Source organism: Planococcus lenghuensis (assembly GCF_001999905.1).
Classification (GTDB): domain Bacteria; phylum Bacillota; class Bacilli; order Bacillales_A; family Planococcaceae; genus Indiicoccus; species Indiicoccus lenghuensis.
In genome coordinates, this window is sequence record NZ_CP019640.1 from 802,663 (window position 1) to 860,333 (window position 57,671).

The 57,671-nt window shown below is 48.9% G+C and carries 49 protein-coding genes, 1 pseudogene and 2 riboswitches (1 of these 52 running past the window's edge); of the genes and pseudogenes, 41 read left to right on the plus strand and 9 right to left on the minus strand.

What is annotated here, in order from left to right; translation table 11 throughout:
- Positions 1-325 precede the first annotated feature (325 nt).
- Positions 326-574 carry a class F sortase gene (locus tag B0X71_RS04110; protein WP_077588259.1) on the plus strand — a complete coding sequence of 83 codons (249 nt, stop codon included), beginning with the start codon at positions 326-328 and terminating at the stop codon, positions 572-574.
- A gap of 130 nt (positions 575-704) precedes the next feature.
- On the opposite strand, the gene B0X71_RS04115 is transcribed toward B0X71_RS04110, so the two are convergent.
- A complete protein-coding gene (locus tag B0X71_RS04115) occupies positions 705-2,312 on the minus strand; it encodes a glycoside hydrolase family 43 protein (RefSeq protein ID WP_077588260.1) in 1,608 nt (535 codons plus the stop codon).
- A gap of 181 nt (positions 2,313-2,493) precedes the next feature.
- A complete protein-coding gene (locus tag B0X71_RS04120; RefSeq protein WP_077588261.1) occupies positions 2,494-3,702 on the minus strand; it encodes an ROK family protein in 1,209 nt (402 codons plus the stop codon).
- A gap of 185 nt (positions 3,703-3,887) precedes the next feature.
- Between B0X71_RS04120 and B0X71_RS04125 the strand changes: the two genes are divergently transcribed.
- The 3 genes from B0X71_RS04125 (at position 3,888) to B0X71_RS04135 (ending at position 7,013) form a co-directional block, all read left to right on the plus strand.
- Positions 3,888-5,195, plus strand: coding sequence for an extracellular solute-binding protein (locus tag B0X71_RS04125; RefSeq protein ID WP_077588262.1), 1,308 nt, complete (start codon positions 3,888-3,890; stop codon positions 5,193-5,195).
- Between the two features lie 102 nt (positions 5,196-5,297).
- On the plus strand, positions 5,298-6,176 hold the full coding sequence (locus tag B0X71_RS04130) for a carbohydrate ABC transporter permease (RefSeq protein ID WP_077588263.1): 879 nt from the start codon (positions 5,298-5,300) through the stop codon (positions 6,174-6,176).
- A gap of 15 nt (positions 6,177-6,191) precedes the next feature.
- Positions 6,192-7,013, plus strand: a complete 822-nt coding sequence (locus B0X71_RS04135; protein ID WP_077588264.1) for a carbohydrate ABC transporter permease — start codon at positions 6,192-6,194, stop codon at positions 7,011-7,013.
- Positions 7,014-7,517: 504 nt separating this feature from the next.
- Here the strand turns inward: B0X71_RS04135 and B0X71_RS04140 are convergent.
- Entirely contained in the window at positions 7,518-8,132 is a 615-nt protein-coding gene (locus B0X71_RS04140) for a YesL family protein (RefSeq protein WP_077588265.1), read from the minus strand.
- Between the two features lie 223 nt (positions 8,133-8,355).
- Here B0X71_RS04140 and xylA point away from each other — a divergent pair, with 223 nt between their 5' ends.
- From xylA to B0X71_RS04180, 8 genes are all read left to right on the plus strand, one after another.
- Positions 8,356-9,678, plus strand: coding sequence for a xylose isomerase (gene xylA / locus B0X71_RS04145; RefSeq protein ID WP_077588266.1), 1,323 nt, complete (start codon positions 8,356-8,358; stop codon positions 9,676-9,678).
- A 32-nt stretch (positions 9,679-9,710) separates the two neighbouring features.
- Positions 9,711-11,210, plus strand: coding sequence for a xylulokinase (xylB, locus tag B0X71_RS04150; protein WP_077588267.1), 1,500 nt, complete (start codon positions 9,711-9,713; stop codon positions 11,208-11,210).
- An 88-nt stretch (positions 11,211-11,298) separates the two neighbouring features.
- Positions 11,299-12,282: an aldo/keto reductase gene (locus tag B0X71_RS04155; protein ID WP_077588268.1), complete on the plus strand. Its 984-nt coding sequence runs from the start codon at positions 11,299-11,301 to the stop codon at positions 12,280-12,282.
- 322 nt (positions 12,283-12,604) lie between these two features.
- Positions 12,605-13,099, plus strand: coding sequence for a ferritin (locus B0X71_RS04160; RefSeq protein WP_077588269.1), 495 nt, complete (start codon positions 12,605-12,607; stop codon positions 13,097-13,099).
- Between the two features lie 632 nt (positions 13,100-13,731).
- Positions 13,732-14,040, plus strand: a complete 309-nt coding sequence (locus tag B0X71_RS04165) for a hypothetical protein (RefSeq protein WP_077588270.1) — start codon at positions 13,732-13,734, stop codon at positions 14,038-14,040.
- A gap of 151 nt (positions 14,041-14,191) precedes the next feature.
- Positions 14,192-15,265 (plus strand): CdaR family transcriptional regulator, encoded by a 1,074-nt coding sequence (locus B0X71_RS04170; RefSeq protein WP_198038684.1) that lies wholly within the window; start codon positions 14,192-14,194, stop codon positions 15,263-15,265.
- Between the two features lie 124 nt (positions 15,266-15,389).
- Positions 15,390-16,529, plus strand: coding sequence for a glycerate kinase (locus B0X71_RS04175; RefSeq protein WP_077588272.1), 1,140 nt, complete (start codon positions 15,390-15,392; stop codon positions 16,527-16,529).
- Between the two features lie 4 nt (positions 16,530-16,533).
- Positions 16,534-17,895, plus strand: coding sequence for a GntP family permease (locus B0X71_RS04180; protein ID WP_077588273.1), 1,362 nt, complete (start codon positions 16,534-16,536; stop codon positions 17,893-17,895).
- 63 nt (positions 17,896-17,958) lie between these two features.
- On the opposite strand, the gene B0X71_RS04185 is transcribed toward B0X71_RS04180, so the two are convergent.
- A complete protein-coding gene (locus tag B0X71_RS04185; protein WP_077588274.1) occupies positions 17,959-18,894 on the minus strand; it encodes an acetamidase/formamidase family protein in 936 nt (311 codons plus the stop codon).
- On the minus strand, positions 18,894-19,727 hold the full coding sequence (locus tag B0X71_RS04190; RefSeq protein WP_232336782.1) for an MBL fold metallo-hydrolase: 834 nt from the start codon (positions 19,725-19,727) through the stop codon (positions 18,894-18,896). Before B0X71_RS04190 ends, B0X71_RS04185 begins: the two co-directional genes overlap by 1 nt.
- A 160-nt stretch (positions 19,728-19,887) precedes the next feature.
- Here B0X71_RS04190 and B0X71_RS04195 point away from each other — a divergent pair, with 160 nt between their 5' ends.
- The 4 genes from B0X71_RS04195 to lipA all read left to right on the plus strand — a co-directional run bounded on the left by B0X71_RS04195 (position 19,888) and on the right by lipA (position 24,842).
- A complete protein-coding gene (locus tag B0X71_RS04195; RefSeq protein ID WP_077588276.1) occupies positions 19,888-20,958 on the plus strand; it encodes a glycosyltransferase family 2 protein in 1,071 nt (356 codons plus the stop codon).
- A gap of 350 nt (positions 20,959-21,308) precedes the next feature.
- Positions 21,309-22,232: an aldo/keto reductase gene (locus tag B0X71_RS04200; protein ID WP_077588277.1), complete on the plus strand. Its 924-nt coding sequence runs from the start codon at positions 21,309-21,311 to the stop codon at positions 22,230-22,232.
- Between the two features lie 618 nt (positions 22,233-22,850).
- A riboswitch (TPP riboswitch) is annotated at positions 22,851-22,957 on the plus strand.
- 107 nt (positions 22,958-23,064) lie between these two features.
- A complete protein-coding gene (locus B0X71_RS04205; RefSeq protein ID WP_077588278.1) occupies positions 23,065-23,901 on the plus strand; it encodes a lipoate--protein ligase family protein in 837 nt (278 codons plus the stop codon).
- Positions 23,898-24,842, plus strand: a complete 945-nt coding sequence (gene lipA / locus B0X71_RS04210; protein ID WP_077588279.1) for a lipoyl synthase — start codon at positions 23,898-23,900, stop codon at positions 24,840-24,842. The genes B0X71_RS04205 and lipA overlap by 4 nt, the downstream gene beginning before the upstream one ends.
- A 302-nt stretch (positions 24,843-25,144) precedes the next feature.
- On the opposite strand, the gene solA is transcribed toward lipA, so the two are convergent.
- Entirely contained in the window at positions 25,145-26,272 is a 1,128-nt protein-coding gene (gene solA, locus B0X71_RS04215; protein WP_077588280.1) for an N-methyl-L-tryptophan oxidase, read from the minus strand.
- A 215-nt stretch (positions 26,273-26,487) separates the two neighbouring features.
- On the opposite strand from solA, the gene B0X71_RS04220 reads away from it, so the two are divergent.
- From B0X71_RS04220 to B0X71_RS21530, 4 genes are all read left to right on the plus strand, one after another.
- Complete coding sequence (locus B0X71_RS04220; protein WP_077588281.1) at positions 26,488-27,039, plus strand: TetR/AcrR family transcriptional regulator; 552 nt, start codon at positions 26,488-26,490, stop codon at positions 27,037-27,039.
- Positions 27,039-27,407, plus strand: coding sequence for a DMT family transporter (locus tag B0X71_RS04225; protein ID WP_077590888.1), 369 nt, complete (start codon positions 27,039-27,041; stop codon positions 27,405-27,407). Before B0X71_RS04220 ends, B0X71_RS04225 begins: the two co-directional genes overlap by 1 nt.
- 127 nt (positions 27,408-27,534) lie before the next feature.
- Positions 27,535-28,071 (plus strand): divergent PAP2 family protein, encoded by a 537-nt coding sequence (locus B0X71_RS04230; protein ID WP_077588282.1) that lies wholly within the window; start codon positions 27,535-27,537, stop codon positions 28,069-28,071.
- 299 nt (positions 28,072-28,370) lie between these two features.
- Positions 28,371-28,493 (plus strand): hypothetical protein, encoded by a 123-nt coding sequence (locus B0X71_RS21530; protein WP_269750099.1) that lies wholly within the window; start codon positions 28,371-28,373, stop codon positions 28,491-28,493.
- A gap of 759 nt (positions 28,494-29,252) precedes the next feature.
- Here B0X71_RS21530 and B0X71_RS04235 read toward each other — a convergent pair.
- Entirely contained in the window at positions 29,253-30,026 is a 774-nt protein-coding gene (locus B0X71_RS04235; protein ID WP_077590889.1) for an alpha/beta fold hydrolase, read from the minus strand.
- A 34-nt stretch (positions 30,027-30,060) separates the two neighbouring features.
- Positions 30,061-30,972 (minus strand): PhzF family phenazine biosynthesis protein, encoded by a 912-nt coding sequence (locus tag B0X71_RS04240; RefSeq protein WP_077588283.1) that lies wholly within the window; start codon positions 30,970-30,972, stop codon positions 30,061-30,063.
- A gap of 98 nt (positions 30,973-31,070) precedes the next feature.
- Between B0X71_RS04240 and B0X71_RS04245 the strand changes: the two genes are divergently transcribed.
- The 15 genes and pseudogenes from B0X71_RS04245 to B0X71_RS04315 all read left to right on the plus strand — a co-directional run bounded on the left by B0X71_RS04245 (position 31,071) and on the right by B0X71_RS04315 (position 49,153).
- Positions 31,071-31,853, plus strand: a complete 783-nt coding sequence (locus B0X71_RS04245; RefSeq protein WP_077588284.1) for a hypothetical protein — start codon at positions 31,071-31,073, stop codon at positions 31,851-31,853.
- A gap of 8 nt (positions 31,854-31,861) precedes the next feature.
- On the plus strand, positions 31,862-32,848 hold the full coding sequence (gene eutB / locus B0X71_RS04250) for a hydroxyectoine utilization dehydratase EutB (RefSeq protein WP_232336783.1): 987 nt from the start codon (positions 31,862-31,864) through the stop codon (positions 32,846-32,848).
- Between the two features lie 152 nt (positions 32,849-33,000).
- Complete coding sequence (locus tag B0X71_RS04255; RefSeq protein WP_077588285.1) at positions 33,001-34,719, plus strand: PucR family transcriptional regulator; 1,719 nt, start codon at positions 33,001-33,003, stop codon at positions 34,717-34,719.
- A gap of 203 nt (positions 34,720-34,922) precedes the next feature.
- Positions 34,923-36,122, plus strand: coding sequence for a M24 family metallopeptidase (locus B0X71_RS04260; RefSeq protein ID WP_077588286.1), 1,200 nt, complete (start codon positions 34,923-34,925; stop codon positions 36,120-36,122).
- Between the two features lie 38 nt (positions 36,123-36,160).
- The gene (locus tag B0X71_RS04265; protein ID WP_077588287.1) at positions 36,161-37,360 is read left to right on the plus strand and encodes a cystathionine gamma-synthase family protein; all 1,200 of its coding nucleotides are present in this window, start codon (positions 36,161-36,163) and stop codon (positions 37,358-37,360) included.
- Positions 37,361-37,400: 40 nt separating this feature from the next.
- Positions 37,401-38,633, plus strand: a complete 1,233-nt coding sequence (locus B0X71_RS04270; protein WP_077588288.1) for a M20 metallopeptidase family protein — start codon at positions 37,401-37,403, stop codon at positions 38,631-38,633.
- Complete coding sequence (locus B0X71_RS04275; protein ID WP_077588289.1) at positions 38,623-39,681, plus strand: homoserine dehydrogenase; 1,059 nt, start codon at positions 38,623-38,625, stop codon at positions 39,679-39,681. Before B0X71_RS04270 ends, B0X71_RS04275 begins: the two co-directional genes overlap by 11 nt.
- Before the next feature lie 18 nt (positions 39,682-39,699).
- On the plus strand, positions 39,700-41,142 hold the full coding sequence (locus tag B0X71_RS04280) for an aldehyde dehydrogenase family protein (protein ID WP_077588290.1): 1,443 nt from the start codon (positions 39,700-39,702) through the stop codon (positions 41,140-41,142).
- A 170-nt stretch (positions 41,143-41,312) separates the two neighbouring features.
- Positions 41,313-41,654: a P-II family nitrogen regulator gene (locus tag B0X71_RS04285; RefSeq protein WP_077588291.1), complete on the plus strand. Its 342-nt coding sequence runs from the start codon at positions 41,313-41,315 to the stop codon at positions 41,652-41,654.
- A gap of 21 nt (positions 41,655-41,675) precedes the next feature.
- On the plus strand, positions 41,676-43,058 hold the full coding sequence (locus B0X71_RS04290; protein WP_077588292.1) for an ammonium transporter: 1,383 nt from the start codon (positions 41,676-41,678) through the stop codon (positions 43,056-43,058).
- Between the two features lie 167 nt (positions 43,059-43,225).
- Entirely contained in the window at positions 43,226-44,911 is a 1,686-nt protein-coding gene (gene ilvD / locus B0X71_RS04295) for a dihydroxy-acid dehydratase (protein WP_077588293.1), read from the plus strand.
- A gap of 34 nt (positions 44,912-44,945) precedes the next feature.
- Positions 44,946-46,322: an FAD-binding oxidoreductase gene (locus B0X71_RS04300; RefSeq protein WP_077588294.1), complete on the plus strand. Its 1,377-nt coding sequence runs from the start codon at positions 44,946-44,948 to the stop codon at positions 46,320-46,322.
- A gap of 13 nt (positions 46,323-46,335) precedes the next feature.
- Complete coding sequence (locus B0X71_RS04305) at positions 46,336-47,340, plus strand: TRAP transporter substrate-binding protein (RefSeq protein WP_077588295.1); 1,005 nt, start codon at positions 46,336-46,338, stop codon at positions 47,338-47,340.
- 66 nt (positions 47,341-47,406) lie between these two features.
- Positions 47,407-47,880 carry a TRAP transporter small permease gene (locus tag B0X71_RS04310; protein WP_077588296.1) on the plus strand — a complete coding sequence of 158 codons (474 nt, stop codon included), beginning with the start codon at positions 47,407-47,409 and terminating at the stop codon, positions 47,878-47,880.
- Positions 47,880-49,153 (plus strand): annotated as a pseudogene (locus tag B0X71_RS04315) (TRAP transporter large permease). Before B0X71_RS04310 ends, B0X71_RS04315 begins: the two are co-directional and overlap by 1 nt.
- A 126-nt stretch (positions 49,154-49,279) precedes the next feature.
- On the opposite strand, the gene B0X71_RS04320 reads toward B0X71_RS04315, so the two are convergent.
- On the minus strand, positions 49,280-50,002 hold the full coding sequence (locus B0X71_RS04320; RefSeq protein WP_077588297.1) for an NAD-dependent deacylase: 723 nt from the start codon (positions 50,000-50,002) through the stop codon (positions 49,280-49,282).
- A 155-nt stretch (positions 50,003-50,157) separates the two neighbouring features.
- Between B0X71_RS04320 and B0X71_RS04325 the strand changes: the two genes are divergently transcribed.
- From B0X71_RS04325 to guaA, 6 genes are all read left to right on the plus strand, one after another.
- Positions 50,158-51,627: a nicotinate phosphoribosyltransferase gene (locus B0X71_RS04325; RefSeq protein WP_077588298.1), complete on the plus strand. Its 1,470-nt coding sequence runs from the start codon at positions 50,158-50,160 to the stop codon at positions 51,625-51,627.
- Positions 51,628-51,645: 18 nt separating this feature from the next.
- Positions 51,646-52,470: an NAD(+) synthase gene (gene nadE, locus B0X71_RS04330; protein WP_077588299.1), complete on the plus strand. Its 825-nt coding sequence runs from the start codon at positions 51,646-51,648 to the stop codon at positions 52,468-52,470.
- A 156-nt stretch (positions 52,471-52,626) separates the two neighbouring features.
- Positions 52,627-53,577 (plus strand): AAA family ATPase, encoded by a 951-nt coding sequence (locus B0X71_RS04335; protein ID WP_077588300.1) that lies wholly within the window; start codon positions 52,627-52,629, stop codon positions 53,575-53,577.
- Positions 53,574-54,776 carry a DUF58 domain-containing protein gene (locus B0X71_RS04340; protein WP_077588301.1) on the plus strand — a complete coding sequence of 401 codons (1,203 nt, stop codon included), beginning with the start codon at positions 53,574-53,576 and terminating at the stop codon, positions 54,774-54,776. Before B0X71_RS04335 ends, B0X71_RS04340 begins: the two co-directional genes overlap by 4 nt.
- On the plus strand, positions 54,773-56,965 hold the full coding sequence (locus tag B0X71_RS04345; RefSeq protein WP_077588302.1) for a DUF4129 domain-containing transglutaminase family protein: 2,193 nt from the start codon (positions 54,773-54,775) through the stop codon (positions 56,963-56,965). Before B0X71_RS04340 ends, B0X71_RS04345 begins: the two co-directional genes overlap by 4 nt.
- A 31-nt stretch (positions 56,966-56,996) precedes the next feature.
- Positions 56,997-57,098: riboswitch (purine riboswitch) on the plus strand.
- Positions 57,099-57,230: 132 nt separating this feature from the next.
- Positions 57,231-57,671, plus strand: the start of a protein-coding gene (gene guaA, locus B0X71_RS04350) for a glutamine-hydrolyzing GMP synthase (protein ID WP_077590891.1). It continues 1,098 nt past the right edge of the window; the window shows 441 of its 1,539 coding nt (coding positions 1-441); it begins with the start codon at positions 57,231-57,233; its stop codon lies beyond the right edge, outside the window.

A 57,671-nucleotide genomic window follows, 5' to 3' on the forward strand; every position in this document is an offset into this window, starting at 1 on the left:
CTTTCATTGGAAAACGAATAGATCGAGTATTAGCTGAATGATTGAGCCCGCTGCACAGGTCCCGGTTCCTTAGGCTCGTTGTGGTTATTCCCGGATAACGGACTAATCCGCAGCGGTAAAATGCACTGAACGACTGAAAAATGCCGGAAGTTTCCAAGCATCATTTTCGTGGAATGCACGTCCGATTATCAAGAAGGAAGTTGCAGATTTCAAACCTTGTACTTAATTTTAATCAGCATTCACGAAGAGGAGGCGTTAACGATGCAGAGGTTTTTTCAGCATAATTGGCTGGTCCGGCAGGAATGGCCCGGCTGTATTCTAGGATTTGGCAGAACTGAAAGCGGGCGATGAAATCATTGTTGAAGGGACGGACAAAAGCTTGATCTTTCAAGTGGAAGCCATGGAATCGACGGAACTTACGGACATTGATGTCACAGAAGTTTTTGGCTATCGTTCTTCACCTGAACTCGTACTCGTCACATGTTCAGGAAGCCATAGCGAGGCACTTGGAACCCGGGAAGAGCGGTTGATTGTCTATGCCGGTTTAAGCGAAGAAAGAGACCGAAAAGATTAAGGCTGTATTTTGAGGTTGGTCAGTGAGCATTCAAGTTTTACTCTCAGTATAAGAAGAAGCATGTCACTACGTGTCTACAAGTCAAAAGCAGCCTCACCGGTGGGTGAGGCTGCTTTTGGAGTGTCGCTGTTTATTTTTCCTGATAGACAAAATAATCAAAGTCAGCCGATTTGTTCTGGCCGGATGTATCCTGGCATTGCATGCCGATGAATGCGCCGGTAAAGAACCCGCCGCCTTGAATATAGTCATCCGACAATTTATGGGATTGGAAGGTAACCGGAATTTCCGTCCAGTTGTCGCCATCGAATGAGTAGGAATACGTATAGGTGTTGGTTTTAACATCCACACGCAGGAAGACGTACTCATTGGCTTCGGGAATCTGGATTTCCTGTCCTTGAAGCGGCTGCGAAAAGTCGAAGTTATCGCATGCCGTGAGTTCAAGAATGCGTCCTTTTTCTTCATTCCATGAAATCTGGAGGGCTGTCCAGTTCTCGGTGTTGTAGTAATTAACAAGCCCTGCTGACTGCTGGAAATTATCCGGCTGGAACGCAACTTTCGTTTCTGCCGTGAAGTTGAAGCTCTGCCAGCGGCGTGCAATGAAAGCTTGGGTAAACTTTGATGTTAATGACTCTTTTCCATACAGACGCAAATGGCCAGGGTTGTCCTGCAAGGAAGCAATCGTCCCCATGACCGGTATCCGCAGTGACTGGAATTGCAGGTTCAATTGAGCTGCGTCGAAATCGTCTTTCACGTCATAGCCTTTATCCCATGTCACTTCTTCAATAGCCGGCCCTTCAATTTCCACTGAAGGTCCGTTCCCGCCGACCACATACGGCCAGCCGTCTTTCCACTCAAGCCGCTGGATGGCAGTTTCGCGGCCGAGCGGGCAGAACCCGCGCGGATCGAGCAGCGGTTTGTTCGGTGTCGGAAGCGGGCGTCCGACCAGGTGTACAAGGAACCATTCATCCGTATGCGTATGGACCATGGATGCATGGCCCGCTTTCTGCAGCGGATTTTGCGGATACGGGAAAGAAGTCAGCAGCGGATTTTCAGGGTGTACGTCGTAAGGCCCCCAAATGTTTTTTGACCGGGCCATGGTAGCCGCATGATCGTATTTCGTGCCGCCTTCGGCTGTCAGCAAATAGTACCAGTCATCAATTTTGTAAATATGCGGCCCTTCGACCAGCATGATGTCTGTCCCTTTGAAAATATTCTTCACTTCGCCGGTCAGCTTCTGCGCTTCTGCATCGTATTCCTGAAGAAAGATGCCGTAGAAGGGATGGTGGCCGACGCGCTGATCCCAGCACATATTCATCAGGTACTTCTTGCCCGATTCATCATGGTACAGGGAAGGGTCGAATCCTGAGCTGTTCAGGTAGACAGGGTCAGACCAGTCGCCGTCAACTGTCTCGCTTGTAACAAGATAATTATGGCAATCTTTCCACTGGCCATCTGTCACTTTCACATCCGTGAAGATAAGCCAGAACTTGCCGTCACTGTAGGAAAGATCCGGTGCCCAGACGCCGCCTGAATTTGGGTTGCCCTTCATATCAAGCTGACTGATCCGGCTAAGCGGACGTGATACGAGCCGCCAGTTCTTTAAATCCTTTGAATGATAAATGCCTACGCCAGGAAACCATTCGAACGTCGAAACCGCGATATAATAATCTTCTCCAACGCGGCAAATGCTCGGATCCGGATTGAACCCGGACAAAATCGGATTTTGTATCGTTGCCACTTCAATCACCCTTTACCTATTAATTAGTTTGCCGCCGCAATTGCAATCCTTCTGCGCCTTGACCAGCTGTATGTAAGTGCTTTCAATCCGGCTGAAAAAAAGAGCAGTCAGGACGACCTGCAGCTAATTTTCATCATACACTACTTAGTTTAATAAGCAAACAAAGTTAAGCGATTCCGCTTCAGACTTTGATCGCCATCTGCTGGTGAATATTAAAGCGAAGAAAGTTTTCGATGGAAAAAGCGGCGACCCCCAAGGCGGCTGAACGGGTAGACCGTTCCGAGAATGCAATTTCAAGGTCGTTCTGCTGAAACCACAGGGCTTGGTTCTCGACTCTTTTTTTAATCGGACCGGACAGCCATTCTTCGGCAGCTGCCATTCGATTGCCGATCACGACCTGTTTCGGGTTAAACGTATTGATGATGTTAATGATGCCGATACCCAAATAATCGCCTGTCTGCTCAAACAGGGCTTCCACCTCAGCGTTTCCTTCTGAAGCAAGGGTCATTAGCGTCTGCAAATCAAACCCGGCGTTTTCCGGCAATGGGATCCCCAGTTGTTGTGCTTTTGTTATCAAGGCCTGCTCCGAGGCATAAAGCTCCCAGCAACCCTCATTACCGCAGCGGCATTTTTCTCCATTGGCCTGAATGGTCATGTGGCCCAGCTCGCCTGAAAATCCATTCGACCCGCGGTAAAGGGAACCGTTCAGGATGAGTCCGACCCCGATTCCAATGCCTGCACTTACGTAGACAATATTTTCGAAATCCTTGCTGGCACCGAACTTCTTTTCTCCATATGCCCCTGCATTCGCTTCATTTTCAACGGTGATGGGCAATTGATATTTTTCTTGCAGCGTTGTTTTCAGATCAATGTTCTTCCAGTCCAGGTTCGGTGCAAGCAACAGCAGTCCGTTTTTATCAACAATTCCCGGCACCCCGATGCCGATCCCGATTATGCCATGCGGGCTGGGGGGTGCTGCAGCCATCAGATAATCGATGGTGGCGAACAGTTTTTCTTCAATGTCTTCATAAGGAAGCTTACTGAATACCATTGATTTCTCTTCGTATATATTGCCGCTAAGATCGGTGAGGACACCCAGCAGGTAATTAACACCGATATCGATTCCGATCGAATAGCCTGCTTTCTCATTAAAGAGAAGCATAACGGGCCGTCTGCCGCCGCTCGATTCACCCGGGCCTGATTCACAGATCAAATGATCATCGAGGAGATCGCTGACGAGGGAAGAGACAGTTCCTTTGTTCAGGCCTGTCTGTGAAGCGACGGAAGCGCGGGAAATGGGCGCATTGTCTTTAATCCTACTCAGCACCAGAGACTTATTGCCTTCTTTTACAACGTGATGATTCCACGTTCGCTTTGCTGCGATTTTCATTTTGTTCAGCTCTTTCTCTCTTTTTGTTTTATTCTAGCAGAAAATATTGAAAACAGGGCGGTCGGGAAAATAGAAAATAAAACTTTGTTCAGACACTAGACTAACGACTTGGCGTTTGCTATAATGAAAACGCATACAACAGTCGGAATATTGTTGTAACACAAAAAAAGGGTGGGGGAAAAATCATGACTAACAAGAAGAAAGCGATTGCACTTCTGGCATCTGCTGCTGCAGCATCTTTGGCATTGTCTGCTTGTTCTGGGGAAGAAGAGGAAGGCGCAGCTGTTGCTGAAGAAGGGGAAGATGTCGTCATTGAATTCATGCATCTTTGGCCTGAAGGCAGCTCAAAAGCGCATTACGACGTTGTAAATGATATTATTGCTGAGTATGAGGAAGCAAACGAAGGTGTGACTGTTGACCTTGAAGTGCTGAGTAACGAGCAATACAAAGATAAGCTCCGTGTACTTTCCACTTCCGGTGATCTGCCGGACGTCGGAATGACTTGGGCAGCGGGCTTCCTGACGCCTTATGTGGATGGGAATCTGTTTGCGTCACTTGATGATGTGGCAACAGAGCTTGAAGATGAATTTGTACCGGGTACTGTTGACGCATACCGGGTGGATGAGACTGCTTATGGACTTCCGCTTGAGTTGAATATTGCAACAATCTTCTATAATACAGCGATCTTTGAAGAATATGGAGTTGAACCGCCTGAAACTTATGAGGAATTGCTGGCTGCAGTTGAAGCTTTCAATGAAGCAGGCGTTCCGCCAATTGCACTCGGAAACAAAGATGCGTGGACAGGTTCTCTCTGGTATATGTATCTGGCTGACCGGATTGCAGGACCTGAAGCACTGACACAGGCGATCAGCGGTGAAGGCGACTTCACAGATCCGGCATTTGTTGAAGCGGCAGCGAAGATTCAGGAGCTTGTAGAAGCCGACGCGTTCGTCAACGGTTTTAACGGCCTTGCGGATGAAGAAGCGAAAAGCATGTTCATGAGCGGTCAGTCACCAATGTACCTGATCGGTTCATGGGATCTCCCGAACTACACAACAAATGAAGATGTGCCACAGGAATTCCGCGATTCGATCGAATACATGACCTTCCCGCTCGTTGAAGGAGAAGGCGATGCAAACAGCTTCGTTGGCGGCCCTGGAGTTGGGCTGTTCGTCGCTGAAGAATCAGATGTAAAAGAAGAAGCAAAAGATTTCGTCGCATACTTCATCCAGGAATGGGGCGAGCAGGCAGTTGAGCGCGCTGGTGTAATCCCGGCAACAAAAGTGGATGCAGCGTCTCTTGATCTGCCGCAGATGTACATCGATATCCTTGGTGAATTGAGCGAAGCAAGCAATATCACATTGTTCGCTGATGTTCAGATGAGCCCTGAAGATGCACAGGTTCACCTTGATTCAATTCAAGCACTCTTCGGTGGAGAAATTACACCTGAAGAATTTGCGGAAGCACACGCAGAAGCAATTGCACAAGAATAACAACCTGTTGCTTTTTGAAGATACCGATTAGCAAAGAAGGGGGCATATCCTGGAATTCCGGATGGGTCCCCTTTCACTTTTTCAGATATGGGGTTGACTGCTTTGAATAAGGTCATGTCGAATAAATTATTCATAACACTTTATATTGCACCGGCACTGCTGCTGGTCATTGTTCTGGTCTTCATTCCTTTACTCCTCTCAGGCTACTACGGCCTCATGGAATGGGATGGCATCGGAGATAGAACGTTTATCGGACTGGAGAATTACATTGCTGGTATTCAGGATGCTGACTTCTGGTCGAGTGCCTATCATTCGTTCCTGCTGGCTGTCTTCTCGACATTGAGCCTTGCCATCTATCTGGCTGTATCATTCATCCTGGCTTCAAAAATCAAGGGTGCGGATCTGCTCCGTAAGATCTATCTCGTTCCGATGCTCTTGTCTTCCGTAGCAATCGCCCAGCTCTGGGTGAAGATCTATAATCCGACTAACGGAATTCTGAATACGCTGCTCATGAACCTGGGCATCGAACGTCCGCCGGCCTGGCTGGCAAATCCGGATATCGTCCTGTTTGCGATTTTCATCCCGATTCTTTGGCAGTACGCCGGTTTTTACATCCTGATTTATTATGCAGCGCTGAAGAACATTCCGGAATCGCTCATTGAAGCGGCGCGCATTGACGGAGCTTCGCCTATCCAAATCGCTCTGCGGATCAAATTGCCGCTCATCAAGGAAGTTGTCAGTGTAACGATCGTGCTTGCGATTGTCGGCTCACTCAAATACTTCGACTTGATCTGGGTTATGACAGGCGGCGGACCGAACGGCGCCAGTGAGGTTATGGCATCGTATATGTACAAATTGGCATTCGTCAGCTATAACTTCGGCTACGGCAGTGCCATCGGTTTCCTGCTTCTGATCATTACATTGATTGCGACATACATTGTCCGCAAACTGACAGCAACCAGAGACCGAATCGAATATTAATAGGGGGAAGCTTTCATGAATCGCATTGGTTATTTTTTGCTGTATGTCTGTCTCGCCGCAGTCGCGCTGTTTCAGATTTTACCGCTCATCTGGCTGTTCCTGTTCTCGTTAAAAGATAACCGGGAAATTTTTGCGGGATCCCCGTTTGCTTTGCCGGAGCAGTTCCGGTGGGAGAACTATGCAAAGGTCTGGGATGGCGGTATCGGCGTTTATTTCTTCAATAGTGTCTGGGTTACGGGCGCGGCGATTGTGCTGACCGTCCTATTCGCCAGCATGGCGACATTCGCTATCACCCGGATGAGATGGAAACTGAGCGGTTTCGTCCTTGGCCTGTTCATGGTCGGATTGATGATTCCGATCCACTCCGCACTCATTCCGCTGTACAGCATGTTTGTCAGCGTGAACCTGATCGATAACCCGCTGTCGCTTGTTATCACTTATACAGCTTATAACTTGCCGATCACGATGATGGTGCTGCTCGGCTTCTATTACACGCTGCCGCGTGAAGTGGAAGAAGCGGCAGTCATTGATGGCTGTTCGATCAACCGGATGTTCTTTCAGATCATCCTGCCGATGACTGCGCCGGTCATGGCGACCGTAGTCGTGATCAATATGATCTACAACTGGAACGAGTACGTGTTCGTGAATACGTTCATCAGTTCAGAAGAATACAAAACACTTACGGTCGGTATCCAGAACTTCATCGGTCAGTACATGACGGATTGGGGTGCCATCGGGGCGACGCTGATCATCTCTGTGCTGCCTGTCATCATCGCATTCATCTTCTTCAGCAATAAAGTCGTTGAAGGAATTTCCTCAAGTGCGGTGAAAGGCTGATCCGACCAAAAAAGCTTCACCTGGTAAGGCTCAATGCCTTCCGGGTGAAGCTTTTATATTTAGGCTCGAACTATATGAGTTGGATTAAAGATATAGAATATTTGTGAACCGCTTCGGTCGCTCAGGGCATGGCTTTCACAATGAGCTGAAAAGAGCGTTCGTCTCATTGTTACGCCCGGCCCATGGACGCGCCGGTGCTTAGCAAGCTATAAGTGAATCAGCAAAATTTGCTTTTCCACTGGTCTCATTCGCGGACTGCCTTTCCTGCGGGCCCGAAAGTACGACTGGCTGACAGAATGCCAATCTATTAATGAAAAACGATTTACTCAGCCTATATAAATTAAGATTGGCTCGTCATTAAGAAATGTACTTGATTTCTTTTTGACAACAAGAGGAGTACCATCATAATTTAAAAAGGTGAAGAGTGGCGGTAGCTGAACTTGAAACGATTTCTTTTCGTCAAGTACAGACTTTGGTGAAAAGTCTTATATTCAAACGCATTTCTTACGACGCAGCCCGTTCATTCGCTTTATTGAAGGTGTTCAGGCAAAGCCACATGGTGATGAATGCATAGGAGCTTGCCCCGAATATGAATGCGGTAGCCGGAAACGCACGCATGATGATGAATAACGGTACGAGGCAAAAGATGATCATGATGCTGGTAAGCGGATTGACGAGCATGAGCAAAAACGCATTTTTGACCACTTGGCTATTCGGGATATCGTAATGGACAAAAACCGGGAAAAGGTAAAAGAGAAACAGCACCACGAGCAGCATGAAGGCGAACAGTGGAATGTGCGTCCATGCCAGATCACCGCCGGCTGCCTGGATATACAGAACATCGAGTCCGATCAGAACAAGCATCAGCCAGACGAATAAGCCGAGCAGATTGCTTTTGATGAATTCCTGTCGGTAATAACGCCAGAATGTAGCAAACACGGGCATGCCGGCGTTGCCTTTCAGCCATTGCCGGATGACTGCGAAGAGAGCCGCTGTAGCAGGGAAGACGCCCAGCACAACAGCGCCCAGCAGGGAAAATGCAATCCATAACACATTCAAAAAAGCGAATTTGGCTATCCAGTCTACGACATTATAGAGAAAACTGCTGGTTGAATTCATGGAAACCCGCCTTATTATTAATTCTGACTTCAATGAAGTCATTTAACAGCATACACCATTTTCTGCAACTTAGGGCAACAAAGAAAAGATGTTGGAAAACTTTGTTTAGTTGATGGACAAACTAGTGTGGGATTGCTATAATCAAAATGAAAGCCTTTACATATTGCGGTAGAGGCTGGTACATATCCAAATCGGTTCATTAAACCATCCAGGAGGCAAAAAAATGACTTATTTCACGAACGTGGACAAGATTAAATTCGAAGGTGCTTCTTCAAAAAATCCATTTGCATTCAAATTCTATAATCCCGAAGAGAAAGTCGGAGGCAAGACAATGGAGGAAATCCTCCGTTATGCCGTCTCTTACTGGCATACATTTACAATGGATGGATCAGATCCGTTCGGTGCCGGCAGCATGCAGCGTCCATGGGACCAGTATTCCGGTCTTGACCTGGCGAAAGCCCGCGTCGAAGCTTCATTTGAATTCTATAATAAGATCGGTGTTCCGTTTTTCTGTTTCCATGATATCGATATTGCGCCTGAAGGCGATAATCTGAGAGAAACCAATAAAAACCTTGATACAATTGTCAGCCTGATCCAGGATCACATGAAAGACAGCAAAGCCAAATTGCTGTGGAACACAGCGAATAACTTTACCCATCCGCGTTTTGTGCACGGCGCTGCGACTTCAAGCAACGCAGACGTCTATGCATATGCCGCTGCAAAAGTGAAAAAGGGCCTTGAAATCGGCAAAGAACTTGGCGCACAGAATTATGTGTTCTGGGGCGGCCGCGAAGGGTACGATTCCTTGCTGAACACGAATATGAAACTGGAACTCGATAACCTTGCGCGTTTTTATCAGATGGCAATCGATTACGCACAGGAAATCGGTTTTGATGCCCAGTTCCTGATCGAACCGAAACCGAAAGAGCCGACAACGCATCAATATGACTACGACGTGGCAACAGCACACGCGTTCCTGCAGAACTACGGACTGGAAAAGCATTTCAAATTCAATATCGAAGCGAACCATGCAACGCTTGCAGGCCATACGTTCGAGCACGAACTGCATTATGCGCGCATCAATAACATGCTCGGTTCGGTGGATGCCAACCAAGGCGATCCGCTTCTCGGTTGGGACACAGATGAATTCCCGACTGATCTATGGTCAACGACACTTGCGATGTATGAAATCCTGCAGAACGGCGGATTGGGAAGAGGCGGCCTGAACTTTGACGCGAAAGTCCGGAGAGCATCATTCAAACCGGAAGATTTGTTCCACGCCCATATTGCCGGGATGGATGCATTCGCAGTCGGCCTCCGCGTTGCCCAGAGCCTGATTGATGATAACGTACTGGAAAACATTCTTGATAAGCGCTATGAAACATATACGACAGGCATCGGTCTTGAAATCGCGCAAGGCAAAACGGACTTCCATAAACTTGAGGAATACGCACTTGGCCTTGGTAATATCCAACAGGAATCCGGCCATCTTGAACTGATCAAAGCAACGATCAACCAGTATTTGCTGCAGGCGTTCGCAAAGTAAGCGTTTGTGCTGAAGCCGAAGGAGCGGTCACGATGAAGTATGTAATTGGAGTGGATCTGGGAACGAGCGCAGTTAAACTGCTGCTCGTGGACCGGGAAGGAAAGACAGTAGGCAGCGTGTCGAAATCATACCCGCTGATTCATGAGAAAACCGGCTACAGTGAGCAGGATCCGGCGCAGTGGGTGGAACAAACCACGGCCGGTCTGCTTGACCTTCTGAAAGAATTCGATGGCAAAACGGAAGATATCGAAGGCATCAGTTTTTCCGGACAGATGCACGGGCTCGTGCTGCTGGATGACCATAATGAAGTGTTGCGGCCTGCAATTTTATGGAATGATACCCGCACGACAGCTCAATGCCGCCGCATTGTGGATACAATCGGTCAGGAACGGCTGCTCGCAATTACCAAGAATCCGGCGCTTGAAGGATTTACCTTGCCGAAAATCCTGTGGGTACAGGAGCATGAGCCGGAAATTTTTAAGCAAGCGAAAACATTCGTGCTGCCAAAAGATTATTTGCGCTATAAGCTGACCGGCAATCTTCATATGGATTACTCCGATGCGGCCGGCACGCTGCTGTTGGATATTGCATCAAAGCGATGGAGCAACGATATATGTGAGGCGTTCGACATCAATCCGGATCTTTGCCCACCGCTTGTGGCATCCTATGAAGAGACAGGTACAGTCACGCCGGAATTCGCATTGGCTTCCGGTCTGCCGGAATCGGTACGCGTATTCGCCGGAGGGGCAGATAACGCATGCGGTGCAGTCGGAGCCGGAATTCTGGAAGAAGGTAAGACGCTGTGCAGCATCGGCACGTCCGGTGTTGTGCTATCCTATGAAGGAAGCGCCAATAAAGATTTTGAAGGCAAAGTTCATTATTTTAATCATGCGGCACCGGATGCCTATTACACGATGGGTGTAACACTCGCCGCTGGATACAGCCTTACATGGTTTAAAAATGTGTTTGCTGCTGATGAATCCTTTGATGAACTTCTGGTAGACATTCATTCGGTTCCTGCAGGTTCCGGCGGATTGCTGTTCACGCCATATGTTGTCGGGGAACGGACGCCGCATGCGGATGCGGCCATCCGGGCCAGTTTCATCGGTATGGACAGTTCGCATGAACGGAAGCATTTTGCCCGGGCGGTGCTGGAAGGCATTACATTTTCGCTCAATGAATCCATCGCCATTTTCCGCGAGCAGGGCAAACGCATTGATACCATCGTGTCGATTGGCGGCGGAGCGCAAAATGAAGAATGGCTTCAGATGCAGGCGGATATCTTCAATGCGGATATCGTCCGCATGAACAGTGAACAAGGACCGGGAATGGGTGCAGCCATGCTTGCGGCGTATGGCTGCGGCTGGTTCGATTCGTTGACTGAATGTGCGGAAGCGTTTTTGAAAGAAGATAAACGGTTCCGGCCGGACGAAAAGAATGCCGCTGTCTACAGCGAGCTGTTTGAGGTCTATCAGGACGTCTATGGACAGACAAGAACACTGAATGACAGACTGGCTGGGTTCCGCAAGTAACCATATTAGCAAGAGCCCTGACTGACCGGTTAGGGCTCTTCAGCATTCGGACCGGGTTTTTGGAATAATAGATGAAGGAGCGGATAGGATGAATTATCGTCAAATCGGCAATACAGATCTGAAAGTAAGTGAATTGAGTTTCGGCACGTGGGCAATCGGCGGTTCATGGGGCACGACGGATGATCGGGAATCCCTTAAAGCGCTCGATGTGGCCATGGACAATGGAGTGAATTTCTTTGATACGGCAGACGTGTACGGGGAAGGGCATAGCGAAGAGTTGCTTGCAAAAGCGACGAAAGGCAAGCATGATGAAATCCACATCGCGACGAAATTCGCCCGGGCCGGCGATATCAATGACCCGGCCGCCTATTCACTTGAAAACGTAACGAAGTATTGTGAAGCCAGTCTCCGAAGACTGGAGCGCGAATCGATTGATCTGTTCCAGATCCATTGCCCACCCCTTGAAATTTTGAAGCGCGGTGAAGTATTTGAAGCGCTGGACCGATTGAAAGAACAAGGAAAGATCCGCTATTACGGCGTAAGTGTGGAAACGGTTGAAGAAGGATTGTTTTCTATGGAACAGCCGAATGTCAGTGCCCTTCAAGTTATTTTCAATATCTTCCGCCAGAAACCGGCATTTGACCTGTTTCCGCAGGCCCAGGAAAAAGGCGTTGGCATTTTGGCCCGTGTGCCGCTTGCAAGCGGATTATTGACCGGGAAATTCCAGAAAGATGCAGCATTCGAAGCGGATGATCACCGGAATTTCAACCGGGATGGTGCCGCATTCAATGTCGGTGAAACGTTCGCTGGCCTGGAATTTAACAGAGGCGTCGAATTGAGCCGGGAACTTGCCTGGATTGCAGAAGGCAGAGGCAATATGACCCGTGCAGCGCTGCGATGGGTATTGGAACACGACGCTGTTTCAAGTGTCATCCCGGGCTTTAAAACCGTTGCGCAGGTGAAGGATAATTTAGCTGCACTGGAAGCACCGGCTTTTTCAAGAGAAGAAATGCAACGGCTGGAGCAGTTTTATCAGGAAAAAGTCCATGCGGAAATCAGAGGCGCTTATTGAGGTGAAATAAACCCTCAGTGCACGAAGCCTGCAAAGGGCATAGCAGAATATGAACCGCTGGGGATTTGAATAATGCCTCAGCGGTTTTTTGTTTTTGAAACTAGCCTGATAAATAAGCACTGGAGCCAATATATTAATTGGAAACACAGTTGACTTTCGTTTTTGCTGAAGCAAACAGGGTAGAGGAATAAAGAGGACTTAATAGCTGTAAATTGTACGATAATTACTTACATTATAATAATTATAATTTACACTTCTTTATTTATATGTTATTCTAGTTACATTATAATTATTATAAATAATAAAAGGGAGGAATTTATCAATGCTACCAGAAAATTTAACTCAAGCTTTAAACAATCAGTTCAATAATGAATTGCAGGCAGCCCATGCGTATAAAGCCATGGCAGCGTATTTTTCGGAAAGAGGGTATCACGGATTTGCCAATTTCTTTTTGGTTCAATCTCAGGAAGAGCATGAACACGCTATGAAATTCTATGACTTCCTTGTGACGATGTCAGAAAAACCTGAAATGCATGCATTGAATGAACCGAAGAACACGTTCGTCAGCGCGATGGAAGTTATGGAAAGTGCACTCGGGCAGGAGCGGAATGTAACCAAGCGTATCTATGAATTGGTGTCACTGGCTGATGAAACACATGAACATGCAACGCTTTCATTCCTTGACTGGTTTATTGAAGAACAGATGGAAGAGGAAAAAACGTTCCGGGATATTATTGCCCGCCTGAAAGGCATTACGGAAGGCGGCGAATACTTCCTGAAAATGGACGATGAATTCGCCACCAGAAAACTCGATTAATAATTGTTCGGCCGCCGGTTAATCCCGGCGGTTTTTTGTTGCGGAAAATGAGGCTCTTCACTAAAAATGTGCTTGATTTCTTTTTGACAACAAGCGGAATAGCATCGTAAGTTAAAAAGGTGAAGATTGAACTTAAAAGAAAGAGCGATAAGCGGCGACTCCAGCGGGATCAGCGGGCCGCCCTGGCAGCTGGCAACGCGACGTCCTGTCGCGCCAGCTGCATGACCCATTTCCTGTGGACCCGAAAGCGTCCGCTTAAAGTGATTTCTTCTTGTCAAGTACAGACTTTGATGAAGAGCGGAAAATGAAATTGTATGCAATTCTGATGTGAAGAGCCATTTAATATGCAGAAAAAAAGACTGACCCTCTTTCTTCAGCCAGTCTCATACTTCTTTAACAGCACCGATGAATTCTGCAGTCACGGAAGGTGTTATGTTGATTTTTAGATGTGCCTGTCCCTTCCTTGACTGCGGCTCCGGTTGCTATTCATTCATTACCCTCACTGAACCATAAAAAACAATTTAATTTAAATTGTCCGATTATTTCTGATGCCTCATTCTGTTTTCCGGAAAAAGCGGTATAATAAATGCAATCCAAAGTTTTACAATTGAAATGGGAAAGGCGGGAGCGGAATGGAATCCATTTTCGGAGCGGTGTTCGAGTTCATATTCGGAGGCATCCTGGAGTTGCCGTGGTGGGGGTGGCGCTCAGAAAAGAAATTGGACAGAAATATTGCTTCGCTGATGGAAGAGCCCTGGTTTGCCGCTTTGGAAAAGGATTACCGCTATGGGTTCATCATCCGGAATAACGAGGAATTGAGAAGGTACTTAGTGAAAAAGGAGAATGTTATCCGTCTTGCGAAGCACCCGGAGGAACAAGAAATGTTTACGATGCTCGTGAAGCAGGAGCATTTGAAATTCACCAGTCTCAAACCTCTCTGAAGCGGGAGAGATAAGATGGACCAAGGAAAGATAAAGCGTAAAATCCAAGTGGTCAGCATTGCGTCATACGATAGAAAAACAGCCATCCGGCACAGCTGCACCGGATGGCTTGATTTTTGCGAAGATGAAATATAGAAAGGCGGAAAACAACATGAGGATTAATCAGGAATTAGGCCGGGAAATCGTCAAACGGCTGGCTGAATATATTGATGTGGATATTAATATTATGGATCTTGATGGGCGGATTGTTGCCAGTACCGATTCTGCACGCGTGAATGAGCGGCACAGCGGTGCCATACAGGTGATTGAAACTGGTGAACCGCTTATTTTGAATCAAGAGACCCATCATCAGTACATAGGGACAAAACCAGGCGTGAATTTGCCGATTATCCACCAAGGAAATATAACGGGTGTCGTAGGCGTCAGTGGCAGTCCCGATGCAATCTTGCGGATTACCGGTCTCATCCGGGTTTCTGTCGAAATCGTGTTGGAACAGATTTATATTAAACAGCAGTCATTCTACAGGGAAAGGCAATGGGCGAACTGGTTCCACCAACTGATGGAACCGGCAGGGTACGATGAAACCAAACTAAGAGAAGAAGCACAGTACTGGCTGAAAAACAGCATTGATACAAAATGGAGAGTGCTAGTGCTAACGAATGTCAATGCTCAAAATATATTCGAGGAAATCCAGCTTGAACTTGCTGATACAAGACTTCAGCTATTATTTGCCCTTCCTTTTGCGGATGAAGAAATTATCATTGTTACGTCTTCACCGCTTGGGCAAGTCAAAAACTGGGCAGAGCAGCTGAATTTACAGGAAGGCCGGTTAGGAGTCGGAGAAGAAGGCGTTGGATTGGCGGGTATCCGGAAATCCTATAAGCAAGCAAAGCAGGCATTGGAATTTAACAAGGAACAGGAAAGAATTACGTACAGCAGTGACTGGTATCTTAAACGGCTGGCAGTCGCCTTACCGGACGAAGAATTCAACAATATCTGTGCTGTGTATGAAGAGCGGCTGAACAGTCTGGACCCGCTTTACATTCAAACGCTTACTTGCTATTTTGCGATGGACTTTTCCGTCAAAGAGACAGCAGACGCCCTTCATATTCATAGGAATACACTGCAGTATCGTCTGGAGCAGGTAAAGGAAAAAGTCGGGTTGCGGCCCCGCATATTTTACGATGCGTATATACTTCAGCTGATCCTTAACCGAATGCTCTAGAAATTGTGCAAATGCACAAAAACATGCGATTGAATTGTCAAACATTTCATCAATTCAGCCAATTGAAAGCGCTGCCAAATTTGGGTTTAATGAAGTCAATGACAATTGCAGGAGGAGGCGGCGCATGAAAATCGTAATTGCCCCGGATTCATTTAAAGGCAGTCTGTCGGCTGCAGAGGCTGCTGGTGCAATGGCTAAAGCAATCCGGCAAATAGACGGAGAGATCAGCGTGGTTTCAAAGCCGATGGCGGATGGCGGGGAAGGCACGATGGAGGCTCTCTTGACGGCAACAACAGGCAAACGCGTTCCGGTCACATGCACAGGACCGATTGGCGAAAAAATCAACACTTACTATGCGAGGATCGGAACCGATACAGCCATCATTGAAAATGCCAGTATTGCCGGACTTATTCAAGTGCCGGAAAGTTCACGAAATCCCGACTTCACCACCTCTTTTGGAATCGGTGAAGTGATCAAACATGCACTTGATCAAGGATGTACATCATTCATTATAGGGCTGGGCGGCAGTGCAACGAATGATGGAGGACTGGGAATGCTGATGGCTCTCGGAATGGAAGCCTGGGATGAAAACGGAAAGAAGCTCGGCGCATTCGGACAGGACTTGTTGAACGTAGATAGGATCAGCATGGATAAACTGGATGTCCGTCTCACATCCGTTGCCATACGTGTAGCAAGTGATGTGGATAATCCTCTTTGCGGTCCGAGAGGTGCTACTTATGTATACGGACCCCAGAAAGGCGCGCTTGAGAGGCAATTAGCGCCGTATGATAACGCGATGAGCAAATATGGAAAGCTCCTTGAATCAGAATTGAAAAGAAACTTTATGGATCAGCCTGGCGCAGGGGCAGCTGGCGGCCTCGGGTTCGCTTTCCTGTCTCTCGGTGCGCAACTCGTTTCAGGAGCAAAATTACTCGCAGATGCAATTGAAGTGGAAAACGAAATCCAGGATGCTTCACTCGTGTTAACGGGAGAGGGTCAAAGTGATGAGCAGACCCTTTATGGAAAAGCACCGGGTTATATTGCGGAATTAGCGCAAAAACATGGTGTTCCTGTGATTTTGATATCCGGCAGTCTTAGCGGGGATCTGACTAAGCTGCAGACAAGATTTGCCGGCTGCTTTTCCATTGTGAACAAGCCGATGCCGCTTCAGGAATGCATGGCCAACGCTGAACCCTTGCTGATTGAGCAAACAAAACAAATCATCAATGTGATAAAAAGAATTTCCAATTTAAAAGGAGAGTGACAAAGTGGAAGGATTTGGTCTGGTTTTACTTATTGCAGCAGGTGTACTTTTCGTCATATTCGCGACAGCAAAATTGAAGCTTCATCCGTTTTTATCCTTAATTATTGCAGCATTCGGCATCGGTATATTTGCGGGTCTCCCGCTTGCAGTCGTAGTCGAATCGATTAATACCGGTTTTGGCGGGCTAATGGGCGGAATTGGGCTTGTCATCATTTTCGGTACATTCATTGGTGTTATTCTTGAAAAATCAGGTGCAGCGCTTCGGATGGCAGAAGTGGTGCTGCGAATCATAGGTGAAAAGCGTCCACAGCTTGCAATGAGCCTTATCGGTGCCATTGTCAGCATTCCCGTATTCTGTGATTCTGGCTATGTCATTATATCATCACTTAAGAAAGCGCTTGCCAAAAAAGCGAATGTCACAATCGCTTCAATGGCCATTGCATTATCAACCGGCCTGTTTGCGACGCATACACTTGTTCCGCCGACGCCTGGTCCGGTTGCAGCCGCAGCGAATATCGGAGCTGAATCATATTTGGGAACAGTCATCTTGATCGGTCTCATCGTGGCAATTCCTGTCGTCGCCGCCGGATACTTTTGGGCAAGAAAAGTGGGACCGACTATACATATCAAGGAAGAAGGCAGTGTTGCTTTTGCCGACGATTACGATAAAATTGTTGCAGAGTTCGGGGAGATGCCGTCAGCTTTCAAGTCGTTTGCACCGATTCTCATACCGATTTTGCTGATTGGCTTGAGTTCTGTCACAACATTTGCAGGATGGGAAGGCACATTGGCCAATATTCTCCTGTTCATGGGCGCTCCGGTCGTCGCATTGCTGATCGGCCTGCTTTTCGCCTTCTTGTTGCTGCCAAGCTACGATGAAGAGACGCTCACCGGCTGGATCACATTGGGCATAAAAGAAGCAGCTCCGATTCTGCTGATCACAGGAGCGGGCGGTGCGTTCGGAACTGTCATTAAAGCGACACCGGTTGCGGATTTTATCCAAAGTTTCGGGGACAGCGCATTTTTCACCGGTGCATTATTCCTGCTTATTCCGTTCCTGATCGCTGCTGCTCTTAAGACAGCGCAGGGCTCATCGACTGCAGCCATCGTTATTACATCATCACTGGTGGCACCATTGCTATTGCAAGTAGGAATTGAAGGTGCAGTACCGCTAGCGCTCGTCGTTATGGCGATCGGTGCAGGAGCGATGGTGGTTTCACATGTGAATGACAGTTATTTCTGGGTCGTGAAGGAATTCAGCGGAATGTCTGTGACCCAAGCCTACAAGGCTCAAACAGCAGCAACATTGCTGCAAGGCATTGTGGCGATTGTAGTTACGCTTATCCTGTGGGTAATCTTAGTTTAACTTATTAACAAAAAACGCATCCGGCGCTGAATTGGCCCGGACGCGTTTTTTTTGTTTCATGTTTTATCGCAGCACGCCGTGCGGCAAAATGGCATGTACTCCTTTGACTCCATTGACCACTTGCGTGATATGCAAATCGACAGCGACACTCGATAGCGCTGCGGCTTCTGTTTTCGATACGCCGTACAATTCCTGCATATAAGTCACCATTTCATTAAGCGCGGTTCCGGCTGCACTGTTCAGGTCCTCGTGGAAGCCGAATGTCACCCAGCCGGCCGGCGTATTCGCACGCGGCAAAGCAAGAGAACTCCGTTCATGCAAAGTCAATGTAACGTCGACGAGCTCCATCGGGCATTCAATAGCGGTTCCGCTGCTTTCACCATCTCCTTGCAACGCATGGCCATCACCGATAGACAGCAGGGCACCCTCCACTGAAACCGGAAGAAACAGGCTGCTGCCTCTGACCAGTTCCTTACAATCGATGTTCCCCCCGAAGTAACCGGGAGGCGCAGTCCGATGCACGCCGGCTTCAGCCGGTGCGGTGGCGATGAGACCCATGAACGGAGAAAGTCCGGCATGGAAAGTCCGGCCGCCAATCTCGCAGCGAGCTGTCTGTGTGGCCGTATCCAGTCGCCAATCAAGCTGGATCCGCTCGTGTTCAGTGATGCCGAGTTTAGTATTCTGCCAGCTCGCGTTGCCGCCTGCCCAGTTGCGACCGTACCAGCCGGGGACAATATCATTCAGCCGAATTTCGAGCACCATGCCCGGCTTTGCCCCTTCCACTGCAATGGGTCCGACGAGTGGGTGCCCCGGTTTTTCTTCCTGTTCCCGGGAGCCGAAAATGATCCGTTCCTGATCCGGATGTGCTGAATAGCCCCATTGGATGTCTGGTGTTGTCAGCCGCAGGGAGTCTCCTGAGGCCACAGTAAGAATCGGGGAATAGGTATTACTGAATGAGCCGTGTAAATTCTGTTCAGTTAATTCGATAATATGGTTCACTACAATTTCTCCTCTGTATATGTAGATTCCTCTCGGATAATCCGGATATTTTCTGCGTGGCTCTCTTCTGTGAATGATGAAGGGAAACCATGTTCCTGTGCGAGACGTGCAAGAGCTTGCTCATCTCCGGACACTGCCGCTTTTTTCAGCCGGTCCAGATGTTGGAGCGACTGCTCGATTCTTCTCTGCATCTCCTGCCGGTCTTCCGTATGCCGGCCGTGGCCGGGAATGAGCAGACAAATCGCATGGTTGTCTAAAATGGTTTGCGCTTTTTTCAATGTGTCCTCGTAAGCGTTAGCGCTATGGTAAATAAAAGGCAGTTCGAAGTCTGACAGGTAGTCACCAGCCAAGAAGACTCCGGCTGAATCAATGACCGTGAACAGACTGTCGGCCGAATGGCCAGGTGCTTTATAAAATGTGAGAGTGACTGAACCGACTTGGATTTGTTGACTGTCTTCGGAAATCACAATATCAGGCTGCGGGAACTCGATCGGATAAGATCGAGTTATGTAGTAGGTTTGATCAAAATCCCGGATCAGCTGCAATTTCCGTTCTTTTTGTGGATGCCGAAGCAATTCTTCACTCGCAATGACAATCGTATCCGGAAAGGCCCGATAGCCGATGATGTGGTCAAAATCCCCATGCGTAAACAGCAAATAGCATGCCTTGTTTCCTCTGATTTTGTTGACATGCTGCTGAATTTCTTCAATTTCAGCCGGCAGCGTATTCGGATCGACAATCAGAACAGCATCATCCCATTCAATAACAGTTGATGTTGTTTGGAATAAGGCGCTTTGGAATACTGTGGTGCCATTGACCGTGTAACGCCGCAAGCACATGCACCCCCCTTGATGACGGTTATAAGTATGAAGATTATTTTACTACAGTGGTAGTCAGTTCACCATAAGATGTTAGCAAAGCCCAGGGAAACGGGTATGAAGAAGTAACAATTATTTGCGTTTTTGAAAACTTCCAGAGAAATGAGGCAAAAGCATGCAGCAAACCCAATTGAAACGTGTCAGTGTAATCGTTCCCGTCTATAACGCAGAAGCACACCTCCATTACAGCGTAGCCAGTATCCTGAAGCAAACATATAAAAACATCGAATTAATTCTGATCAATGATGGTTCTGCTGATGACAGTGGTCGGCTATGTGAGAACTATGCCGAGAAAGACACGCGGGTGAAAGTGATCCATCAGGCCAATGCAGGTCCTTCCGCCGCACGGAATGCCGGGCTTGAAGCGGCAACAGGTACATATATCCAGTTTGCTGATTCGGATGATTTTCTTGAGCCTGAAATGACAGAGAAACTGGTACGTGCAATGAGGTCTGACACACAGCTGGTGATTTGCGGATACAAAGACGTACTGTGGAATGGGAGTGACATCATTTGCCTTAAAAGCTCTAGTTTTAAGAAAGCGGGTACTTACAGAAAATTTGAATTGCTGCCTTGGTTCGGCGAACTCTTTAAGGATTATTATATTCATTTCAACTGGAATAAACTCTATGATGCTGCCCTTATACGAGACATGGGAATTGTCTTTGATCAGGAGATCATCCGGGGAGAAGATCTGCTGTTCAATCTTAATTACTTGGACAGATGCCATGGCATCAATATCCTTCCTGAGGCCCTGTACAATTATAGCCACTCCAATGATCAGTCCATCACAAGTATATTCCGGCCGAATCTGTTCGAAAACCAGCAGATGCTGTTGGCTGAGGTCCGAAGTTTTTTATGCAGGAATCAAGTGTATTCCGGGCAAAACAAAGAATCCATTGAAAACTTTTATCTGATGCGCATTGAAGCCTGTTTCTCAAATCTGTTCCATCCAAACAGTACCCTCTCAGCAAGATCGATCAAGAAGTACATGGAAGAAATCATTTTCGATAAACAGGTGAATGAGAGCGTCTTGTATTTACAGCGGTGTGATTTTGAGAAGAAATTACTTGGAAAGTTAATCAGGAGCAGAGCGATCGACGTTCTCTATGGTTATTATTATGGGAAAAGTCTATTGAAAAGACGAATGCAGGCTTTTAATGTCGCTCCAAGAAAATGGGTGTGATTTTTCTGGATCGCCTCTCCCTGTTTCCCTGCTTATCCAGCCGGGTCTCAATGGAACCGGACAAACGATTTTTCGTATAACAGGGAACAGAAAGGGGGAGAGGGGAATTAAAAAATCACCCTGTCCTTTTATTCCTGAGACACCTGCTGAAAAAGCGCTTAACGTTTTGATAGTGCTGATATTTTCAGGTGTGTTTGCTTATTATTGATCCAGTTTCCTTCTCTTCGGGAAGAGGTGCCGGCACATTTCAATGCAGAAGGCGCGACCGACCGGTGGCGTAGTATGCTGGTGTTCATCATCCGGATGTTACGGGTATAATAAACCCATGAAATACCGGAAAGGATGAGTGGATGAAGTACACAACATTGAAGAAGACGGATATTCAAATTTCAACACTTGGTTTGGGAACGAATGCGGTCGGCGGTCACAATCTGTATAACAGACTGGATGAAGAAGACGGCAAGCACATGGTTCGCGCGGCGTTGGATCATGGTGTGACTTTCCTGGACACAGCCGATGTCTATGGGGAGGGCCGGTCGGAAGAACTGATCGGTGAAGTGTTGAAAGATTACGGCCGCAATCAGTATGTCATTGCAACAAAAGGCGGCAGTGACTGGCGGACGAATTCCAAAAACAACGATCCGGCCTATATGCGGCAGGCGCTGGAGGACAGCCTTGAGCGACTGCAGTTGGATTATGTGGATCTGTATTACATACATTGGCCGGACGGGAAAACGCCGATTCGTGAATCGGTAGCCGAGCTTGCGAAATTGCGGGATGAAGGGAAGATCCGGGCGATCGGTGTATCGAATGTGTCGCTTGCGCAATTGAAAGAAGCCAATGCAGAGGATGATGTGAATGCCGTCCAGCTGGCGTATCACATGCTGAATCGTGAGATTGAAAAGGATATTCTTCCGTATTGCGTGGAAAATGACATTTCGATCATTGCCTATGGCCCTCTTGCATTCGGTCTCCTTGGCGGCAAGTATACAAAAGAATTGAAATTGCCGGAAGGGGATTTTCGCCGTGGTTTGCCGCTGTTCCAGGAAGGCGAATTCGAGAAGAACCTGGCAATCGTTGAAGAACTCAAAAAAGTGGCGGATAAGAAAGGGACGGATCTTTCGAATTTGGCGCTGGCCTGGCTGCTCGCTCAGCCCGGTGTGGATGCAGTGATTCCGGGAGGCAAAAAACCGGAGCAAGTGAAATCGAATCTGACTGCAGCTAACATCCAGTTATCGGAAGAGGATTTGGCGGAGATTGCGACGATTTTGTAAGGATGATCGTATGTTTTAATGGGAAAGCTATGTTAAATAACTCTGTTGATAATTCATAAAAGAGCTCCGTTTTCCGCGGGCTTGCGCTGAACTAACTCAGGCTATATGCCCGAGTGGATTTCCGCGCTTCGCATCCCCGCAGGGGTCTCCGCTGTTTTACTCCATCTTTTGAAGCAAATAAACAAGGTTCTTATCCAAATTTATTGAACAATCGGCTGGTTAATAAGAAAAGAAGTTTCTTCGTCCATGCTTACTAAGTGAAAGAGAACACGAAAGGCGGACCCGCGGAAAGCGAGCGCCGGAACGGAAAGCCGCCACTGCGGGCCCCTCATTCATTCTGTTCTCCAATAAAATAAATGAAGGGAAACGCTTGACTACTGGTAAGAAAGCGTCCGCCTGGAGCGGTTCTTCTACGAAATGACTATTTTTTTGATTTTCACCATGATTACGTAGGAAACATAAATATCAACAATATTCGCTGACATAGCCAATGGAAAACCGGATTTGGAGCAATTTATCTGCGTCCGGCAGAAATTCCCTTTTTTCGTTATCAAATTATTAATCATGTATTGAGATTCTTCTGTTAACATGATAAGCTCGATAGTGAACATAATAGTAGCTGACCACTGGGGGAGCCGGGTTGATACCGGCTGAGACAAGCAAAGCTTGGACCCTTTGAACCTGATCTGGACCATGCCAGCGGAGGGAAGTGGCGCGTATGCCTTTTCTGTGCCTGCATACACCGCTTCCTTCCATGGAAAGCGGTGTTTTTTAATTGATTGAGACGAGCAGAGCAAAGAGAGGCTTAACCAGCAGCGGAGAGGAGAATAGCATGAACGACACATGGATGTTCATCGATTCAGGGCACAATTCACCCGCCTTTAATATGGCGATGGATGAAGTGTTGCTGAACTGGCACAGTGACGGGAAAATCCCCCCGGTTCTGCGGTTCTATGGCTGGGAACCGGCCGGCATTTCAGTCGGATTCTTTCAGAAAGTGAATGGAAGCATTGATACTGTTAGTGCAGAACGTCTAGGTATTCCACTCGTCCGAAGACAGACAGGCGGAAAGGCGGTGCTTCACGACCAGGAGCTTACATACAGCGTGCTGGTTTCAGAAGCGCATCCGGCGATGCCGAAAACTGTGAAGGATGCATATCTTGTACTGTCGCAAGGATTGCTTGAAGGCTACAAGAAACTCGGCATCCGCACGGAGTTCGCAATCCCGGAAAGCACCTCGGCATCCGGCTCTGCCGTGTGCTTTGAAGAGCCTTCCTGGTATGAATTGACCGTGGACGGCAAAAAGGCGGCGGGCAGTGCGCAGACCCGCAAAAAAGGAGTCATCCTGCAGCATGGGTCCATTCCGCTTGCTTTGAATGAAGACAAGTTGTTCGATCTGTTCATTTATCCGAATGAACATGTGAAAGAGAAAGTGCGTGCAGCATTTCGGAACCGGGCAGTGGCTATCAATGATCTTCTACCACAACCGGTAAGTTTCAATGAAGTGAAAGCCGCTTTCCAGGCGGGTTTCGAACAAGGCCTTAGCATCACGCTGCAGCCGTTCGATCCTCCGGCGGAAATGCTGGCGGAAGCACATGAACTTGAACAGAAATACAGCAGTGATGAGTGGAATTACCTGAGAGAAAAAGAAGGGGAGCGATCTGTGTGACAAAAGCGAATGAGCATGTCCGAAAACCCGAATGGCTGAAAGTGAAGCTGAACACCAACAAAACTTATAATGACCTGAAAAAATTGATGCGCGAAAAAAACTTGAACACAGTGTGCGAAGAAGCAAAATGCCCGAATATCCACGAGTGTTGGAGCGAACGCCGCACTGCGACATTCATGATCCTGGGTGATACATGCACACGTGCATGCCGGTTCTGCGCTGTGAAGACCGGTCTTCCGAATGAACTCGACTGGGGTGAGCCGGAACGGGTCGCGGAATCGACGGAAATTATGGAGCTGAAACACGTCGTGGTGACGGCAGTCGCACGAGATGATTTGAAAGACGGCGGGGCAGCTGTGTTTGCGGAGACTGTGCGCGCCATCCGCAGAAGAATGCCGGGCACAACTGTCGAGGTGTTGCCGTCTGATATGAAAGGTGATTATGAAAGCCTGCACACCTTGATGGACAGCCAGCCGGATATCTTTAACCACAATATTGAAACCGTGCGGCGCCTCACCAAACGGGTCCGGGCGAAAGCAACCTATGACCGTTCACTGGAACTGCTTGCACGTGTAAAAGAAATCGCGCCGCATATTCCGACAAAATCGAGTCTGATGGTCGGGCTTGGAGAAACGAAGGAAGAGATCCTGCAGGCGATGGATGATCTCTTGGCGCATAATGTGGACATTATGGCGATTGGCCAGTACTTGCAGCCGACCCGCAAGCACTTGAATGTGGAGCGGTATTACCATCCGGACGAGTTTGAAGAACTGAAGCGGATCGCACTCGAAAAAGGCTTTAAGCATTGCGAAGCGGGGCCGATGGTGCGTTCGTCTTACCATGCTGATGAACAAGTGAGCGAAACGGCTGCACAGCGCCGCATCAAGTACATGAAGGGCTATGAGTCCCAAGGTGATGAACTTGAAGACGTGGAATTTTAAAAGTCTAAACAAAAGAGGCACTCCTTCGGGGATGCCTCTTTCAAAATGTAAAAGCTTTTATATATGAGCTAACTTCATAACTCGCTTGTTTAATAAAACGCAGATCGCTTTTTTTGGTCATTTTTCCTCCAAAAAACGGATCGATGAATCGATCAAAAAGTTGAGCGGGTGAAAACTCGCTGTGATGGGACGTGAGGTTGCTGGTTCACTTATTAAGACAACTATCCAAGTAATGCGTGTTGTTCTGTGACTTATACCATATTAGCTGAACGAGTTACCCGCCGGCAGGCACCTCTTTTTAGTTACTTGAATCGGCTGATCGTAAAGCCTGCAATGTTGGCCTCCGTTTTACCGCGTATCGCCAAGTCGCTCAGGATTTCGCCGACCGCACTTGCGAATTTGAATCCGTGCCCTGAAAAGCCACAAGCGACAATGATATTCCGGTGCTCCGGTAAGTGATCAATGATGAAATCTTCGTCAGGTGAATTTGTGTAGATGCATGTTTGCCCTTTCCGCTGTACAGGTTCAAGCCCCATATGCGTCCGTAAAAATCCACTGACATGCTGGCCGTCTTCCGGTTCTGTGCCGAACGGAGTCAACGCTTCCTCAGGGGACATAGGGACACCGGCGTTATGGTCTCCAATTTTCAAGCCTGCTCCGTCTATATCCGGAAATCCGTAGAAACCTGTCTCGCCATCATCATATGCCCATGCCGGGAAAATGGACGGGCTGTGCAACTCCGCATCCGCCTGGAACCAGGAGACATTCGTTCGCATCGGCTGAAGGGGCAGTTGCTGGCCGAGCAGTTTTAATACGGTGTTTGTTCCTCTTCCTGCTGTGATGATCAGCTTGCGGCCCGTAACGGTTTGGTTATCAGTGGTTATTGTTATGCCATTGTCGGCTGCTATTATTTCTTGCAGCCGTGTATTCACGAGCAGCTCAGCTCCGTGCTTCTCTGCCAATTCCCGGTACGCCCGGATGGCTTCTTCGCTCATCAGGATACCCGAATTCGGTTCATAGCAGGCAATCAATTCCTCTGACAGCTGGAAGCCTGGCCATCTTTCATTGACCTCCTGTGCTGTGAGGAAATCAGCCGGCAAGGAATGGACTTCAACGGAGCGCCTTACATTTTTTAAAAAGGCTGAATCGGGCGTCCCGAAATTCAAGACGCCTGTCTGGTGGAAGACTTTCCGTTTCGATTCCCGTTCAAGTTCCACCCATAACTTTTGTGCCCGCAACGCCATTGGAACGTAGTTTTCTCCTTCTCCATAGGCGTGACGGATCAGCCGGGTTTCCCCGTGATGGGATCCTTGTGTATGGGGTGGATCATGCGGGTCGATCAGCACCACTTTCTGATTTTGCTTGGCGAGGTAATAGCCCGCGGCCATCCCCATTGCCCCTGCTCCGATAATGATTGCATCGACATTCATCCATCCATTCTCCTTTCAGCTGCAGCAATGGTTAAGAAATAATGCATTGCCGTCTCCACTTATCTTTGTATCATACACGAATTGGAAGTGGTCAGGAGCGTAAGTGAACGAAAAAGCGGAATTGTTCAAATTACCTGTTTTCGGCTTCCGCAATTGACAATAAAACCGTCCAGACGGTACAGTGAATTGCAATAGCAGTAAAAGGAGGGATTGAAATGGGAGAGAACGGTACGAAGCGGGAGCAGGTGTTAGCGGCGGCGGTGAAAGTGGTGCGGGAATCAGGGGCTGCGCAATTGACGCTGGAGGCAGTGGCAAGCAAAGCGGGAGTCAGCAAAGGCGGACTGCTGTATCATTTTCCGAACAAAGAAATCCTTATCCAGGCAATGGTCGATGAATTGATGGATGGTTATGTTGCAGATATTGAAGAGCGGGTGGCGATAGATCGGCACCCGCATGGAAAATGGAGCCGGGCATATGTGGAGTCTACTTTTCAGGAGCTGGAAGATGGCTTCAATATGAGTTCTGGATTGCTGGCAGCCTTGTTTATGAATCCTGCTTTGCTAAGTAAACTTCGGGAACAGTATGCAATCTGGCAGAAAAAGATCGGGCGCGAGGAGTCCGATTCTATCCGCCCGGTGATTGCACGTCTTGCTGCAGACGGCCTGTGGTTCGCGGAAATTTTCGGCTTGGCCCCGCCCGACGAAAAATTGCGCAGCCAGGTGGCAAAAGAACTGATCTCATGGACGAAGGAGGAGGGGGACCGATGATGGCGTATTTGTATTTAGCGCTGTCGATCGCCGGTGAACTCCTGGGGACATCCATGATCAAGGCTTCTGACGGTTTCACAAAGCCGCTGCCGACAACCGGAGTGATCATAAGCTTTGTATTCTCATTTTTCTTCCTTTCGCTGTCACTGAAAGTCATCCCGCTCAATATGGCGTATGCTATCTGGTCAGGAGTGGGCACAGCCGCTACGGTAGTCATTTCGGTGCTGATCTGGAAAGAGAAAATAACGGCGGGAAGTATTGTGGGAATTCTATTGATTATCTTCGGGGTGGCAGTATTGAACCTATATGGTCCCGGGCATTCAGCTTCGGCTGAGCAAACAACAGCTGCAAATGAACAATCTCTTTAGGAATTCAGTAGTTCCTTCAGGTGCCGGCCGGCGGTTATTTTTCACGCATTCCGGATAAAACTCATACTTTTAGGGTATGTAAAAGGAATATAGAACGAAATTGGAATACATAGAACGGAGGATGACGATGAAACGGATGAACCGCGGAGCGATCACCGCACTTTCAGCAATCGGGCTTGCACAGGGGCTCAAAATCCTGACGTATAAAAATGCGACGGGTAAATGGGATTGGAAACAGGCTTTCACTACGGGAGGCATGCCTAGCTCACACTCAGCAGGGGTGTCGGCACTCGCATCTTATGTAGCCGTCCATAAAGGAACCCGGCACACGGAAACGGCACTGGCTGTCGTGTTCGGAGTTATTGTCATGTACGATGCGCAGGGGGTCCGCCGCCACACAGGGGAAATCGCTCAACTCGTTAATGACCTGGAAGACAGCTTTGTAACCGTTTCGGCTGATTTCCCGAGTTTCGAATACGTCCAGCGGGAGACAGAGTTAAAAGAACTGTTGGGCCACCAGCCGATTGAAGTGCTTGGCGGGGCGCTGATCGGTCTGCTGATGGGTATGGTATCTGCAAATATTGAAAACGATGAGCGCCGCAAACGGAGACAGAACCAGCTTCCGCCAGGTGCACGCGCACAATACCGAATGATGGCCAGATGACCCGGCAATATTGAAGAGGCTGTCTAAAAAGCCTTGAAGTTTATCTTATCTGCGAAATTTTTTGGGTTGGAATGGCATTCGCTTCACAAACACTCGGCCATCCTGTTTTCGCTTGAACAAATCAGCCTGATCATACAGAAAGCGGAAAGAGGACAACATGTTCCCCTTTCCGCTTTTTTTTAATTTTTGTATCCTATGTAACTTCCCGGTTCTCGTTTACATTTGGTGAAAAATCGAACGATCAGGAAGTAAACGTACACATTGTTTGTATGGGTTGATACCAGGAAGGAACGCGGAAGATGGCGACTCCGGCGGGAACTGCGCGGACGGAAGATCTCGCAGGAAACGGGGCGGGCAAAGGATTTGAACGACTCGTTTCCTACGGTGTCTCGTCTGGCCCTCCAATCCCGCAGGAAGAATAGGGGCTGAAGTATTCGGTCCCTATTTTTGCGATGAAGAGCGCAGCGATACAGGAGCACACGATTTTCGTCGCCTGCCGCTCTTTCTTAAACGATTCAGCTATTGCCTTTCTTTAGCTGAATGGGAATAACGGGCGAGTACTTTGGCAGCCGCCGGGCTTGATACCAAAAAACGCTTCTCGTTAAATAGTTCGTGTTCCATACCATCACGGGAAGAGGAACAGGAGGAAGAAACATGAACGATGTGATGGCGTTTGACGTCAGCACGGACGGGTCGATCATTACGAATCCGGCAAGGCTTCATAAAAACGTCTCTCTCCCCCTATAGCACAGACCACATCGTGAAAAAATAGGAACTGTGGTTTTTTGGGTATGGCCATTTTCAAGGGTTTCAGGTTGCTTGAAGTGCAGGTGCACGACTCCTGCGGATCAGCGAGACGGCCAAGGCCCCGCAGGGAACGCAGTGAGCGAGGAGACTCGGACGCGAGCCCGCGGAAAGTGGGCACCGGAACAGAAAGCAACCGTTCGCACGCCTCCCTTGCCTATTTTCCGAAAAAGGAAGCAGAAAAACACTTGACTGCACATAAGAAAGGGTCCGTCGGAAGCGTTTTTCTCTGTAAAAAACGGATACATTTTATGCCTTCACCAACACTGCGTACGAACTCATATTACTTAGTTAACCCCACGTTTCGGTGATGAGCCAGAAAAAACCCTCTGACTTTTAGGGGATCAGAGGGTTACTGTGTAGATGCAGGGTTTTCGTCAATCGAGGAAATTATCGGCAATTCCAAGAAAGAGACGTTCCTGTTCGACGTTCGGGGCATGGCCGGAATTTTTAAATTCCATGAATGTCGCATCCGGAATGAGTACCGCGGTCTCCCGGCCTTTCTCGGGTGGATTAAGCCCATCATGGGTCCCGCTAATCACCAGGGTTTCAGCCTTTACCTTATCCAGCTTCATCCGGAAATCAAAGCCTTTCAATGCATCCGAAGCGACCTTCTGCTCTCTTGCTGTCAGCTGATCGCTGTTTTCTCCGGTGATCTTGAGCCATTGGTTGACGGAATCATGGTTATGGAACATGTATTTGGAGGCCCGGCTCAGTTTATCGATCGTCCCGAGCCCTTCCAGTTCATCTGCATAGCGGTCGAACAATTCTTCCATCGAAGCTTTCATGCCACTCGGCTTGGTGGCGACCAGAATCAGTTTCTTTATCCGGTCTGCTTCCTGGATGGCGAGCCCTTGCGCGATGTAACTGCCCATTGAAACGCCGATCACGTAAACGGATTCAAGCCCCAAATGATCCAGAAGCGCCACCGTATCATCGATATGGTCCTGCAATGTATACTCCTCGTGCTTCTGTGAATTCCCATGCCCGCGCGCATCCGGAGCGATCACCCGGTATTTCTTTTTGAAAAACTCGATTTCCCGGTAAAACATGGCGTGACTGCTTGAAAGGCCATGCAGCAGCAATAACGGCTGGCCTTCGCCTGTATCCGCGTAATATAGTTTTGAATGGTTGGTCTCAAAGACTGGCATGCTGTTTTCCCTTCCTTTCATTTGTGGACTGATGTCAGCCCTTTATATAAATTTCTCCTTTTCCGATAACGACGGACTGACCGCCGATTGTTACTTCCTTAATTCCATTCCCGCTTTTGGCGATAGTTATGTCTATAAAACTCGGGCGGCCAAGCTCGATTCCTTGTTCACTCCGGATGCGGGCAATTCCCATGTCATTAAAAGGGATGATACCATGGCGGGTCAGGTAAGCGCCGAGCGGTCCGCTTGCAGCACCGGTTGCAGGGTCTTCCGGAATGCCCATTGCCGGTGCGAACATGCGGCTGTGAACAGAAGAATCGGAGTGAACGGTCTCGGTAGCGAATGCAAAGATGTCTAAGCCGCTGAACTGCTGTTCCCAGACATCCAACCGGAAACTGATCCGCTTCACCGCATCGAGTGACCGGAGCGGGATATATAAAAAGGGGACACCCGATGACACGGTTTGGACAGGCCGGCTCTCATGCAAATCTTCTTCGGTAACTGACAGTAAGTGTGCGGCGAGCTGCCGGTCCTGGAACGGTTCTTCGAAACCAGGGACTGGTTGTTTCATTTCCGTTCGGATGGTCCCGCCGTCTTTCCGGTGAACAGTGACGGAAAGAACACCGACCTGTTCTTCAAACATCCAACTCACCATCCCGGTATGCGGAAGGCCGGGTGCTGTGTCAGCCAAAACGAAGGCTGCGCCAATTGTTGGATGGCCGGCCATCGGCAACTCCATTTTCGGTGTAAAAATCCGGAGTTTCCGGGTGTTCTCCTGGTTCGCAGCGGGATAAAGGAAGACGGTCTCCGATAAATTAAGCTCACGTGCGATTTTCTGCATCAGCTCTTTCGGGAGTTCTGCTTCAGGTTGAAAAACAGCGAGCTGATTGCCGCCGAAAGGCTGATCGGTGAAAACATCAATGAGTGTATACGGCAAAATGGGCATGGGTCAATTCCTCCGATTCAAGTTGGTGGGGTTTGCGGTTAATTGTATCAGGAAATGGAAACTTATAAGGATGTTTAATACAGAAAGGCGGACAATCGATGCTGGGAAGAGATCCTTCATTCAAACACGTATTTACAGCGGGTGACATTGCCGAACCGCTTGCCTCTGTCACTGAAGGCGAAGCGGAGAAAATGAACATGTTATTCGAGATGAAAAACTTTGATGTGATCGGTTTCGAGGAAGATGATCAAGTCATCGGGTTCCTGGTGCGCGGAGAAGTGACAGATCCGGAGAACCTGCGGGCGTTTGTGCATCCGTTTAAAATCAGCCACCTGATCAGTGAGAATACGGACTTGTTGGAATGCCTGCATTTGCTTCATCCGAAAACGCGTCTGTTTATCATCAATAAATCTGAAGTGGACGCTATTGTCACGATTTCTGATATCCAGAAGCCGGCTGTCCGCATGCTGTTCTTTGGCATTATCACCTATTTTGAGAGCAATGCTGCCGGGCTGATCGAGTCTGTTTATCCGGATAACCGGTGGGTGGAATGCCTGTCAGAGAACCGGCGGGATAAGGCGCTGGCCACTTACGGATCTCTGCATAAACGAAATACGGAAATCGATTTGATCAGCTGTACCCAGCTCTCCGATAAAGTCAGTATTTTCATGGAAGATGACGAGTTGCGGGATCAGTTCATCGAAACCAGCAAAACGAAGGCGGACCGTTTTTTCAACCGGATTATCCGGCTGCGTGATGATCTGGCCCATGCGCAATCGCTGACGAATTGGTTTGAGGAAAAAGAAGTGGTGGACCTGGTCAGCTGGCTAATTGAAGTGACAGAACGGATTGCTGTCCGGAACAGCGGGCGGAAGGGGTGAACGGCAGGATGGAACTTCAAATGGATTCACTCGTCGGCATGCGGGAGATTTGGAAAGCGAGACAGCGGATTGCGGAATTTGTTGCAGCCACGCCGCTAATTTATTCAGACGTTTTATCTGAACGGGCGGAGCGTCCCGTTTATTTGAAACTGGAAACAGCCAATGAGACGGGGTCGTTCAAAGTGCGGGGAGCTGCAAATAAAATCCTTAGCTTAAGCAATGAACAAAAAAAACGCGGCGTTGCGGCTTTTTCAACCGGGAATCACGGATTGGCTGTGGCGTCTATTGCCCGGAAGCTGGGCATTGAAGCCACCATCTGTGTTTCCGATCGGGTGCCTGAAGCAAAACTGGAGCTGCTGAAACGGCTGGGGGCGCACATTGAAGTCACTGGCAGCAGTCAGGATGCGGCAGCTGAGCGATGCGAAAGGCTTGAAAAAGAACGGGGGCTGATTGCGATTCCACCATTCGATGACCCTTTCATCATCGCCGGGCAAGGAACAATCGGCCTGGAATTGCTTGAAGCCTTGCCGGATTTGACTGATGCTGTAATTCCGCTGTCCGGCGGCGGTCTGCTGAGCGGAATCGGCTTGGCGCTCAAAGTGAATTGCCCGGATATCCGGGTGACCGGTGTCTCGATGACCCGCTCTGCTGTGATGCATGAAAGTCTGAAGGCGGGAAAGCCGCTCGAACTGGATGAAAGTGAAACGTTGGCTGACAGTCTGCTTGGCGGAATCGGTCTTGATAATCGCCATACGTTTCAAATGGCGAAAAAGTACATGGATAACTCTATTTTAATTTCTGAACAGGACATCGCCCGGAGCATGGCTTTTATGCTGACCCGGCACCGGATGATCGTTGAAGGGGCGGCGGCGACTGGTGTGGCGGCTGTGCTGAAACATAAAATTCCGCACAAGGCCGGCAGTATGGCGATTATTATCAGCGGCCATAATGTCGGAATGGACGTTTTGAAGCAAGTGCTTCAGCAGTATGGCTAGAAGAAACGCCGGCACAAGCCCGGTTACAACCGTCCGGGCTTTTCCCTCGTGTGCAAAACCTTTTGCATTACCTTCTTCCCCCCGATAAACTGGAATAGAATGAATATTTAAATAAAAATAAAATCCAATGGCATTGCGGGGGAGGGGTGAATGTGAAGTTAACGGTAGAGCGTATTTTGAACTACAGGGTCATGGAGAAAGCCCGGGTGCTTACCTGCCGGGATAAGGCGGTGGAACAGACGGTCCAATGGATTTCAGCCATTGAAATGCCGGTTGAGAATTTCGTGCGGAAAGACGAAGTCATCTTAACAACGGCGCTCGGCTGCCAGCATGATCCTGAAGTGCTTCGGACATTCGTGCAGGAAATCATCGATTCAGAAGCCGCTGCATTGATGATTGCAGTCGGCCGGCATATTTTCGATATACCGGCAGAAGTGATTAAGCAGGCGGAAGAGCAGCAGTTCCTGATTATCGAAATTCCTTGGGAAGTCCGTTTTTCAGCGATCATTGAAGAAGTGATGAAAGACCTCAATGGGATCCAGGACCACGAGCGGGAGAAAACAGAAAAGGTGCAGCAGGAATTGCTGCAACTAATCATGACCAATGCGGATTTGCTGCGGATCACCCGGTTTATTGACAGCTTGACCGGTTCTGCTGTAATGGTGACGGATCGAACTGGAGCCATACTGGAAAAGAGCGGCTTCACCCGGCAATTTACAGATCGGTGGCAACAGCTCACTGCAGAAGGCGGTTTTCCGCTGCAGCAGGAAGCGCGAGCCGCAAATCGGGATCCGCTCTTGCAGCGCTTTCAGCTGGTGGCCATTGAAGATGAACATCTCCTGCAAGTGCCGGTGCTTCAAGTTGCAGGGGAAGTGCAGGGCTATTTATATATCATGCTTCCGAAAGATGCGTCTGTGGCATCGTTCCTGACCCGTTACCGGATTCAAGTACTGGAGCACGCAGCTACAGCTGTCGCACTCTGGTTTTCGAGAGAACAAGCCATCGAAGAGACGAAAATCAGCTTGCGGAGCGATTTCGTACAGGAATTGGCCAAGGGGGAATTCAATTCCGCTGCACAGGCGAATACGCGGGCTGAACTTTTGGGTTATGACTTGAGCCTGCCATATATTTGTATGCTTGCAAAACCAGAGAACTTGCAGGAACTGCTGCAGCAACGCAAACAGGAGACAGCAGTTTTCACTTATTGGAACCGCAATATGGTCCGCTATTTGGAAGAAGAGATTTATTATGCAGCCCGGCATTTGAAACGCAATGTCATGATGACATATGCGGAAGACCGGCTGCTGATTTTCCTGGAGGTTTCTCCGGGGACTGAGAGTGAAAATGCTGTCAATTTTCTCGATTTCATTGACCGGCGTCTGAAGCATTTGCTGCCGGAGGTTATTATTTCATGGGGGATCGGCAACCGGCATCCGGGGCTTGCCGGATTTGCGGCCAGCTATGATGATGCTGAAGCGGCATTATTGATCGGCAGCCGGAAAAAAGGGCGCGGTCAGCGGACTCACTATGAAGAAACCCGCATTGACCGCATCCTCCTGAAATTAGCGCAGAGCAGTGATATGCAGGAAGTTATCTTATCCGCAATAGAACCGATTGTCCGCTATGATCAGCAACGGAACATGGACTTGATCGGTACTTTCACGACGTATAACCAATATAACGGGAATGTCAGCCAGACAGCGCGGATGCTGAACCTGCATCGGCAATCGCTGTTATACAGACTGCGGAAAATTGAAGCGTTGACCGATCTGTCATTAATCGATCCGGATGATCTGTTCCTGCTGGATTTAAGTATCCGGACATGGAAGGCAGGGCTGAACGTAAGCAATCCTGACATAAATAGCCGATAAATCGTCATGCAAGTTGAGCTCCAGGGCTAATTTGCATGGCGATTTTTTGCGTTGGAAACATAAAAGCACCATGTTGACTGAAAAATTTTCTAAACATTCATACAATATGGTGAATGTTTTATCTGATTTTTATTTGTATAGTGGAGTTACGGATCGGCTAATCCGAAAAATGGAGTCAAATGTTGGTGGGAGGGAAATATGCTATGTCATTCACGACAGCCGAGTACCAGGATAGAATGCGGAAGACGAAAGAGCGGATGGATGCACAGGGAATTGAAGTTCTGCTGATTACAGATCCGGCTAATATGAATTATCTGACTGGATATGATGGATGGTCTTTCTATGTGCATCAACTGCTGATAGTGATTATTGATGAAGATCAGCCAATCTGGATCGGCCGGGGAATGGATGCGAATTGCGCGAAAATCACGACATGGCTCTATCACGATAACATCATTTCATACCCCGACGCGTTTGTTCAGTCTGACACCGACCACCCGATGGATTTTGTCGCCGATATTCTGATGCAGATTGGGCAGGCAAAGAGATCGGTCGGCGTGGAAATGGACACTTATTACTTTACTGCTAAATGCTATGAACGATTAACAAACGGTCTGCCGAATGCGACTTTCCGTGATGCTACACTTCTTGTAAATTGGGTGCGGCTCATCAAATCGGATCAGGAGATCGCATATATGAAAAAAGCGGCCCTGATAGTGGAAAGAGCCATGCAGGAAGGGATAAATGGGATTCAGGCCGGTATCCGCGAGTGTGATATTGCAGCGAAAGTACTTCATACCCAAGTGATCGGAACCGAAGAGTTCGGGGGAGACTACCCGTCCATCATGCCGCTGATTCCGGCAGGTCCGAAAACGTCAACGCCCCATCTTACATGGAGTGATGACCGGTTCAGGGAAGGGGACGCTGTCATTATGGAGTTGACCGGCTGTTATAAGCGGTATCATTCACCCCTTGCAAGAACCGTCAGCATCGGGCAGCCGTCGCGGGAATTGAAGGCGCTTTCAGAGATTGTACAGGAAGGAATCGCGGCCTGTCTCAGCGGCATCCGGCCGGGCATTGCGTGTGGTGAAGTCGAGGAAATCTGGAAAAAAACAGTGGCGAAAAGCGGCATTGTCAAAGAATCCAGGTTGGGTTATCCGGTCGGACTAAGTTATCCGCCGGACTGGGGCGAACATACGGCCAGTCTCCGGCGGGGTGATAAGACAATCCTTAAACCGAATATGGCGTTTCACCTCATTCCGGGCATTTGGAATGATGACTATGGGTTTGAAGTAAGCGAGACTTTCCGGGTCACGGAAACCGGTTGTGAAACACTTGCCAATTTCCCGAGGGCACTCGCCATAAAAGATAATGTGTCTGCCGATAACATAAAAGCGCTATAGAAAACAGGATGGATGCAATTTAAAAAAGGAGCGATCATATGACGATCAATGAAATTCAGCAGGGGACTAAAGCGGTCTGGAGCGGTGAAGAAGAATATTTGGTCCATGGTGCAACGCAAGTGCCGGTCGTACTGAGCGTCGCATACGGTTATCATGATATGGACGAATGGTATGACGTGGCAATCGGTAAGAAAAAAGGGCATATCTACGGTCGGAATACCAATCCCACTGTCCATGCGTTTGAAGATAAACTCAAAATTCTTGAAGGAGCAGAAGCGGCAACCAGTTTCTCGACGGGGATGGCAGCAATCAGCAATACATTGGCCACATTCCTTGTGCCGGGCGACCGGATTGTCTCCATTAAAGACACATATGGCGGAACGAATAAGATTTTTACAGAATTCCTTCCCCGGCAGCAAGTAAACGTTACGTTATGCGAAACAGGCAATCACGAGGAGATCGAAGCGGAAGTCAAAAAAGGCTGTAAAATCCTGTACTTGGAAACACCGACAAATCCAACGGTGAAAATCACGGACATCGCCCGGATGGCGAAAGCCGGACAAGCGGCGGGTGCACTGGTGATTGTGGATAACACCTTCGGCACACCGATCAACCAAAATCCGATTGCACTCGGAGCGGATCTGGTCATCCACAGTGCAACGAAGTTTTTAGGTGGTCATGCTGACGCGCTGGGCGGAGTAGTCTGCGGAAGCAGTGAATTGGTGGAACAAATTTATCATTACCGGGAAATCAATGGCGCCACGATGGATCCGATGGCAGCGTATCTCATTCTGCGGGGCATGAAAACACTGCATTTGCGTGTGCGCCAGCAATGTACGAACGCTAAGGCGCTCGCCGAATATCTTGAAACGAAAGAAATTGTGGAAGGGGTTTATTATCCTGGCCTGCCGACACATCCGAATCATGACATCGCAAAATCCCAGATGAAAGATTTTGGCGGGATGCTCAGCTTTGCGGTAAAAGGCGGTGTCGAAACAGTGCGGGAACTCCTGCCGAAGCTGAAACTCGCACACCGGGCGGCGAATCTCGGAGCGGTGGAGACAACAGTCGGGCCTGCCCGGACAACAAGTCACGTTGAATGCACACCGGAAGAACGGGCAGCGATGGGGATTCCGGAAGGGCTTATCCGGGTATCCTGCGGTATTGAGGAAATTGAGGATATTCTGGCTGATTTCGAACAAGCCTTTGAACAGACGCAAGCAACTTTGAAAGTATAAGGTGATTAAAATGGCTGGATTGAGAGCGGGGTGAGCGGGAATGCCGGTAAATGCTTCTTTTGCTGATGCGGCGGAAAATCTGCGGGACAGCCTTATTGCCTGGCGCCGCAAACTGCACCGGCACCCGGAATTGAGTTTCCAGGAAGTCGAAACAGCCCGGTTCATTACAGAGGAACTGAAGAAGATAAATGGGATGCATGTGCAACAGGGCATCGGGACGGCAACGAGTGTAATCGGGACACTGAGTGCCGGAGAAGGCCCGGTCATCGCACTCCGGGCTGATATTGATGCCCTGCCGATCATGGAGACCTCCGAAGTCGAGTACCGTTCCATGAAGGAAGGTGTCATGCATGCGTGCGGCCATGATGCCCATACAGCCATATTGCTTGGTGCGGCTGTTATGCTGGCCGAGGAATTCAGGCATGGCATGATTGCCGGCACAGTAAAATTCGTTTTCCAGCCAGCGGAAGAATGGGCGGATGCCGAGGGGTTGTCGGGCGCGCCTTATCTGATACAGGCCGGTGCATATGAAAAAGTCGAAGCGGCGATTGCGCTTCATATGTGTCCGTGGCAACCGGTCGGAGCAGTGCAGATGAATGATGGATACAGCATGGCCAGTGTGGATGTGTTTGAAGCGAAGTTATATGGAAGCGGCGGGCATGGCGCCTATCCGGAACTTGGCACTGATCCTGTCTGGATGCTGGGCCCCGTTCTTCAGGCCGTACATGGTATTGTAGCCCGAAGAATATCCGCCATGGAACCGGCAGTCATCAGTATCGGACAAATTCACGCAGGCACAGCGAGCAATATTATTCCTGCTGAAGTATCGATTGAAGGTACGATCCGCTGTTATTCAGCGGACACAAGAACGCTGATCGCATCCGAATTGAAGAAAGCGTTTTCAATAGTAGAAACTCTGGGTGGAACATATTCACTGGTCATTCATAACGGGGAACCGGCGCTGAATAACGATCCGTTCGTTAACCGATTGATCAGCGCGGCTATTCATGAACAATATCCGGCTTTTACGATTGTGGAATCCCCCTTTGGTATGGGCGGAGAAGATTTCGGTTATGTAACCGAACAATTACCCGGTGCCATGTTTTTTCTTGGCTGTGCACCGGCTGAGGGGAACCGGCGGAATCTCCATACATCCGCATTTGATATTGATGAAGCGTGTCTGCCGGCAGGTGCTGCAATTCTCGCGAAGGCTGCGGTGAAGTTTCTGACAGGCGCGGACGTTTCAGGGAGAGGTGACGAGGATGACGCATAAACTGGCGTTTATTGGTTTTGGAACAGTCGGTCAGGGGCTGGCTGAAATTTTACGGGATAAACGGGAAGCGCTGCAGCGGGATGAGAATTTTGAACCGGCGATTGTGGCGATTTCAGATTTGATGAAAGGCGCCATTTATCATCCGGACGGACTGGATATCGACGAGGTGCTGCGGACATTGCAGGAGTCGGGCAATCTGGAGGATTACCCGGCAGCGCCTGGGCTCGTGACCGGCTGGGACAGTATGAAAACGATCCGGGATACCAATGCGGATACGATTGTTGAAGTATCCTATACCGATGTTAAAACAGGCCAGCCGGCCATCGACCACTGCAGGGCGGCATTCGCCAGCGGGAAAAACGTCGTTATGACCAATAAGGGGCCGGTCGCACTTGCATACCGGGAACTTGCGGAGCTGGCGAAAACCCACGACGTGCAATGGGGCTTTGAAGGGACCGTCATGAGTGGCACGCCGGCACTGCGAATGCCGGCTGATTCTCTTGCAGGTAATGAAATTCATGAAATTCGAGGCATTCTGAACGGGACAACGAATTACATTCTCACCAAGATGGAAACAGACGGCATGACATACGAAGAAGCGCTGAGTGAAGCGCAGGCTCTCGGATTTGCAGAAGCAGACCCGACAAGTGATGTGGAAGGTCATGATGCCAAGTATAAAATTGTGATTCTTGCCAATCACGTGATGAAACAACCGATTAGCGTAAACGAAGTAATATGTGAGGGAATTTCAGCACTCACTGCAAAAGATATTGAAGAAGCGGTGTCAGAAGGGAAACGGTGGAAACTGATCGCAAAAGCTGTTCAAAAGGACGGCAACGTCACTGCCTCGGTAGGACCTGAGAAAGTAGCGCTCTCCGACCCCCTGGCATCTGTCAGCGGTGTGACGAACGCGATTGTGTACGGGTGCGATTTGCTGGGTCCGGTCACGCTCAGTGGCGCAGGCGCCGGAAAAACAGAGACTGGATTTTCCCTCCTGATCGATTTAATAGCCATCAACCGAATGAAGCGGTTGACAAAAATCCAATGAGGAAAAGGCGGTAATATTATGGCGACTCATCTCACAGGACAACGGATGTTTTTGGCTGGTAAATGGGTCAGCGGGGAGCGGACGATTGATGTATACGATCCACAGGATAACAGTGTGGTCGATACTGTGCCCGCTGCTACGGCTGATGACATGCTGCGGTGCATCGAAGCTGCAAAAACAGGGGCTGAAACTGCTGCCGCCATGCCGGTGCATGAACGCATGTCGATTTTGACTAAAGCGGCTGCATACATTGAAGAGCACGCGGATAGATATGCTCAGACAATTTCAAGAGAAGGGAGCAAAACGATCCGGGAAGCCCGAAAGGAAGTAATGCGCTGCGTTCAGACTATCCGGATAAGCGCTGAAGAAACACGGCGAATTCATGGTGAAACCATCCCGTTTGACCAGACGCCCGGCGGCGAGAACCGGGTCGGTTATTATTACCGCTTTCCGATCGGGATCATTGGAGCAATTACTCCGTTCAACGATCCGCTGAACCTTGTCGCGCATAAAGTCGGTCCGGCAATTGCATCCGGCAACGCCATTATTGTAAAACCGGCGACCGTCACGCCGCTGAGTGCTCTCCTCTTGGCAGAAGCGTTTGTCCAGGCGGGACTGCCGCCGAAAGTGCTGTCTGTCGTCACGGGTCATGGAAGTGAGATTGGTGACGTGCTTGTCACGCATCCGGCAATCCGGATGATTTCATTCACGGGAGGAGTGGAAGTGGGAGAAGAACTGACGAAAAAAGCAGGGCTGAAGAAAATCAGCATGGAACTTGGCTCAAACTCGCCATTGATTGTATTGGCGGATGCGGACTTGGACGATGCTGTGGCATCAGCGGTGTCCGGAGCGTTCGGAGCGGCCGGTCAGAATTGTCTCAGTGTACAGCGTATTTATGTTGAGGAGCCGGTCAGTTATGCGTTCAAAACAAAATTCGTTGAACAGACCGTGCAGCTGCAAGTCGGAGACAAACAATCTGAACTCACGGATATGGGTCCACTTATCACGGAAAAAGAAGCGAAACGGGTCGAACGGCTGGTGGATGATGCGCTTGAACAGGGGGCGACGCTTCTGACTGGCGGCACACGGAACGGTGCATTTTATTCGCCGACTGTCCTGGCGGATGTACCGGAGGAATGCGCGATCGCAGTAAATGAAATTTTCGGTCCTGTCGTTCTGTTATATACTGTTCCGGATCTGAATGAGGCGATCGAGCAATCCAATAAAGTCGACTATGGCTTACAGGCTGGCATTTTCACAAAAAGCATCGACAAAGCACACAAGGCGATCGCAAAAATGCAAGTCGGCGGCATTATGATCAACGACAGCGGTGATTATCGGATTGATGCCATGCCGTTCGGCGGTGTGAAAAAATCCGGTTTGGGCCGGGAAGGTGTTGCATTTGCCATCGAGGAAATGACCGAACCGAAAGTGGTGTGTTTTAAACTGGCCACTGATTAAATATCGCAGCTCCATGAAAGCATGCGGCCTGGAATTCCAGGCCGCATGCTTTTTTTATGTTAAATCAATGAAATATTCTAAAAATAGCTTGCATTTAAAACCGTTTCTGCTTATGATAATTAACATAACTAAAAAGTGTTAGGAAAACTAACATAAAGAAGGAGGAGCTTATGAAAAAGGTGGAAGCAATTATCCGGCCGGAAAGTTTTCAGGAATTGCGGGATGAACTGGCGCTGATCGGTATTGACGGACTGACCGTTACAGAAGCAGCCGGAATCGGAAATCAGCGGGGCAAACAGGGGGTGTTCAGAGGAACATCGTTCGAAGTGCTGCTTGTGCCAAAGTTGAAAATTGAAATGGTCGTCAAAAATGAACGGCTGGATGAAATTGTGGATGTCATTATTCGAATCTGTGATACCGGACATGTCGGTGACGGCAAAATATTCGTTTCTTCGGTCGAAGAAGTAATTCGCATCAGAACAGGTGAACGTGGAACAGAAGCGATTTTATAAAAAAGAGAGGAAGATGACTGAATGCTGAAGAAGATTGCGTTAATTAATCTGTTACTGGCAACAATTGGGTCACCGGCGTATGCGGCAGCTCCGACAGTTGAATCTCTGGAGTTATCGGTAAACCTTGTATGGGTTATGCTGGCTGCTTTTCTGGTGTTTTTCATGCATGCGGGATTTGCGATGGTGGAAACCGGCTTCACCCGTTCCAAAAACGCCCTGAATATTTTGATGAAGAATTTTTTGACCGTCAGTATTGCCGCGATTCTGTTTTTCGCTGTCGGCTTCGGATTGATGTTCGGTGACACAATCAGCGGATTGATCGGAAGTACAGCGTTCATGCTGAACGGATATGGAGATATTGCATTTTTCGTTTTCCAGGCTATGTTTGCTGCCACGTGCGCTACGATCATTTCCGGCGCTGTTGCAGAGCGGATGAAATTATCGAGTTATTTGCTGCTGACTGTCGCGATGACAGCTGTAATTTATCCGCTCGTCGGTCACTGGATCTGGAACGGTGGCTGGCTGGCTGAATTGGGCTTTACAGATTTCGCAGGTTCAACAGTCGTCCATTTGACTGGCGCGGTCGGTGCGATCGTTGCCGTGCTGTTCCTGGGACCGCGGATTGGAAAATATAGCGGAAAAAAAGTGAATGTGATTCCGGCACATAACATTCCGATGGGCGCACTCGGCGTCTTTATCCTGTGGCTTGGCTGGTTCGGCTTCAACGGGGGAAGCACATTGGCGGCGGATCCGTCACTCGTGCCGAGTGTCATTGCAACTACACTTCTTTCAACGTCAGCGGCGCTTATTGCGGCAGCTCTCTATACACAATTCCGGTTTGGCAAGATTGACCCTTCCATCTCATTGAACGGTGTGCTCGGCGGGCTCGTCGGAATCACGGCTGGCTGCGCAGAAATTTCGCTTGGCGGGTCCATCATTGTCGGACTGGTCTCCGGCGTTGTCCTTGTGGAAGGAATCCGGTTCCTTGAAACGAAGGCGAAAGTCGATGATCCGGTCGGTGCGATTGCGGTCCACGGCATCTGCGGAATTTGGGGTACACTGGCAGTCGGGTTGTTCTCAACTTCCACCGGTCTTTTCTACACAGGGAGCTTTGCGCAATTAGGCGTACAGGCAATCGGTATTGTGGCGGTGATCGTCTGGGTTTCGGCTGCTGCTGGTCTGTTCATTTTCGCGCTTTCACGCTTCTCATCAATCCGTGTATCAGAGGAAGAGGAACTTGCAGGTCTTGATTTTGCGGAACACGGGTCCAACGCTTATGAATTGAAAGAAACGTTGCTGTCAGGAGGCGCTGCAGCCCGTATGGGTGAAGGTGATGTCACCACGGGGCTGGCGTTCAGACTGAACAGCTTAAACGGAACACCTAAAAAAAGAAAAATGACTTGATCTACATCAGAAACCTAAAAAGGATCCGTTCAGGCGGATTCTTTTTAGGTTTTATTTACATTCCGGCATGTTAAGGAAAGAGTCAAAATGCAAAAGTTTTTAAAATTCATTGAATACTGAATATCATTGCTCTATAATTTGGAGAACAGAAATAGGGAGGTGCCACCATGGAAAAAGATTTACGGATTAACAGCAAGGTGTTCAGTGAAGGACCCATGAAAGCGCCAAACCGGGCGATGCTGCGGGCGGTTGGGCTTAATGACGAGGATTTTAAAAAACCGATGATCGGTATTGCGAGCACATGGAGCGAAGTTACGCCATGCAATATACATATCCACGATTTGGCTGTCAGTGCCAAAAAAGGCGCACGGGAAGCAGGCGGTGTGCCTTTCATTTTTAATACAATTACTGTCTCTGACGGTATTTCAATGGGCACGGAAGGGATGCGGTATTCGCTGCCGAGCCGGGATGTCATTGCAGACTCGATTGAAACTGTGGTGGGGGCTGAAAGCCTGGATGGTCTTGTGGCGATCGGCGGCTGTGACAAGAATATTCCGGGATGTCTGATTGCAATCGCCAATTCAGAAGTGCCGGCTGTCTTCGTGTATGGGGGAACTATTTCACCAGGCGTCCACGATGGCCAGAACATTGATATTGTTTCCGTTTTTGAAGGAGTGGGCCGTCACAATAATGGTGACATTCCAACTGAGGAATTGCGCCAGATCGAATGCCGTGCCTGTCCGGGTGCGGGTTCATGCGGCGGCATGTACACAGCGAACACAATGGCATCCGCAGCTGAAGCGATGGGCATGAGCCTGCCGGGCAGTTCATCCAATCCCGCAGAAGCGGAAGTGAAACTGAAGGACTGCGCAGCTGCAGGGGCAGCGGTCTATGGATTGCTGGAAAAAGGGATTTATCCGAAAGACATCATGACAAAAGAAGCGTTCGAAAACGCCATCACGGTTGTCATGGCACTTGGCGGATCAACTAATGCGATTCTCCACCTGCTATCGATCGCGCACGCAGTCGAGGTTGATCTGACGATTGATGACTTCAACCGAATGCAGGAAAAAGTGCCGCATATCGCCGATTTGAAACCGAGCGGAAAGTATGTAATGGAAGATTTGCACCGGGTTGGCGGTGTGCAGGCTGTTATGAAATTGCTGCTGAAAGAAGGCTATCTCCACGGGAACTGCATGACGGTTACCGGGAAAACCGTTGCAGAAAACTTGCAGGATGCACCTGACCTCACGGAAGGTCAGCAAGTCATCATGCCGATTGATAATCCGAAACGGAAAGACGGGCCATTGATTGTGCTGAAAGGCAATTTATCGCCTGCCGGTGCAGTTGCGAAAGTGTCCGGTGTCAAAGTAAAACGACATACAGGACCGGCGCGGGTATTCAATACGGAAAAAGAAGCGACTGCAGCCGTCATGGCCAATGAAATTAATGACGGAGATGTGCTCGTCATCCGTTATGTGGGACCGAAAGGCGGTCCGGGTATGCCGGAAATGTTGTCGATTTCAGCCATTTTGGTCGGTAAAGGAAAAGGTGAATCCGTCGCTCTCTTAACAGACGGCCGTTTTTCAGGAGGAACCCACGGGCTGGTGGTCGGACATATTGCGCCGGAAGCGCAGGCCGGCGGTCCGATTGCGCTGGTGCAGGAAGGCGATCAAGTGACCATTGACTCCGATAAACGGGAGATCTCCATGGACGTTTCAGATGCAGAACTCGAAGAACGCCGAAAAAACTGGACAGCTCCGCCGCTTTACCGAAAAGGTGTGCTTGGGAAATATGCACATAATGTTTCGTGTTCATCCAAAGGAGCGGTAACTGATTTCCTGGACCGATGACGATAAGGGACAGCAGGCTGGAGGGAAATGCAAAATGAATTACTTGGAAGAACTGAAAGGTATACTGGGTCCGGAACAGGTGTCCGTGAATGAAGCCGTACTGGATCGTCACAGTAGAGATGAATCCTACCATGAGCCGGTAAAGCCGGATGCTGTCGTTTTTCCGCTGAATGCAGAAGAAGTAAGACGGGTGATGAAAGTCGCCTCGAAGCATGGGATTCCTATCGTTCCGTTTGGACTTGGCACGAGTCTTGAAGGTCATGTTATTCCCTACAGCGGTGGCATATCCGTCGATTTTTCACTGATGAATCAAGTGATTGAAGTATTGCCGGAAGATTTTCTGGTCAAAGTGCAGCCCGGTGTTACGCGCTCTCAGTTAAATCAGGAATTAAAGAAGCACGGCTTGTTTTTTTCCGTGGACCCTGGAGCGGATGCTACGCTTGGCGGAATGGCCGCAACCAATGCGAGCGGTACGACATCCGTCCGGTACGGTGTCATGCGCGACCAGGTCCGGGATCTGGAAGTGGTGCTGGCGGATGGCAGCATCATCCATACCGGAAGCCTGGCTGTAAAATCTTCATCCGGTTATAACTTGAATGGCCTGTTCGTCGGTTCGGAAGGCACATTGGGCTGTTTTACGGAATTGACGCTGCAGGTGTACGGCATTCCCGAAATGATTGTTGCGGCACGCGCGTCGTTCGAAACAATCAACCAGGCGGTGGACGCTGTTGTCAGCATTTTATCAGCCGGCATTCAAATTGCGCGGATTGAACTTGTGGACGGGCAGTCGGTTGCACATGTCAATGCATACAGTGAAACCGATTATTCGGAAACGCCTACTTTATTTTTAGAATTCCATGGAAATGAAGCAGGTCTTGATCAAGACATAGAATTCGCTAAAGAGATTCTGACTGACCATGAATGCCAGGAGTTCAAGTTTGAAAAAGACGTCCGTGCCCGGAATTTATTGTGGGATGCCCGGCACAACTTGGCTTATGCGGTCATGCGGGCCAGTCCTGGTAAAAAAATGATGGTTACAGACGTATGTCTTCCGATTTCACAACTTGCCAATGGCATAAAATCTGCGCAGGAAGGGATGCATGAACTCGGGTTTGAAGGAGGCATTGTCGGCCATGTGGGCGATGGAAATTACCATGCCATCCTCATGATCGACGTGGATGACCCGGATGAAGTGGCCCGGGCTGAGAAGTTTAATGAACGGATTGTGGCCTTTGCCCTGAGCCGGGGCGGATCGTGCACCGGTGAACACGGTGTGGGTGTAGGGAAGATCAAATACCAACAGCAGGAACACGGTGACTCACTGCATGTGATGAAAGCGCTGAAAAAGGCATTGGATCCGCAAAATTTACTGAATCCTGGTAAATTGCTACAGGCAGCAGAGAGAAAATAAGGGGGGAAAGATTATGAAGAAAAAGATGGGGTTCGTTTCAGTAATGCTGACCGGTGCAGTAGCGCTGACAGGCTGCAGTGAAGAAGAAGCGAGTGGCGGTGCAGAAGGCGGCGAGGAAATTTATACGCTCCAAGCCGGGCACTCTCTTCCGGTTGACCACCCTTATCAGATTGCATTTGAAGAAATGGCTGCCGATATCGAAGAACGGACGGACGGACAGGTAATCATCGAAGTTTTTGCAAACAGTGAAATCGGTGCGGAACGTGAATTGGTCGAGGGACTTACCTTGGGGACTGTCGATATGGCGGTTTCGTCCACTGCGCCAATCACTAACTTTGTTCCTGAATTGGAAGTGCTGGATGTCCCGTTTATTTTCCAGAGCCGCGATGCGGCTGTTGAAGTGCTGCAAGGCGAGATTGGTGATGACCTGGCGGCGCAGATGGAAGAGCAGGGAATCATCTTATTATCGTGGGGAGAAAATGGTTACCGCCATGTAACGAATGCGATCCGGCCAGTCGAAACGCCAGCAGATCTGGAAGGACTGAAGATACGGACACAGGAAAATGAAATTCATCTTGCTGCATTTGAAGCGCTCGGTGCTCAGCCTACGCCGATGGCTTGGACAGAAGCGCTCACCGCCCTTCAACAAGGCGTTGTAGATGCCCAGGAAAATCCGGCGATTGTGGCAGATCAATTCAATTTATACGAAGCGAACCAGGAATTCATGACCTTGACAGGTCATGTCTATTCAGTTGCCGCTTTCCTTTTAAGTGCTCAAACATACGAAGAACTGCCGGAAGATTTGCGCGAAATCGTTATTGAAGAGGGGCAGGAAGCGGGGGCGCGACAGCGGGAACTTATCATCGAGATGGAAGCTGAATCGCTGCAGAATTTGAAAGACCAAGGTGTGCAGATCATTGAAGAAGTAGACTTGGCACCCTTCCAGGAAGCTGTTCAGCCGGTTTACGAGCAGATCGAGCATGAGGAACTGCTGAACCGGATTATTGAAGTCCAATAAGAATGGACAAGCTAAATCTAAAAAAGAGAGAAGTTGCTTCTCTCTTTTTTTATGTAGGGGGATAGTATGGATAAGCTGGTTGATTATATGAATATTGTCATTAAGTATGTATTAGTTATACTGATGGCTATACTGGTTGTGGCGGTATTTATGCAAGTGATATTCAGATTTGTGATCGAACAGCCATTGGCATGGACTGAAGAACTGGCGCGGTACTGCCTTATCTGGATTACATTTTTGGGAGCCGCTTTTGCGATGGCCACCAACTCCCATATCGGAGTGGAATTTTTTGTGAAGCTGCTCACGGTCCCGATTCGACGGATTGTGTATCTGCTTGCAGTCGCCGCGAGCCTTGCCTTTTTCCTGTTGCTCGTGCTGGAGGGCTATGAACTGGCAGCAGGGGCGATGTCCCAAGAATCTCCAGTACTTCGGATTCCAATGGGTATTATTTATAGTGTCATTCCACTTAGCGGCTGCATATTGATCATCAATTTGGCATCTCGGCTGCCGAAAGATTTTAAGAGCGGAGGTACTGGATAATGGCTTTACTGCTATTTGGACTGCTGGCTGTGCTTTTTTTGATCAACGTGCCGATAGCCGTCGCGCTGGGCCTCGCATCAGCGCTGGTTTTTTTGATTGAAGGAAATGTTGAGTTGATTGTAGTCGTGCAGCGGATGTTCAATGCCGTGGATTCTTTTCCGCTGCTGGCTGTGCCTTTCTTCATCCTGGCAGGCAGCCTGATGGAGAGCGGTGGGATTTCAAGGCGGTTAATCCGGCTGGCGAATGTTATGTTCGGCCGGGTAAAAGGTGGTTTGGCTATTGTGTCGATTGTGGCTTGTGCTTTTTTTGCTGCGATTTCAGGTTCTGCAGCAGCAACAACGGCTGCAGTCGGAGCGCTCTTGATTCCGGCGATGGTTAAAAAAGGATATGATAAGAACTTTGCGACAGCCGTACAGGCGGCTGGCGGAACGATCGGCGTCATGATTCCACCGAGTGTGCCGCTTGTTCTGTACGGCGTTACGGCAGGCGTATCAATCGGTTCGTTATTTATTGCTGGTATTCTGCCGGGTATTCTTGTCGGCGGTTCCCTGATTTTACTGGTGTATATTATTTCCTTGAGAAAAGGGTACGGTGGAGAAGAAAAAGCAAATTTCATGGAATTTATAAAAGCCTTTGCTGATGCTTTTTTGGCACTTCTAATGCCTGTTATTATCCTCGGGGGATTTATGGCGGTATTTTCACCCCGACGGAAGCGGCTGTTGTGGCAGTAGTGTATGGGCTGATCGTAGGTCTGTTTATTTACCGGGAGATCAAGTTAAAGGATCTAGTGGCCATATTCACATCGTCAGTCATTGTGACTGCGGTTATTATGTTTATCATCGCAGGAGCGTCCATATTCGGCTATTACTTGACCCGGGAGCGGATTCCGGCAGAATTGACGGCACTTATGCTGGGCATTACAGACAATTGGATTATTGCTCTTTTGATCATTAATCTATTGCTGCTGGTCTGTGGAGCGTTTCTTGAAACGTCTGCTGCCATTATTATTCTCACGCCGATCCTTGTTCCGATTGTTAATGCACTGGGAATTAATCTTGTGCATTTTGGTATTATTATGATTGTGAACCTGGCGATTGGTTTCATTACACCGCCGGTCGGTCTTAATCTCTTTGTAGCAGCGAATATAGCCGGAACAAAATTTGAGGGTCTGGTGCGATCGATTATTCCGTTTGTTATTGTAATGGTGGTGGATGTACTGATCATTTCATTCATCCCGAGCATCAGCTTATTCCTGACACAATTCGGCGGGTAAGTGTCCATGTTGAACTACCCCCACTTACACGTCGCGTTGAAGTTGCGTACATAATTGAAAGGTTTTCAGAGAAACAGGATTACCCATCACCCGAAATTAACGGTGTTCGGTAATCCTGTATTTTTCTTAACAACGCTTCAGCTGTTCATCCCATTCACTCAGCACATCGCCGATATTCCGATCATGAATAACCGCATCCGCATATTCGTCAAATGGTGTCGGTTCCCGGTTGATAATGACCAGGCGGGCGCCGTTATCTTTGGCGATCAGCGGAAATTGGTTGGCGGGGGATACGCTCAGGGAGGAGCCGAGCACGATGAATAATGTGGCATTCATTGCTTCGTCGACCGCCATATCAAACGGTGCCTCGGGCAGCATTTCACCGAACAGAACAACAGAAGGGCGCAACCTGCCGCTGCAGACCGGACATTGTTCCGCGCCATCCATGAATGCCTGGCTTTCAAAAGAAGAGCCGCAGTTCTGGCAATGCACGGCGCGCAATGTGCCATGCAATTCGGCGACACTGGAACTGCCGGCCTGCTGGTGGAAACCGTCCACATTTTGAGTGATGATGGATTGCACAAGGCCCCGTTTTTCCCAGTCAGCCAAAATAAAATGACCGGCGTGCGGCTTGTATTCGTTTACACCTAGTATCCGTTTTCGGTAAAACGCAATAAATTCCTCCGGATTGGTTTCAAGTGCCGTGATGCTCGCTACTTGGCTGGGGTCCTTTTGCTCCCACAGGCCCCGATTGGCAGACCGGAAATCAGGAAGGCCGCTTTCGGTGGACATGCCGGCCCCTGTGAATACGACTGTGTGTTTGGCATCAGCGAGCCAATCGGAAATCATTAAACTTCCCTCCTTGAGTTTTTATACTGTTATTTCCCATTGACGCCGGCGCTAAACCGCCAAAAACATAAACCATGGAAGCAAAAAGCTTACGCTTCGGTTAAAATGGGAATAAAGGTACATAACTAATATTGGGCTGGAAGAAGGTTTTGCAGATGAACAGAAAGTACGAAGATGATAGTTTAGCGCTCCATACAGACCTGTATCAGATTAATATGGCGGAGGCTTACTGGGCGGATGGTGTGCATGAACGCCGGGCCGTATTTGAGCTTTTTTTCCGCAAATTGCCATTCGGCAATGGCTATGCCGTGTTCGCGGGGCTTGAACGAATACTGGATTACTTGCGGAACTTCCGGTTTTCTGAATCTGATCTTGCTTATTTGGAGGAAGAAGTCGGATTTAAAAAGGACTTTATCGCTTATTTGCGGCAGATCCGGTTTACAGGAGATGTCTATTCTGTTGTGGAAGGGGAAGTGGTATTCCAGTCGGAACCGCTCATCCGGATTGAAGCGCCGCTCGCTGAAGCGCAGCTTATTGAAACGGCTCTTTTGAACATCGTCAATTATCAGACGTTGATCGCTACTAAAGGCAGCCGCATTAAACAAATTACCGGGGACGCCCAAGTGATGGAATTTGGAACACGCCGGGCGCAGGAAATGGACGCGGCCATTTGGGGAACGCGCGCTGCTGCGATCGGCGGTCTTGACGCCACCAGTAATGTGCGGGCCGGAAAGCTGTTCGGCATCCCGCTTGCCGGTACACATGCTCATTCACTCGTGCAAGCGTACAAGGATGAGTACGATGCATTTCACGCATACGCAAAGCGCCATAAAAATTGCGTGTTCCTGGTTGATACATATGACACGCTGAAGTCAGGCGTTCCGACGGCCATCCGTGTTGCGAAGGAATTGGGAGACACCATTAATTTTATCGGAATCCGGCTGGACAGCGGAGACATTGCATTTTTATCAAAGGAAGCCCGGAAGATGCTGGACGCAGCCGGTTTTACGGAAGCGAAAATTATTGTCTCGAATGACTTGGACGAGTATACGATCCTGAACCTGAAAGCCCAGGGGGCACAAGTCGATTCGTGGGGGATTGGCACTAAACTGATCACAGCCTATGATCAGCCGGCACTCGGAGCCGTTTACAAGATCGTGTCGATTGAAAATGACCATGGCGAAATGGAAGATACGATTAAGATCTCAGGCAATCCGGAAAAAGTGACGACGCCCGGACTGAAAAAAGTTTATCGGATTATTGACAGGGAAAATGGTAAATCAGAAGGCGATTACATTGCGATGCATGACGAGGCGCCTGAACAGGAGGATCGGCTGAAAATGTTCCACCCGGTTCATACTTTCGTGTCAAAATTCGTGACGAATTTCGAGGCCGTCAATATTCACCGGCATGTCGTCAAGAACGGCAAAGTGATCTATGACAGCCCGGATGTTCAGGAAATGCGGGCGTATTCCAAGCAGGCGCTGGACCGTTTATGGGACGAATATAAGCGGTCACTCAACCCGGAAGAATACCCCGTCGACCTCAGTCAGAGGTGCTGGGACAATAAAATGCGGAATATCCAGGAAGTAAAAGAAGATATACAGACACTCGCAAGAAGATAAGAAGGAGGAGTTTCAAAGATGACATTACAGCAGCAGATCATTGAAGAAATGGATGTGCAGCCGACCATCGATCCTAAAAAGGAAAATGAACGTTCCATTGCGTTCATGAAAGATTACTTAAAAGCCCATCCGTTTTTAAAGGGATTTGTCCTCGGGATTTCCGGCGGTCAGGATTCAACGCTCGTCGGACGACTGGCGCAGATGGCGGTCGATCAGTTGAACGAAGAACAAGGGGGCGGTTATGCATTTTATGCGCTTCGCCTGCCCTATGGCGAACAATTTGACGAAGAAGACGCTCAGGATGCCCTCGATTTTATCCAGCCGACACAGGTGTATACGGTTAATATAAAAGAAGCGGTGGATGCAGCGGAGCGAGCGCTGGAAACGGAAGGCATTGAAATCAGCGACTTCATCAAAGGGAATGATAAAGCCCGTGAACGGATGAAAGTGCAGTATGCGGTTGCGGCGGCTAAGAGTTCCGCAGTCCTCGGAACCGACCATGCGGCTGAAGCCATCACGGGTTTTTATACAAAATACGGCGATGGTGCTGCAGACCTTGTGCCGCTTCACCGGCTGAACAAACGGCAGGGGCGCGCGATGCTGAAAGAGCTTGGAGCTCCTGAACATCTGTACAATAAAATCCCGACAGCTGACTTGGAGGAAGACCGTCCGGCGATCCCGGATGAAGTTGCACTCGGTTTGACCTATGAGAACATTGATGACTACCTTGAAGGGAAAACCATTCCGAAAGAAGCGCAGGAAAAACTTGAAAATTATTATTTAAAGACCCGGCATAAGCGTCATTTACCGGTAACCGTCTTCGATGACTTCTGGAAATCCTAAATTCGTGAGCAGAGCTTTTACTAAAGCTCTGCTTTTTTTGAGAAAAAAATGCTTAGGATGGACGGGCGAAAGTTGAGTTTACCCCCCTTATCCGATATGCTAAAGTTAAGTTTCGGACAATTTGAAAAACAATTTGGACCATTTGGGGGAACGTGAATGAGCGCGAAAGAACAGCTGGATAAAGTGCTGGATAATATAGAAAAGGTAATAATCGGCAAGCGGGAAGTCGCGGAACTCAGCTTGGCGGCACTTCTGGCAGGCGGACATGTCTTATTGGAGGATGTGCCGGGAGTCGGAAAAACCATGATGGTGCGCGCGCTGGCTAAATCGATGGGTGCAAAATTCAAGCGGATCCAATTTACGCCGGATTTGCTACCATCCGACGTTATTGGCGTTTCCATCTATAATCCGAAAGATCTTGAATTCCACTTCCGTCCAGGGCCGATTATGGGCAATATTGTGCTTGCGGATGAAATCAACCGAACCTCGCCGAAAACGCAGTCATCGCTCCTGGAAGGCATGGAAGAAGGGAGTATCACGGTCGACGGTGAAACGATGGTTATTCCAAAGCCGTTTTTCGTAATGGCGACTCAGAACCCAATCGAGTATGAAGGGACGTATCCGTTGCCGGAGGCGCAGCTGGATCGCTTTTTACTGAAACTGCGGATGGGGTATCCCAGCCGGGAGGAGGAAATGGAAGTGTTGAACCGCTCGAGTACAACCGTATCAATCGATGAATTGGAGCCGGTTATGTCACTTGAAGAACTCCTGCAGATTCAGCAATTAGTGAAGACGGTGAAAGTTGACGAGACGATCCGCAGCTATATTGTAGATCTTGCTCTCCATACCCGTGAAGAATCCTATGTATATCTGGGCGTGAGTCCCCGCGGATCAATTGCCCTTATGAAAGCGGCTCAGGCGTATGCACTTCTTTCCGGCCGCGATTTTGTCAAACCGGATGATGTACAGTACCTGGCGAAATTTGTATTTCAGCACCGGGTCATTCTGCGTCCTGAAGCACGGTATGACGGTGTGACAGCAGAAGAAATCGTAGAGCGGATTATCACAAGAACGCGGATTCCGGTGAAGCGGCTGGCGGGCCGATGAAACGACGCACCCGTTATATAGCGTTTGGAGGCCGGCTGCTTTTTGTGGGATTCCTGCTGATTGTAACGTTCTCCTTTGCGATGTTTCAGGGCGGCTTTGTCAGCTGGTTCATTTTTTATATGTCTTTGCCATTCGGCCTGTACTCTTTCTTTCTTGCGCTTTATCCGCTGAAGGACATACGAATTACACGAAGTATTGAGACAGCGAACATCCAAAGCGGAGGGCGCTTTACAGCAGCGGTGACGATGGAACGGTCCATTCCGTTCCCGCTCTTATATACCGTATTTTCAGAAGCGACAGATTTCGAAGTGATTGGAAAAAAAGAACGTGAAATGGCAATCCCGGGATTTCGTCGTTCGCTATCCTGGACTTATGAAATCACTGACATGCCAAGGGGTGAACATATCCTGGAGGGGATTCAGGTAGAGGTGGCTGACTTTTTTGGCTGGATCCGGAAATCCCGGCTCGTGCCGTACCGGCAGCGTGTTCTTGTTTACCCGCGAATTACAGAGCTGACTTATCGCCCTTCTAAAACTAATTTTGAACAAGGAACAGCAGCTTCGCCATTTACACTTGTCCGGGATACCACGATTCCGGCCGGACTCAGAGAGTACCAGCCGGGTGATAAGATGACGTGGATTCATTGGAAATCATTTGCGCGCACTCAAACTCTGCAGACAAAAGAGTTTGAAGAGCGGCAGTCACAGGAACTGTTCCTGCTCGCTGACCGTTCACCGTCGCCTTCCTATGAAACGCAGGTCGAACTTGCCGCCTCCATTCTGCGCGCTGTTGTGCGAAGTGGAGCCAGTGCAGCTTACTTGGCCGCCGGAAAAAACCGGACCCATTTCTCAGCTATCAATGGAGAAGGACAATTCCAGCAGCTCATGCACCACTTGATGAAAGTGCAGCCCGATTCATCGACGCCCTTTGCTGATATGATTGAACATGATTTTGGTTTAGCACAAGCGACGAATATGGTTTTTATCACCGGTGAACTGACCGAGGAAGCGCTGAATGCTATCCAGCGCGGAGCAAGGCAATTGAAAATGTGTACATGTCTTATTGTGAAAAACAAAGATACCCGATTAACTGCCGATGAAGAAGCGGTGCATCATATGGCTAAGCTAAAAGGATTTCACGTAAAAGTTATTCTGCCTGGGAATTTTGAAAATGCATTCACGGAGGTGGGACGTACATGACGTCCATCCGCAAACATAGAGGTTTCATGTTTTTTCTGTATGTCCTTGTTTTTCTGCTGCTTCTGGAATGGCTGACGCCAATTGCGGAACTCACAGCTACAGGTTATCAGACAGTCTTCCTGGTCTTTTTAGGAGCAAGTCTGTTTATGGCATTTTTCCAGGTTTCTTGGTGGATATCAGGTGGTTTGAAAGCCATCTATATTCTATGGGCACTCCTGTTTATTTTCACGGAACACCGATTTTTTACCCGCGATGCTATTGCGGCGTTTGAAGTTAATATTGAAACCAGTTTTACGGCTCTGTTCAGCCAAAACTGGACGGGTGTAACAGATATGTTCCGTACACTGCTGTTCTTTGTCCTGTTATGGATGGCGGTTTATCTGTTGCATTACTGGATCAGCTTCCGTCTTAGTATTTTTGCATTTTATTTGTTTACTGTTATTTTTATCGCAGTCCTTGATACATTCAGCACATATTCCGGAGATGCAGCCATCATTCGGATTATGGTTATCGGTCTCATGTTGGCCGGGCTTCTTCATCTGGCACGGTGGCTCGAACTGCATCATATTCCGCTCCGGAACAGCGCCGTTATCGGGTGGCTGGTCCCGCTGTTCCTGATGGTGGGCACTTCGGCCGCGGCTGCATTGCTGTTGCCGAAAGTGGATCCGGTCTGGCCTGACCCCGTTCCTTATCTGACTTCTCACACAACCAGTGAAACGGCAAGTTCCGGCAAACCGCCAATCGGGAAAATCGGCTATGATCAAGATGATTCCCGTTTAGGCGGATCGTTCGTAGGAGACGATACTGTCGTCCTGCGTGCGGAATCGGGAAGTGGACAATATTGGAAAATAGAATCTAAGGATGTATACACATCGCATGGATGGGAATTATCGGAAGTCGAAGACGAGCCGGTTTTCTACAGTGACAGCGAGCCGATCGGTGCGCTGGATATAGAGCCGGGGGCATCTGAAGAGCAGGGAACTGCGTTCATCACCATGGCAGAGGAACGGTTCCCCTTTGTCCTTTATCCATATGGGACGGAATCGTTCACAATGGAAGGGGAAGCGGACTACCGATATAACCCAGCAGATCAGCGGATTGGCACATACCGGGCCGGCAGTACATTCGAGCCATACATGTATGAAGTTATCTACAGTGAACCCACATACAGTCTGACCGCACTCCGTGCAACTTCAGAAGAAGGGCTTACTGATCTTCCTCGTGAACTCGATCGTTATTTGCAGCTGCCGGAAACATTGCCGGAACGTGTCGGGGATTTAGCGACCGCAATCACGGCTTCCGATGAGAGTTTGTACGGAAAAGCGCGGGCAATAGAAGCGTACTTCGCCAACGGAGAATTCACTTACAGCCAAACGAACGTGCCGGTTCCGGCTGAAGGGCAGGATTATGTCGATCAGTTCTTGTTTGAGACACAAATAGGCTATTGCGATAATTTCTCTACGTCCATGGTTGTCATGCTCCGGTCAATCGGTATTCCCGCCCGTTGGGTAAAAGGGTTTGCTGAAGGGGAAGAAATTGGAGCGGCTGACGGAAAAGTATTATATGAAGTGACCAATAACAATGCTCATTCTTGGGTGGAAGCTTATCTGCCGAGCGTCGGCTGGATCATGTTTGAACCGACAATCGGGTTTGCCGGGACAGCTAATATTGATTTTGATTTGGAACTGGACGATTCGGAAGAAGATGCGGCGCCTCTTCCTGAGAAGCCCGATACACCAGCGCCTGCTGAAAATGAGCCTGAAGCGACTTCGGCAAACAGCGGCCTGGAGATCGGCAAATGGGCAGCAGAGTTTTGGAAAGAACAGCAAACCCGGATCATCTGGGGCGTGCTGGCGGTGATTGCTGTCGGACTGATCCTTTACTTCCTGCGCAGAAAATGGCTGCCGGCTGTGCTGGTGCCTTATTACAGGTTGCGTCAGGGGGACGAATCGTTCGAACGGGCCTATCTTCACCTGCTAAGGCAGCTTGATCTCTATGGAATTCAACGGAAAGAAGGAGAAACTCTTTCTGCCTATGCTGACTACATCGATAAGTTTTTCGGCACCCGGGATATGACTGTGCTGACGGATGCCTATGAAAAAGCCGTCTATGGGGGAATGAGGCACGCAGCTGATTGGAATACATTGAGGGAAAATTGGGAAAGTTTAATCAACCGGACGAGCGGTTGATTTTGACCGATGCAGCCTGTACAATTGAGAAAATCATAGAGTCAGGCACCCTCATATATGTCCGTTAATAAGGTACGGATGTCTCTACCAAGTCACCGGAAATGACTTGTCTATGAAGGTGAATGCGCACAGGTTCCCTGTGCGTATTTGCCTTTTATTATTGTAGAACGCAGGAACGCGACTTTTCCGCGTTCTTTTGTTGTTTTGAGGGAGCTTCAGCGGTTTGAAATCATTAGAAGAGGTGAAGGCAGTGCCAGTCAGTCCGATGTTGAAAGAACAGCAAAAAATCGTTGTGCTGGATTTTGGAAGTCAGTACAACCAATTGATCACACGGCGTATTCGTGAATTTGGTGTTTACAGTGAGTTGCACCCCCATACTGTTACGGCAGAAGACATCCGTGCGATGAATGCAGGGGGAGTCATTTTCTCAGGCGGCCCGAACTCGGTATACGATTCAAATGCGTTTTCAGTCGATCCGGAAATTTTCGAGATGGGTTTGCCGATTCTCGGGATCTGCTATGGCATGCAGCTGATGGCATTGAAACTTGATGGCCGGGTGGAGAGATCCTCCAATCGCGAATATGGAAAAGCGGAAGTGACCGTCACAGAGGAAAATCACCTGTTCGGTAATCTGCCTTCTGAGCAGATTGTGTGGATGAGCCACGGAGATTTGGTAACTGCGGCGCCTCCCGGATTCCAGACGGTC

Bases quoted from the DNA above. Each gene is read 5' to 3' on its own strand.
- B0X71_RS04200 (WP_077588277.1), top strand. From the start codon at position 21,309: ATGAAGTACACAACATTGAAGAAGACGGATATTCAAATTTCAACACTT.
- B0X71_RS04325 (WP_077588298.1), top strand. From the start codon at position 50,158: ATGAACAGAAAGTACGAAGATGATAGTTTAGCGCTCCATACAGACCTG.
- B0X71_RS04340 (WP_077588301.1), top strand. From the start codon at position 53,574: ATGAAACGACGCACCCGTTATATAGCGTTTGGAGGCCGGCTGCTTTTT.
- B0X71_RS04125 (WP_077588262.1), top strand. From the start codon at position 3,888: ATGACTAACAAGAAGAAAGCGATTGCACTTCTGGCATCTGCTGCTGCA.
- B0X71_RS04285 (WP_077588291.1), top strand. From the start codon at position 41,313: ATGAAAAAGGTGGAAGCAATTATCCGGCCGGAAAGTTTTCAGGAATTG.
- B0X71_RS04135 (WP_077588264.1), top strand. From the start codon at position 6,192: ATGAATCGCATTGGTTATTTTTTGCTGTATGTCTGTCTCGCCGCAGTC.
- B0X71_RS04335 (WP_077588300.1), top strand. From the start codon at position 52,627: ATGAGCGCGAAAGAACAGCTGGATAAAGTGCTGGATAATATAGAAAAG.
- B0X71_RS04120 (WP_077588261.1), bottom strand. From the start codon at position 3,702: ATGAAAATCGCAGCAAAGCGAACGTGGAATCATCACGTTGTAAAAGAA.
- B0X71_RS04155 (WP_077588268.1), top strand. From the start codon at position 11,299: ATGAATTATCGTCAAATCGGCAATACAGATCTGAAAGTAAGTGAATTG.
- B0X71_RS04345 (WP_077588302.1), top strand. From the start codon at position 54,773: ATGACGTCCATCCGCAAACATAGAGGTTTCATGTTTTTTCTGTATGTC.
- B0X71_RS04270 (WP_077588288.1), top strand. From the start codon at position 37,401: ATGCCGGTAAATGCTTCTTTTGCTGATGCGGCGGAAAATCTGCGGGAC.
- B0X71_RS04275 (WP_077588289.1), top strand. From the start codon at position 38,623: ATGACGCATAAACTGGCGTTTATTGGTTTTGGAACAGTCGGTCAGGGG.
- B0X71_RS04235 (WP_077590889.1), bottom strand. From the start codon at position 30,026: ATGCCAGTCTTTGAGACCAACCATTCAAAACTATATTACGCGGATACA.
- B0X71_RS04305 (WP_077588295.1), top strand. From the start codon at position 46,336: ATGAAGAAAAAGATGGGGTTCGTTTCAGTAATGCTGACCGGTGCAGTA.
- xylB (WP_077588267.1), top strand. From the start codon at position 9,711: ATGAAGTATGTAATTGGAGTGGATCTGGGAACGAGCGCAGTTAAACTG.
- eutB (WP_232336783.1), top strand. From the start codon at position 31,862: ATGGAACTTCAAATGGATTCACTCGTCGGCATGCGGGAGATTTGGAAA.
- B0X71_RS04230 (WP_077588282.1), top strand. From the start codon at position 27,535: ATGAAACGGATGAACCGCGGAGCGATCACCGCACTTTCAGCAATCGGG.
- B0X71_RS04245 (WP_077588284.1), top strand. From the start codon at position 31,071: ATGCTGGGAAGAGATCCTTCATTCAAACACGTATTTACAGCGGGTGAC.
- B0X71_RS04160 (WP_077588269.1), top strand. From the start codon at position 12,605: ATGCTACCAGAAAATTTAACTCAAGCTTTAAACAATCAGTTCAATAAT.
- B0X71_RS04205 (WP_077588278.1), top strand. From the start codon at position 23,065: ATGAACGACACATGGATGTTCATCGATTCAGGGCACAATTCACCCGCC.
- B0X71_RS04240 (WP_077588283.1), bottom strand. From the start codon at position 30,972: ATGCCCATTTTGCCGTATACACTCATTGATGTTTTCACCGATCAGCCT.
- B0X71_RS04195 (WP_077588276.1), top strand. From the start codon at position 19,888: ATGCAGCAAACCCAATTGAAACGTGTCAGTGTAATCGTTCCCGTCTAT.
- B0X71_RS04165 (WP_077588270.1), top strand. From the start codon at position 13,732: ATGGAATCCATTTTCGGAGCGGTGTTCGAGTTCATATTCGGAGGCATC.
- B0X71_RS04320 (WP_077588297.1), bottom strand. From the start codon at position 50,002: ATGATTTCCGATTGGCTCGCTGATGCCAAACACACAGTCGTATTCACA.
- xylA (WP_077588266.1), top strand. From the start codon at position 8,356: ATGACTTATTTCACGAACGTGGACAAGATTAAATTCGAAGGTGCTTCT.
- solA (WP_077588280.1), bottom strand. From the start codon at position 26,272: ATGAATGTCGATGCAATCATTATCGGAGCAGGGGCAATGGGGATGGCC.
- B0X71_RS04310 (WP_077588296.1), top strand. From the start codon at position 47,407: ATGGATAAGCTGGTTGATTATATGAATATTGTCATTAAGTATGTATTA.
- B0X71_RS04290 (WP_077588292.1), top strand. From the start codon at position 41,676: ATGCTGAAGAAGATTGCGTTAATTAATCTGTTACTGGCAACAATTGGG.
- B0X71_RS04175 (WP_077588272.1), top strand. From the start codon at position 15,390: ATGAAAATCGTAATTGCCCCGGATTCATTTAAAGGCAGTCTGTCGGCT.
- B0X71_RS21530 (WP_269750099.1), top strand. From the start codon at position 28,371: ATGGCGACTCCGGCGGGAACTGCGCGGACGGAAGATCTCGCAGGAAAC.
- ilvD (WP_077588293.1), top strand. From the start codon at position 43,226: ATGGAAAAAGATTTACGGATTAACAGCAAGGTGTTCAGTGAAGGACCC.
- B0X71_RS04265 (WP_077588287.1), top strand. From the start codon at position 36,161: ATGACGATCAATGAAATTCAGCAGGGGACTAAAGCGGTCTGGAGCGGT.
- B0X71_RS04140 (WP_077588265.1), bottom strand. From the start codon at position 8,132: ATGAATTCAACCAGCAGTTTTCTCTATAATGTCGTAGACTGGATAGCC.
- B0X71_RS04220 (WP_077588281.1), top strand. From the start codon at position 26,488: ATGGGAGAGAACGGTACGAAGCGGGAGCAGGTGTTAGCGGCGGCGGTG.
- nadE (WP_077588299.1), top strand. From the start codon at position 51,646: ATGACATTACAGCAGCAGATCATTGAAGAAATGGATGTGCAGCCGACC.
- B0X71_RS04225 (WP_077590888.1), top strand. From the start codon at position 27,039: ATGGCGTATTTGTATTTAGCGCTGTCGATCGCCGGTGAACTCCTGGGG.
- B0X71_RS04260 (WP_077588286.1), top strand. From the start codon at position 34,923: ATGTCATTCACGACAGCCGAGTACCAGGATAGAATGCGGAAGACGAAA.
- B0X71_RS04280 (WP_077588290.1), top strand. From the start codon at position 39,700: ATGGCGACTCATCTCACAGGACAACGGATGTTTTTGGCTGGTAAATGG.
- B0X71_RS04300 (WP_077588294.1), top strand. From the start codon at position 44,946: ATGAATTACTTGGAAGAACTGAAAGGTATACTGGGTCCGGAACAGGTG.
- B0X71_RS04170 (WP_198038684.1), top strand. From the start codon at position 14,192: ATGAGGATTAATCAGGAATTAGGCCGGGAAATCGTCAAACGGCTGGCT.